A 56,146-nucleotide genomic window follows, 5' to 3' on the forward strand; every position below is an offset into this window, starting at 1 on the left:
TGGTCCACTTTGGAGAGTGGACCACTGGCTCTCAGGAAATCAGCGAAAACGGGCCGAAATCCAGGAAAAGCTCCGCGCCAGTGGCCCACTCCGTCGAGTGGACCACTAGCTCCCCAGCAACCCACCTAAACCAGGCCACAATCCAGAAATCCCCCTCAAGCCAGCCACGCAAAACGGCACCGATTCCGCGCTACATAAGGCCTAGACAAGAAAATGAGCAAAAGATTAAAAAACTTTAATAAAAGCATTGTAAAATGAGCCGGAGTAGTGTATACTTTTCTCATCATCATGATTTAGGAACCATATTTTAGGAGGTACACTATGAATTTTAAAAAGTTAGGAACAGCACTCTTCGCGGGTCTCTTGCTCGCATCCCCATTAGCAACTGTCTCAGCCCAAGACACCGTTAAAGTCGGCGGTAACTTCGAGCTCTCAGGGGCGGCAGCTGCTTACGGGACGCCAATGGCTAGTGGTTTGAAATTAGCTGTTAAGCAATACAATGAAGAACACGGCGGCGTTAACGGCAAGAAAGTCGAAGCGCAAGTCGAAGACAACAAGTCTGATAAGACAGAAGCCGCTGCGGCTGCAACCAAATTGGTCGCTGCCGGCGTGGCAGGGATTGTAGGTCCTGCAACTACCGGGGATGCCTTAGCAGAAATTCCAGTCGCTAACGACGGCAAAACACCAGCTATCTTCCCTGCTGCAACTGGTAACGGGATTACCCTCGACTCTGCAGGCAAAGTCTACGACTACATCTACCGTGTCTGCTTCGAAGACTCCTTCCAAGGGGTGGCCGCTGCTAACTACTTAGCAGATACTCAAGGTTACAAGAAAGTGGTTCTCTTGGTTGACCAAGCGAACGACTACTCACAAGGTTTGGCTGATAGCTTCGTTAAGCAATTTGAAGCTAAAGGCGGGACCATCGTAGCCAAAGAATCTTACCAAACTAACGATACTGACTTCTTAACTGTCTTGACTAACATCTCTACTCAAGACTTCGACGCCCTCTACGTACCGGGTTACTATACTGAAGCTGGTTTGATCATCAAGCAAGCGCGTGAACTCGGGATCGACAAGCCAATCGTTGGTGGTGACGGTTTTGCTAACGACACCTTGGTTGAATTAGCAGGTAAAGACAACCTTAACAACGTCTTCTATACTTCTCACTACTCTGACAAGAGTGAAGACCCAGCAGTTAAGAAATTCGTAGAAGCCTATGAAAAAGAATACGGCAAGAAGCCAGATACTTTCGCAGCTCTCGCTTACGATGCGACTAACGTGCTCTTGCAAGCTATCAAGGATGCAGGCTCAACTGACCCACAAGAAGTGAACAAAGCCTTGGCTAAGATCAAAGACTTCAAAGGGGTAACCGGGACCTTCTCATTTGACGAAAAACACAACCCAGTGAAGACAGCGGTAATGCTCCACTTCGAAAAAGGTGAAGTTACCGAAGCTGTGAACGTGTCAGCTGAGTAATAGACAGCAGACCCCCCTCATGCTAGTGTCGTATTGTTGCTTGGACATCCAGTCATAGCACAATACGACCTTTTTCATGAAGAAGTATGGCGCCTTAGCCTTAGGACTGCTATACTTAATTTATAGCCATCATACATAGAAAGGAGCTTATGCCTATGAACCTCCAGTGGTTCTTACAACAACTTTTTAACGGCTTGTCGACGGGGAGTATCTACGCCTTGATCGCCTTGGGTTATACCATGGTCTATGGGACCATCCGCTTGATTAACTTCGCCCACGGGGACATCCTCATGATGGGGGCCTTCTTCGGTTTCTATCTGGTTAATGTCCAGGGCATGGACTTCTACTTATCCTTAGCTTTAACCATGGTCTTCACCTCCGTCTTAGGGGTGACCATTGAACGGGTGGCTTACAAGCCCCTACGTAAATCGACTCGGGTAGCTGCCCTTATCACCGCGATTGGGGTCTCCTTCCTCTTAGAAAATGCCATGATCTATTTCTTCGGTCCGGAAGTCAAGGCTTACCCAACTAGCTTTACGACCACCACCTTCAAAGTGATGGGAGCAGTCATTAACTCCAAACAAATCTTAATCTTCGTGACCACTATCCTCTTAATGGTAGCTCTACAATTTATTGTTAAGTACACCAAGATGGGGAAAGCCATGCGGGCGGTTGCGGTCGATGAAGAAGCAGCTCAACTCATGGGGATTAACGTTGACGCGGTGATTTCCTTTACCTTTGCGCTAGGCTCTGCCCTGGCAGGGGTAGCCGGCGTCCTCTACGGTCTCTACTCCAACCAAATGGCGGCCACCATGGGCTTGACGCCAGGGCTTAAGGCCTTCGTCGCAGCCGTTGTCGGTGGGATTGGCTCCATTCCAGGTGCCATGGTCGGGGGTTACCTAATCGGTCTCTTGGAGACCTTCGTCTCAGCCTTCGGGGGCTCTGCCTTCAAGGATGCGGCCGTATACGCCCTCTTAATTGTTATCTTGCTCGTCTTGCCGGCAGGTCTCTTCGGTAAGAACGTCAAAGAGAAAGTGTAGGTGAAGCCACATGCAACGATTCCATCAACGCAACTTCGTTTGGTTGACGGCAGCCCTCTTGGGTTATGGCCTCTTGTGGCTCTTAACGTCGACTAACTTAATCGATTCCTACTACCAAATCACCTTAATCAAAATTATGATTGATGTCATCTATGCCATCGGGCTCAACCTAGTCTTAGGGGTAGCCGGCCAGTTCTCGCTTGGGCATGCGGCCTTTATCGCTGTGGGGGCTTACTCAGGTGCCATCTTCGCAACACGTCATGCAGACCTAGGGGGTCTCTGGACTGGGATGCTAGTCGGTGCGGTAGTGGCCGCTGTCTTGGCTGTCTTAGTCGGGATTCCAACCTTGCGCTTACGCGGGGACTACTTGGCCATCGCCACGCTAGGTGTTTCTGAAATCATCCGGGTCGTCATCACCAACTACAAGTCCCTGACCAACGGGCCTCAAGGGATTAACGCCATTCCTAAAGTGGCAACCTGGCCATTGGTTTACTTCTTCATGGTAGTGACCACCATCGTCATCCTCAACTACTTCTACTCCAGTGCGGGCCGGGCAACCTATGCCATCGAGCAAGATGAGATTGCCGCAGAGTCCATGGGGGTGAACGTGACTAAGTACAAGGTGATCGCCTTCGTCTTAGGTGCCATTACTGCCGCTATCGGCGGTGCCCTCTATGCTGGTAACATTGGGGTCGTCACCCCAGGGGACTTCACCTTCAACAAGTCCATTGATGTCCTCATTATCGTCGTATTCGGCGGGATTGGGAGTTTCACCGGTTCCTTCGTGGCAGCCGTGGTCTTAGGGATTCTCAACACCCTCTTACAACCTTATGGGCAACTTCGTATGGTCATCTATGCCATTGCCCTCATCCTAATCATGATCTTCAGACCGGGTGGTCTCCTAGGAACCTGGGAATTACGTCTAGGCTCCCTCTTAACCAAGAATAAAGCGAAGAAAGGAGCAGTCTAATGGCCTTACTAGAAGTCAATCAACTTACTAAAAACTTTGGCGGTTTGGCAGCCGTGTCCAACGTCTCCCTCAAGTTAGAAGAGCAAGAGCTTGTAGGCCTTATCGGTCCTAACGGGGCCGGCAAGACCACCTTCTTCAACCTCTTAACAGGCGTCTACGAGCCAACAGAAGGGACTGTCACCTTATCCACTGCTGATGGGGTCAAGACCTTGAACGGCATGGCACCTTATAAGATTAACCAACTAGGCTTGGCGCGGACCTTCCAAAACATCCGCCTCTTCAAAGACCAAAGCGTCTTGGAAAACGTCATGGTAGCCATGCACGGGCACAATCATGATGCCATCTGGTCCAGCATTTTCCGGACCAAGGCCTACTATGAGACAGAAGCTAAGATGAAGGCTAAAGCCTTAGAACTCTTGGAAATCTTCGACCTAGCCCAATACGCTCAAGACAAGGCTAAGAACTTGGCCTACGGTCAACAACGCCGTCTGGAAATCGTCCGGGCCCTGGCCACCGAACCTAAGATTCTCTTCTTAGACGAGCCAGCAGCCGGCATGAACCCAGCAGAAACCGCTGAGTTAACCGCCCTAATCGAACAGATTCGCCAACAATTTGGCTTAACCATCGTCTTGATCGAACACGATATGGCCCTGGTTATGGAAATCTGCCAACGCATCTATGTCTTGGAATACGGCCGTCTCTTGGCCCAAGGCACACCAGAAGAAATTCGTCAGAACCCAGATGTTATCCGGGCCTACCTAGGAGGTGACGCCTAATGTTACGTGTTGAGAACTTAGCCGTCAACTACGGCATGATTAATGCAGTCCGTGGCGTTAACTTCGAAGTTAACCAAGGGGAGATTGTCTCCCTGATTGGGGCCAACGGGGCCGGTAAATCGACCATCCTGCGGACCATTTCTGGTTTAATTAAGCCCGCTTCCGGGACCCTGACCTACGAAGGCCAGAACATTACCAAAACCAACGCGCAGAAGATTGTCCAGCTAGGGATTTCCCACGTGCCAGAAGGCCGTCACGTCTTCAAAGGCCTGTCTGTCCGCGAAAACTTGGAAATGGGCGCCTTCTTACGCAAGGACCGCGCCAATATCGAAGAAGATATTCAAGCAGTTTATGACCGCTTCCCAGTCTTGGGCGAGCGTCAGAAGCAGGATGCTTCCACCCTATCAGGTGGGGAGCAACAGATGCTAGCCATGGGACGAGCCCTCATGTCCAAGCCTAAGCTACTTTTACTGGATGAGCCATCCATGGGCTTGGCGCCAATCTTCATCCAGGAAATCTTCAACATTATTCAACAGATTCAAGCTCAAGGGACCACCGTCCTCTTGATTGAACAAAATGCCAAGATGGCCCTGTCCATTGCTAGTCGGGGTTACGTCTTGGAAACCGGTAAGATTGTTCTGAGCGGAACCGGCCAAGAGCTCCTCGAGAGCGACGCCGTCCAAAAAGCATACTTAGGAGGTTAAGCAAATGTACGTTAAAAACTATATGTCAACCGACTTGGTGACCATCACGCCAGATACCACTGTCATTAAGGCGCTGGACTTGATGCGCCAACACGACATTCACCGTTTGCCAGTCGTAGTCAAAGGCCAATTGGTAGGGCTCTTAACAGAGTCTGTCATTGCCAAGAACTCGCCTTCTACCGCGACCAGCCTGAGCGTGCATGAACTCAACTACTTGCTCAACAAGACGACAGCGGCAGACATTATGATTCGCCGCGTCATTACCACAAGCCCAGATGCCCTCTTGGAGCAAGCCGCTTCTGAGATGCGCAATATGGACGTCGGTGTCCTGGTTGTCATGGACCACGCCCAATTAGTGGGGATTATCACTGACAAGGACATCTTCGAAGCCTTCATTGACATCAATGGCTACTACACCCCAGGGACTCGTTTCGTGGTAGAAGTAGTCGATGACAAGGCAGGTATTCTAGAGGACATCGGTGAGACAACTGCTAAGCATAACTGGAGCATCACCCAAATGAACGTCTACCACTTGGACGACAAGACCAATGTGGTGGTTCACGTGGATACTCAAGATTCTGAGGAAGTCGCGCGCGTCTTTCAAGAAAAAGGCTACAAAGTGTCTGGTGTCTTCGTGAAGCCGGAATAAAGCTAAGAACTAAGGAACAGGCTGAGTTTCATCTCAGCCTGTTTTTTGTATTCTGATAGCAAGGTGCATAGAATGATAAAAGTAATAATTAAATATGCAAAAATATTAAGTTAAAATATGACTATGATTGCTTTGAAATATAGCACATGTTATAAATTGACTGTTGAATATAAATGGAAACCTAATGATTACAAAAAAGTGCATAGAAAAATAAATGAAGCGCTTGCAAGGTCGGTTAAAGAGGACTATAATAAGGCTATAAGGTGGTATTGTAGCCAGATACCATCAAATTTAAGCCTAGAAATATAGTGGGAGGTATCCTTATGTTTGTTGAAAATGACTATATCTTACGCCAAATCAAGCAGATTATTCGAAATTTGGCTAGTTTAACAAATTTGCAGACCGTTTTTGATTTATTGAGTGATACCATCAATGTACAGGATGAAGCCACTGTTCTTAAGGTTACAAATGCCTACTATGCAGAATTAATACGTATCAAATTGCAAAGTAAAGATAGTGAGTACATGGAGAGGTTGAGTCATAATTCTGGCCTGCCGCTTCATGCCCTAAATAAAATGGTAAGCGGGGAAGAAATGCTAAATAAAGAACAAGTCGAATTATTAAAAGCCTATTTTGGAGACTAAAGATAAGGTTGAGTGGGAAAACTTAGGATTAAATAACCTTGTTGGCTACTAGCATACTTGAGTAGGTGATGATAATGAAGTCATTCAGAAAGATAATCTGGACTATTGTGGCCATACAATTTGTCTTTACTACTATATGTTTTGTCTTTGTCGCACCTGAAACAGTCATTACCCACTTCGGATTTAAGGGGATTGATTCAGTGGGGCCACGCTATATGCTGTTTTTGGAGCCGATTTGCACCGTAATTAGTGGTCTTTTGATAATATGGGTAGCAAAAGTTAGACGGCGTGAGAATGGAATTAAGGAAAATGTGGAAGTGATTATGCCCGCTGAAGGGATGTTGTTAACGGGGCATTTGTTGATTGCTGTCATCATGTCAGTTTTGATATTAGATCAAATAGGACTTACGCATATCTTACAACTTTATTGAATGATGCCTAATCAGAGAAGGGGAGGGGTGAGCGGGTATGAGAACCTTTAGGAAAGTCCTATGGGCCCTTGTGGTGGCTCAGCTCTTGTTTACGCTTGTCTGTTACCTAGTGATTGCGCCTCAGCCAGTCGGCATATTTAGTATGGATGCGCTCAGTTCTAACTACCGGCTCTTCTTAGAGCCTTTCGCCGTCTTCTCTTGTGGCCTAGGCTTGAGCTGGTTGGCAAGATGCTATCGACACAGGAAGGGGATCAAAGCCACCTTCCCAGGACTAGTGCCCTTTGAGACCTATTTGTTGCTGGGCATGTTGGTCTATTGCCTCTTTATGTCCTTCCTGGTTCTAGATCATAGCGGCATCATGCGGATGATGCTGGGCTAGTCAAATCATAATAGAAGTGTTGCTAGCGTGACTAGCAACACTTTTTTATTTTGGCAAGGATGGAGAGTGGCGAGACAGTAGCCTAGCTGGCAATGTATGGCTTACTAACTAACTTTTTCTATAATAATTAGTTGTCATTTCCTGCTGTATAAATTATGAAATAAAGACACCGAAAATATCTGTTGCGCTTACAAAGGTTGATAAAATAATAATTCAGTGTTTACTCAATGTAACAAAATTCCAATCTCTATTGTATTTCTTAGAGGATAAGTAGTATAATATAGGAGTAACAAGATAGGGTGAAGCACACTCTATCAACTGCTAAGTAAGGACTGTGGAGGCTGGTGGGACCCGGCCTCTTTTTGCATATAGAGCCTTTGAAAAAGGAGACAAGTAATGAGTCGATATCTTAAGCGAATTATGATACTGCTTGTATTGGTAGGAATATCAACATTTACCTATACGCGATGGATGGGCCATATGGCTCTGCGTAACTTCGATTACTTAGAAAAATTTTACCCCACTAAGGATTTAAGAGAGTTGTTCAAATACTTCCCGGAAGATTTTGCGATTATCCATATTAGGGAATTTGCTGAAGCAGGAAGCTCCGGGAAATCCATAAGAATCATTATAAAAGGTGAGAGTAAAACTCAAAAGATTAGTGCAATAGCTGAACTCTACAAGGTTCTTCCGGATAAAAATGACCAGAAAATAGAGACCGTAAATCTTACCTATAAGGGTGGCGTGTCCTTTGACATTCCAAAAGACAAGCAGATTTCTAATTATCTCAATGATTTTGAACTCTTAATGGCGAATTATGATTATAGAGCTGAGGATTTTGCCCAGGCAAAGCCCTTAGACATTTATGATAATCCTGTACAAGGCTATTATGAACGGCGCTATAATTTTGAAGCCACAGATTCGCTTTCAAGAGACTATGGTGTGGATTTTTCCAGTTCTAAGTATGTGATTGAATTTGGAAAATCGCTGTCACGTTTAGGCGGATTTTTTGATAATACCATACGCATTCGAATGCAAGATTCCGAATCCAGGAGTAATGAAGCAAGAACGATGATAATTTGTAGCGAAACGATTAGTGCTGCCCGGTCAAATTTAGGCAGCGAGCACTGACAAATAGACTTAAAGTCTAAGAGCAATCGCTTCATTGGGTTCTAAATGAAAGGGAGAAAGATATGCGAGTTATAAGAACCTCGTTCATTATTGTCTTTTGTATAGTAGGTGCGCTATTTTTGGCTTATCAAGGTGTATATTGGATGGTCCAGAATAATAAGAAGGCTCAATACGCAGAGCTTGTTAGCTTCTTTGATTCGCAGGAAGTAAGGACCGAAATAGAGCAGGTCATCAAATCCGAAGATCCGAAGGCTTTCACTGAGGCAGGAGTAATAAAAAAATATGAATTAGATTATGACAGCATGGGTGTACGAACCGGTAGAAGTATTCGTGTTCTTATCAATGGGGATCCTAGTTTAAATATAGGGGTTAAATATATATTTGTAAACAATAAATGGCAAATGAGTATAGTGACTGTTTCCTATGAATTACAAATACTGCTTGAGTCGAAGGAGTGAAGGAGTATTTCGTTTTAGGTCAACATTTCTGTCGGAATAGTTTATTGGAATTAATTCGGGCGGAATAGGACGTAGGTGTGAGCAGGAGAAGGAGAGCAAAAAATGAACAAGAAGAAACTAATTAAAATACTAGTCATCCTCGGTATCCTTTATGCCTTGGCTGAACTAGGGCGTTATGTCACCGGTAATGATGCGGATACCAATGCTCGCGTGAAAGAGCCTGGCGAGATTGTCGCGACTTTTGACAATGGAGACGGGACTTCGGATTACATCCGTCGTAATGGGCGCGTCTTTCAATTAGAAGTGAATTATCCTGGTGGCGGTGCCGACAATAAGGTTATGATGAGTATTCGCAATCAGTTTGATTATGGGGCAGTGCATGGTTTTGATAAAGATGTAACCAGTAATCACTTCTTGAGGAATTTCCAGGCCTATCTTGCTGTCCGCTTCTCATCGGGTGGCTTTGGGTCCGATAGATCGCGTTATCCTTTCGCGGGGGCTGCGACCAACCCCATTTTCACCAAACTCAAGATTAATAATCAAGCCGCAGATGAGGTGCGAGAGTACACAGACTCGAATGGCAAGACTTGGTATCTCTGGTATTACCGAGATTTGAAACTTAATCTTGGCAATAACGAAGTTAGTTTTGAATGATGAGTGGGAGTTTGAGCAGTATAATTACTCAATTGAATACAGAAGAGATTCTATTAACTTCTAGGAGGTTATAAGATGAAAAAGTGCAAGCAATTCATAAAGAAATGGTATCCCTTCTTGATTGTTATCGGGATGATTTTCGGCCCAATTGTCTATCACGTAGTGGCGGTTCAAGTGGAAATACATAATCTAGTCTACGGTCAAGAATTAAAAGACAAACTGGATACTTATTTCACCAAAAGAGATCAGCATGCCTTTACGCCAGAAGGGACTATACAATCTTATGCAATTAACCCGAAAACAGTGGAACGCACTCCCATGGGCGGTGTAAGAATTAGTGTATCGGTTAATGGTGATGAATCAGTGCAAGTGAGGTTTATTGTGACTAGATTTATGCCGAGTAGGGAAATATCGCTAGGTGCAATTGTAGAATCTCAAGAATTTAAAAACCTATTAGAGGGGAACTAGTAAGGACCATCGTGTTCTAGACCATGCCAACACCCTTGTGAAGTCGCAGTGATAAAATAGATTCTATTGCAACTCATTCCGCCAGAATAGGAGGTTTCACTCATGAAGAAAAAACTCAGACTCCTAATTTTTCTCTGCCTACTAGTCTGCCTAACTGGATGCAAAGTAACCATTGGCGGCTCTATTGAGGAAATGCAAAGTCGCTTCAAAGTTTTAGAACGGCTCTATCCCACTGAGAACGTAGAGGATTTGTTTGAGAAGTTCCCTGAGGGTTTCAGTGTGGTTAATCTCTGGATATACGACAACACGGAATTGAGTGTTGAGGTTAAGGGAAATCCTGATACTCATCAAGTGACGGGGGTAATCGTCCGGCGACCAATTCAGGTTGAAGAGAATATGGTTGAGGAATATAAGAAAGCCATCTATTTTGATAGTGGCCAAATGAAGATGGAGGACGGTAGCCAGGTTCCAGAGGAATTTAAGGACTTCCGCTTCTTATTCCAATCCTTCCATTTTGAAGAAAGCTTCTTTGATACAGCAACTTTTAATGTAAAAAAGACATCTTACACGCCGGGGACCAGCAATTATTTTATTTCATATTATGCCAAGAACGCAGAGCTAGCCAAATATCTAAAAGTGCCTGAGGATAGCCAATTGAAAGTGCAGTTTGAAGGGGATCTCCAAGATGATGAAGAACATCGATTTAGAAGAATCGTCGATGTGGAAGCCGTGGACAGCAGGAAATCGTTTTTCGAAAAAATCCATGCGGAATAGATGACGGAGAATGATAGCTTTGTCTAAATATCTGCTGACGAGAACGATTCTTACTTTAATGTGAGGGAGGTTTCACCATGAAGAAAAAACTAAGACTCCTAATTTTTCTCTGCCTGATAGTCTTCCTAACTGGCTGCAAAGTAACCATTGGCGGCTCTATTGAGGAAATGCAAAGTCGCTTCAAGGTTTTAGAGCGGCTCTATCCTACTGAGAACGTAGAGGGTTTGTTTGAAAAGTTCCCTGATGGTTTCAGCGTGGTTAATCTCTGGCTATACAACAATACGGAGTTGCGTGTTGAGGTTAAGGGAAATCCTGATACCCATCAAGTGACAGGAATGATCGTCCAGCGACCAATTCAGGTTGAAGAGAATATGGTTGAGGAATATAAGAAAGCCATCTATTTTGATAGTGGCCAAATGAAGATGGAGGACGGTAGCCAGGTTCCAGAGGAATTTAAGGATTTCCGCTTCTTATTCCAATCCTTCCATTTTAAAGAAAGTTTCTTTGATATGGCAACATTTAATGTAAAAAAGACATCTTACACGCCGGGAACCAGCAATTACTTTATTTCATATTATGCCAAAAACGAAGAGTTAGCCAAATACCTAAAAGTGCCTGAGGATAGCCAATTGAAAATACAGTTTGGTGGCGACATCAAGGATGATGAAGAACATAAATTTAAACGGACTATTAGTATTGAAGCAACTAAACAGATAATACTGGTTTCTGAGATAATAAGGGCTGAGTAGGAGTATGGGCCTATTAGTTCGATTCGATGAAGATAGAGCGATATAAAATGATGTAGAAGTTAAAGGAAGTCAGGAAAGGTGGAGTTCCATAGTGGGAAAAGTACTTAAATGGCTTGCTATTCTAATAGCCTGCATAGGTTGCATATTTTTCTTAGGGGAGAAGTGGGGCCAACACATGGCAGTACGGAGTTTTGTTTATTTAGATCAATTGTACCCTACGAAAAATCTTGAGGATTTATTTGAGGCATTTCCAAAGGGATTCAGTATCTTGCACATAAAGACGTGCTATGAAAACAAAACAACGATGCAAGTAAGTGTGTATATAATAGGAGATCCTCAGACTAGGTTAATTACTGGGGACGTTGAATTGGAAGCAGATGTTAATGGAAAACGACAATCGTTAGAGAAATTCGACATCACCTATCAAGGCGGCACAAGCTTTAATATTCCAACGGATAAAAAGTCATCCCCTTATCTCAAGAATTTCCAGCTCTTACTTGCAGGTTTCAGTTATAGAAATGCTGATCTAACCAGTAAGAAACTTGTTCGAGTCTACGATAATCCATCTTACGGACGGTATTATAAGGAGTATCTTCTTAATGAGCTAGGCCCAATCGAAGGACAAGATGAGTTGGATTTAGAGAAGTATCAATATTCAATTGAATTCGGAAGAGAGTTGGCACCTTTTAATCTCAGATTTAGAAGTGATATTGGCATTGACATGCCAACACCTTGGCCACAATCTAAAACATTAGTGAGTGTTCGAGAGGTCATAAGCGGAGACGAGTTTAAGGCGACAGAAAAATAGGCGAGAAATCAATGACGAGGAATTTAGCTGGAGGTCTTGATTTCTATAAACGAGGATTCGCAAACCTATATTGATGTAGCAATTATTGATATGGGTAAACATCTTGTAGGCTTTGATAGAATTAAATAACTTCTAGGAGGGTTCACCATGAAGAAGATTCCGATACTTATCTGTTTGCTGGTCCTGATTGGACTAGGTGTAGGATGTAATCTAAATAAAAAAGATGATCAGCAAGTGTTGAAGGACAAATTTAGAGTTCTAAAGCAAATCTATCCTACGGACAAAATAGAAGGCCTATTTAGTCGCTTTCCAAAGGGATTTAAAATTGTGAATCGCCGAAGAGAAGGAGAAATAATAGTTAGTATTGAGTTGATTGGTAATCCTCAGACTAAGGAACTGTCCGGACGAATTATACAAGAAGAGATGCGATCTGGAGAACCCGATCCTGAATTATTGAATAAAGAAATCTACTATCAGGATGGGGAATTTCGGTACGTCGATAACGGAGAAGTTCCGGACTTGCTAAAGGACTTCAAGTTTTTGTTTCAAGTATACGATATTGACAATTTTCTTAGCATAGAATCAGAACCTGTGACATTACGCAATTGGCGTACAGCAGGGACAAGCGACTATAGTCTAGTTCATGATGTAAGTGATGACTTGTTAGCGGATTATATCAAGGTGCCTAGAGGAACAGTTCTTGGAATAAGTGTTAAAGGTGACTTTGATGCAGATGCCAAAGGTAAATTCAAGAAATATATTAGAGTCTGGAATGTTGACTTAGGTAAATCAGTATTCGAAATGATTGTGGAAGAGTAGGAGGAGCAGAATGATGAATAAAATTAGAGGTAAATGGAAGCTACTGCTCTTCCTCCTAATATTAGGTGGAGCTTTCCTAGTGACCCGCCAAGGCGCGGATTCGACTCAAGGCAAGGAGGAGCTAATCGCAACCTTTGACAATGGGATTGGTGGAGTGGATACCATGATTAGAAATGGTAAAGCCCTAACGCTAAAAGTAAGTTCCAAGTCTGCGAAGATTGAAAGTATCGAATGGAAAGACAAGTCTGCTTTTGATTATAATGCAACTAAGAAATTAGAAGACGGACAAGCCTCTATTAGTCTTGAGAAGAGCTTCCGGTTAAGACTAGCGGCTGCCTACCAAACTCAGCAATCACTCTATAGCGCCGGAGCTGGGCACTATCCCCTAGCTGGGGAATCGACAAAGTCTAGTATCAAGAACCTAAAAATCAACGGCCAAGCGGTTGATGAGGTTAAGGAATATGTAGATGCTGACGGTCATACTTGGTACCTCTGGTACTTCAAGAACCTCAAACTGAAAGAAGACGAGAATGTAGTAAGTTTTGAGTGAGCCAAAACAGCTAGATCCTCCCAATATTTGGGTGACTATATTTAATGGCAGAATAGATTTTTAGGACATGGAATGTTAGAGGTGAATAGATTGAAACGCAAATACAAGTTTATAATTTTTTTGGTAGTATATCTGGGTGTTTTTTATAAATTGGGTTGGTTGAAACCTGAACCCTACACAACGACAACTCAAACGCAAACAAGCGATACTGCTACTACCACGACACATTCTGAAACCAAAACCAAAACCGGCATTTCAACGGATGGTGAGGAATTACAGACCTTCAGTTATGGGGAGCTTGGTTCTGATGCCTTAGTCAAAAAGGGTAAGGATTTTGTTCTGCGGGTCTATTATGGGCCTAAGGAGAATGCTAAAGGTTATGGAATGACCTCTCACTCAGCCTTCAATTATGTTGATCCTAAGGAAATAGCTCAAAAAGTTGAGAAAGGAGAGAGTTATCGTTTACTAGACCACTGGGTGCAATCAATTTCTAGGTATCAAAAAATGCTAGAAAAAGATCCGAACGCACGTTATCCTGTTGCAGGAGTAATTAGTTATGAGGGCATTAAGAAACTGCGTATCAACGGCCAAGCAGTTGATGAGATCAAGGAATACGTAGACGCTGACGGTCATACCTGGTACCTCTGGTACTTCAAGAACCTCAAACTGAAAGAAGACGGGAATGTGGTAAGCTTCGACTAGTTAGGGCTTGAATAATAAAACTTACACCAAGCACCGCAATTGCATTCTTACATCAACTTGCATATAATATAGAGGTAACACAAGGGGTGCCGCGCCTGCGGCTGAGATGGGGCTTTGCCTCGGACCCTCATAACCTGATGAAGTTAATACTTACGTAGGGATGTGGCAAGTTGAATCTGACTGATGGACTCATCCTGCGCGTCATGCCGGGATGGGTCTTTATTTATCGAGTCCAAACGCAAGTGGGTGTTACGTATTCTCAATAGAAAGGAGACGGTAACCATTAAACAGAGAGTGCATCGCTGGTTTGAATCAAGTGTGGCTTGGCTGACAGGCTTAGGACTCCTGGCCTTATGGGAAGTGACGGCTCGGCTGGGTATGCTACCGCGTTTTATCATTCCGGCTCCGTCGGCGGTTCTGGCGGCTATCTGGCAAGATGCCCCTAACCTCTGGCGCAATAGTCGGGTAACCCTAATCCAGGCCTTTATTGGGCTGGGCATTGGGATTGTCTTGGCCTTTATTCTGGCGGTCATCATGGACCGCTTCAAATGGGTCCACCGGGCCCTCTACCCACTCTTAATCGTATCTCAGACTGTGCCGACGGTGGCTATTGCGCCGATTTTGGTCTTGGCCCTGGGCTATGAGATGACGCCTAAGATTGTCTTAGTCGTCTTAACCACGATTTTTCCTATTATCATGAGTATCTTAAGTGGCTTCGCCCATTGTGACCAGGATGCCTTGCAGTTGCTGAACATGATGGGAGCCAGTCATTGGCAGACCTTGCGCTATGTTAAGATACCGACCAGCCTACATTTCTTCTTTTCCGGGCTGAAGGTCAGTGTCTCATACGCCTTCGTGAGTTCGGTTGTGGCGGAATGGCTAGGGGGATTCGAGGGTTTGGGCGTCTACATGATTCAGACCAAGAAGGCCTTCGCCTACGACAAGATGTTCGCGGTCATTTTCCTCATTTCAGCACTGAGTTTGATTTTCATGGGCCTAGTTGCCTTAATTGAACGACTAGCCTTGCCTTGGCGCTCAAGCAAGGCCCCCCATATTTCCTAAGATTAGAGGAGTGACACACACATGCAAAAATGGATGAAAAAATTCGCGGCCCTGCTTGCCGGCCTATCTTTGGCTGGGACGACATTACCAAGCATAGCCGCTCAAACAGGTGATGACAACAAGGTAGACCTGATTTTAGACTGGGTACCTAACACCAACCATACCGGCCTTTACGTCGCCCAAGCCAAGGGCTACTTCAAGGAAGTGGGCGTGGAAGTCGACATCAAACGTCCACCTGAAGGCTCAACCACGGAATTAGTGGGGTTAGGTAAGGCTGCCTTCGGGATTGCCTTCCAAGATTCTTTGGCTAAGCGATTTGCGGGTGGCTTGCCAGTAACGGCGGTAGCGGCTATTATTGAACACAACACCTCCGGTATTATTGCTAAGGAAGAAGCCGGCATCAAGGATCCTAAGGGTCTGGAAGGTCACAAGTACGGCACTTGGAATGACCCAATTGAGTTGAAGATGATGGAATACATGACTAAGAAGGCCGGCGGGGACTTCTCCAAGGCTAGCCTAGTCCCAAATGATGGCGATAACTCCATTATCGGTTTAGCCAATAACCAATTCGATGCAGCCTGGGTTTACTATGCCTGGGACGGGATTTTGGCAGGCTTCCAGAAGGTGTCCACCACCTTCTTCCAAATTCGGGACATCGCGCCAGAATTGGACTTCTACTCACCGGTCATCATCGCCAATAATGACTACCTCAAGGCACACCCAGATCAAGCCAAGAAGGTCTTGGCTGCCATCAAGAAGGGCTACCAATATGCTATGGAACATCCAGAAGAAGCGGCTGACATTCTGATTGAAGCAGCCCCAGAATTGAAGGACCAACGTGATTTCGTCTTGGCTTCCCAAAAATGGTTGAGCGAGCGTTATGCTAACGATCCAGCCAAATGGGGCCAGTTCGATCCAGCTCGTTGGAATGCCTTCTATCAATGGCTCTACGACAACAAACTGGTCGAAAGCGACCTAACTAAGGGCCAATACTTTAGCAATGACTATTTAGGAGCGGAGTAAGGTGCTAGAAATTCGGGATTTAGCTTACGGCTACGACCAGCAAATGGTCATCCAAGATGTGAATCTTCAGGTGGCAGCGGGCCAAACCGTGGCTATCCTGGGTCGAAGCGGGGTCGGTAAGACCACACTCTTTAATTTAATTGCCGGTATCTTGCCGGTCCAATCGGGCTCTATCAGCTTGGGGGGACAGCCTCTGGCACCCGGTCAGGTCAGCTATATGCTGCAAAAGGACATGCTTTTCGAGCATTTGACCTTGGTGGACAATGTGGCCCTGCCCCTAGTGGTGTCTGGGGTCAAGAAGTTCCAGGCCCGCGCCGAGGCCAAGCAGCTACTGGAAGAATTCAAGCTAGCGCCTTGGGCCCAACACTATCCTAAGTCCCTGTCAGGGGGCATGCGCCAGCGAGCGGCTTTCCTGCGGACGGCCTGCTTCAAGCGCCAATGGGTCCTCTTGGATGAGGCCTTTGGCGCCTTGGATGCGGTGACCCGGCGCCAGCTACATCAGTGGTTCCTTCACTACAAGCAGCAGATGGGTTGGTCCACCTTGCTCATCACCCACGATGTGGATGAAGCCCTGATTTTGGCTGACAAGGTCTACGTCATGGGCGGTAAGCCAGGGACCCTACAAGCGGTTCATGACATTCAACTGGATAAGTCAGACTTTGAAGCCATTGGCTTTAGTCCAGAATTTCTTCATTACAAACGCCAACTACTCGATGATTTAGAAAAAGGAGTGCTGCCAGAAGATGCCCTTATTTAAGCAAGATGCGACTTACTATGCGCAAGAAGTCAAGGCCGGTCGTTTGACGGCCAGCCAATTGGTGGACTGGGCCCTCGAAAATATCCAGGCTCTCAATCCTAGCCTACATGCAGTGGCTCATGTCCAAGCCGACAGTGCGCGGGCCCAAGCTCAGGCTCATGACCAACTCTGGCGTCAGCTGTCAGAGCCAGAACGTCAGGAATTGCCTGCCTTCTTTGGGGTGCCTATTCTGCTCAAGGACTTGGGTCAGCTCCAAGCTGGGGAGCCTTCCTATGCGGGCGCCCAGCTTATGGCCGACTATGTAGCCAAGCAGACTTCTTATTTCGTAGAACGCATCCAGGCTTTGGGCTTTATCGTGGTAGGCCGGTCCAATGTGCCGGAATTTGGCTTTAAGAATATTAGCGATGCCCAGTTTACCGGAGCAGTCAGCTATCCCGGGGATCTAACCCGCAACGCGGGCGGGTCCAGTGGTGGGGCGGCGGCTGCGCTCAAGGCTGGTATGGTGCCAATTGTCACAGCTAGTGATGGCGGGGGATCTATCCGAATTCCCGCCAGCTTCTGTGGTCTGATTGGCCTCAAGCCTTCCCGTGGCCGGGTGCCGGTTGGCCCTGACGGCTACCGGGGCTGGCAGGGGGCATCGGTACATTTTGCTTTGACCAAGTCGGTCCGGGATACCTGGACCTTATTGGAGGGGCTGCAGGTGGAACAGTGGAGTGCGCCTTACATGGTGCCTCAAATGAGTCCTGGGCCCCTGACCTTGCCTCAGCGTCCGCTCAGAATCGCCTATCTGCTGGATTCGCCCCTAACACCTCAAGTTCGCTTAGATGTGGCCAACTTGTTGCGCCAGACGGTAGAACGATTGGCAAGCATGGGTCATGAGCTCGTCCCAGTTGACTTCCCAGTGGATGTCATAGCGGCGGCGCGTGATTATACCACCATGAATGCCGTTGAGACGGTTGCCATGATGCGAGGATTTGAGGCTAGTCTGGGTCGCGCTTTGACGCCAGACGATATGGAGCCAATGACCTGGGGCATCTACCAGGCCGGCTTGCCTTGGGATGCTGCCGATTACAGCCAGTTGCTGGGTCGTTGGGATCAGCTAGCGGCTGATTTAGAGAATTTCTTCCAGGACTATGATTTACTTTTGACGCCTGGGACCAACGGGCCGGCGCCCTTGCATGGGAGCTTTGCGGCTTCGGCGGAGATGGCTCAGCGCCTCTTGAATCAGGAGGGCTTAGCCAAAGAGGCTCGCACCGACCTCATTATGGAGCGTTGGCAGGATAGTTGGGCTTATACGCCTTGGACCTTCCTCCAAAACCTGGCTGGTCAACCGGCCATCATGTTGCCTCTGGGCAAATCGTCAGAAGGCCTACCGCTGGGTGTCCAGCTTTGGGCCGGCAAGGGCCAGGAACGGGTCCTCTGCCAGTTGGCGGCTGCCTTTGAAGCAGCAGGTGTCCTAGAGACAGAAATTATCGAATAGACAGCTCCGAGGCTGGGACGAGTTCCCAGCCTTTTCTTATGGCTTTGTCTTGGGTCCCAGCAAATCCCTGTGCTATAATAGAAGGGAAAGAAGAAGGGAGCGCGTATACATGCAAGCTGAACGATTAGAAGCCCTAGTTCAGGGCATCAAGGCGACGGGGATTGCCCAACAATTAGTGACTGACCCATCAAGTATTGCTTATTTGATTGGCTATGAGACCCAGCCGGGAGAGCGGCTCTTGCTGCTCAAGGTAGCAGCTGACGGTCGTCATCAACTCTATCTCAACCAACTCTTCCCGCTAGCGAGTGGCTTGGAGCACGACATAGAAGTGGTGACCTATCGTGATGGGGAGCCAGTCATCAGCTGGTTGGCCCAAAGTCTGGCACCCGGCAAAACGGGGATTGATAAGGTTTGGCCAAGTCATTTTCTCTTGGATTTGATGGCGGAGCGTCAAGATTTGCAGCCGGTGAATGCTGCTTATTTGGTGGATGACCTGCGGGCCATCAAGTCACCTGAGGAGCAAGAACTCATGCGAGAGGCGTCTGCCCTTAATGATCAAGCCACCCTAGCCCTGATAAACTTGGTGGCGGATGGCTTACCAGAATCTGAAATGGTCAGCGAATTGGCCGGCATCTATCAGCGTTTGGGCTGCCAAGGCTTCTCCTTTGAACCCATTATTGCCTACGGGGCCAATGGGGCGGATCCCCACCACGAAACTAATGACGACCGCCCTCAACCGGGTGATTCAGTGGTGATTGACATCGGCTCTTCTTACAAGGGCTACTGTTCGGATATGACCCGGACCGTCTTCTACGGGGAGCCGGATGAGGAGTCTCGGCGGGTCTATGAGACCGTACGTCAGGCACAAGAATCGGCCATTAAGGCAGTCCGTCCAGGTGTGACCTTTGCTAGCATTGACCGGGCGGCGCGCCAGGTCATTGAGGAGGCTGGCTACGGGGAATACTTCACCCACCGGACCGGCCACTTCATCGGACGAGAAGTCCACGAAGCAGGCGATGTTTCCGAGTTCAACCAAGCTCAGGCCCAAGTCGGCCAAATCTTCTCCATCGAGCCAGGTATCTACCTGCCAGGTAAGGTAGGGGTGCGGATTGAAGACTTAGTCTTGGTGACAGAGACCGGTTGCCAAGTTCTCAACCAAGTCAGCAAGGATCTGATTGTGGTAGAACCACACTTGAAATTCTAATATAGTAGTATTCGCCCTTGAATTCAAAATGTAAACGAGAATATGCGAAGAGCTATCGGCTTACCTTTGAGTTCAGTGATTATACTTAATAGATATAAAGTGAATTTAGTTATGCTATTTTTAAAGATAAATCTGAAGACAGGGAGAGAATAAGATGAGGTGTCGAATTACTGGCTTTAACCTTCCTATTTTTGGGCTAAATTGGGAGTACCCAGACAAGACGGATAAACAAGAGCAGTACCAGTTACGCCCAACCAAAAAAATTAGAGTTTTTATAAGTTCGGTATGTGGAGATAATAAGAAGTTCAATCAAGTTAGAAAAAGACTTAAGAAACTTATTGAAGATACAGGAGTGGCTACAGTATATCTATTTGAGGATGAGGAAGCCTCTACGTTGTCTGCAGGAGCTCATTACAAGTTCAATCTTATTGACTGTAATGTATGTATATTTTTAATAGATAACAAAGTAGGAGTAACGCCTGGTGTACAGGAAGAAATTGATATAGCCAAGAGACATAATATTAAATCGTTTTATTATTTTTGTGATGAAGACTCGGTAGAAAAGACGGAGATAGAAAAAAGCTTGCAAGGGGCGCAGTTTGCCAAAAGCAAAACAGTTCATAACTTCCAAGATTTGGGCGATGCAGGAGCTAAAGCGTTGATTGAAGATCTTATTACTGTATACCTCATCTATTGTAAAGATGAACATCCACTTGATAATCTTAACGAAGAAACTCATATTAGATCAATTGAGCCTTATCGTAGTAATAGGATTTTTATTCCAAGGGCATTAATTAAAAGTTGCGGGACTTGCGTGAAAACTCTTGGCAATATTATTATAGGGGATTCAGTGTCTTTTGATGATGCGTATGGTGATCTTAGGGTCGATGAGTGGGGATCTCTGTTTTTAAAGGTGTTATTTAATGGGGAATCAATAAAGAAATTTAACACTGAGCTCTTCCTGGAAGATATAGGTAAGGATAGAGATATAGAGAGTATAGAACTATTAAAAATTAGATGGAGTGCAATACAAGCATATTTTTTAGGTAATATTGAGGGGTGCATTGGATATATTAAGAAAGCTTTAGAGTTAGCAAAAAATACTAATCAACCTAAATGGTTAGTAAATGATATTTTGATTGATTTAAGAAATCAGGAATCTTTGTTTGCCCAGCGAAACAATAGGATATTAGGCGAATCTAAGGCGCAAAAAGAACTATCTAATAGTGAAGAGAGAGTACACTATCCTTGGCTCGATAGAGTTGACGATATTATTCAGCAAAAATACATAAGAGGGATGTACAAGGGGAAAACGCAGTCTCCCTTTACGGTGACATATGGTAATGAGTTCAATGAATTACTAAAATTAATTACGGAATCTTATATTATCTCTTTATATAATGGCTCCTTGACACAGATTTTACTTCTTTATGGCAGAGTGAGAGATTTGCAACTGTATTTAAGTGCTGTATATGGGCGATATTCTTCAGAACTTTATCTTTTGAAATACGCTATATTTGACTGTGATATTGCATCTTCAGAACGATTATTAAAAGCCTATCCACAACTTTTTAAGTTAATGGGAGATAAAGATGCTGATGAGATTCTAAGCTTTTGTTTTAATCAACCAATTAAACATAAGCAGAATGCAAGCATTTTGCTAGGTATGGGTACGGTAGGATATTTTTTAAATACCCCGAGCTTTGATGAATACGAAAATTTATGCAAAGAAATCATTGATAAGTGGTTTAGCGAAGATAATAAAACTGTCTTCTTAGGAAAATACATTTTTAAATACATGGCTGGAATCGCAGAAAGAGTGCCTCATAACTGGATAGCTAATATTTGTGGTAAGTTCATGGAAAAGAAATATCTGTACTGGTATAGAGATTTGTTTGAGTTTATGGATAGTTATATTGACTTAAATCTGATGGATTATGATGTGGCAATCAAATTTATTCAGCAAATAAATGATATGTTAGAGGATGAAAACGCGCTACCTCTGGTTAGAGATACACCTAGCTTTTTATCGCGACTACGAAAGCAAAATCCTAAATTAACAAGCAGTATAGATAAAAAAATATCCGAGCTACTACCAAATTTTTATTGTGATAATTATCGAATAGAGACTTCAAGTGAACCACAAATAGATTATGTGTCATATATTCACCAGCTCTTAGACATAATACATACCGATATCGAACAACAAGGAAAAGAAGGGATGTTTTACGTTAGAGGAACACGGAGCATTGCAACAATTCAAAATCTGCTAATGAATAATGCTGTTTCATATGACAATAAATTACTGTCTAGATTGATAGATGAGTTATCCGATACATTGATATATTCCAAGCAGGGCATAGATATTAAATTAGATGCGATATCTCTTATGATGTGCATTGTTGCAAAATACCCTGATATTTATAAAGAAAAGAAGGAAATTTATGATAAGGTATTAGAAAGTGAAGCGGATATTATTGACGTTGATAACACATTTATGGATTCAAATATAGGTAAGATTGCTTTGCAAATAGCACTTAGTCTACTGAAATCGGCAATGGGATTTGATAGCTACTCAGATTTTTTTGGGTATATGTCACATATTCAAAATGATAAAGCCACAATTATATCTGTAATGAGAGTTGTAGCCAACTATCTAGAAGTAGATAATAGGCTAAGATTTTCAGATAGGATCGAGCTCGCTTTGTTTCAAAACGTGTTAATTTGGCTAAACGCAGATTATTTAGATGTTAAGTTTCACGCAGCCAGAGTTCTACTAATGTTAGGTAGAGGTGTTGATAACAGAGAAATTTTAAATCAAACATTGATTAGACTGGTAGATTATGAAGGGGTAGCTATTAAACGGCATATTCTTTGGAACATGTATAAAGTGGATGGGATTAATGACAGTACAAAAGAGTATATTTTGTTAAAGTGCCAAAATGACCCATGCTATTTAGTACGCAAAACATGCGAAGAGATGATGGCAAAATATCGTTCAGAAACTCATAATATATAATCTGATTGTAGTAGAACCACACTTGAAATTCTAATCCATAAGTGGCTAGGGCCTAGTGAGCTCTGGCCACTTTTTACTTAGCTAGGCGAGTACTTTGACATCAAATCCTAAAAAAAAGTTAACATTACTGACATCATGCGATTTTTAGTGTATAGTAGACTTGTTGACGGTCTGTCCAAGGGACAACCGTGAGACATGACTTAAAGGAGTAGACGCTATGAGCAAGCTATCGCTCGAGAAAAAACGGAAACTGATTCAAATTCTCACCGTTGTGGGTTTGATTCTGACCGTTACGGGCTCAGTCTTTATTGCCAGTTCGCCTTATTTTAAGGAAGGCGGGGGTTTTGGAGAACTGCTTAAAAGTATGGGGATATTCGGTCCCTTACTCTTCCTCTTATTACAAATTTCCCAGACAATTTATCCCATTATTCCCGGGGGCTTACACAATGTCATTGGCGACGTAATTTATGGTCACTTTGGTGGCTTCCTGCTCAACTGTACGGGCATGGTCATCGGGTCCTGTATCAACTTCTTCCTAGGCAAACGCTTCGGATCGAGTTTCATCAAGGCCTTCTTGTCAGACAAGCAATACGACCACTATATCGCAAAAATGAATGATGGCCCGGGCTTCCGTCGCTTGCTTAAAATCGGCTTCGTGGCGCCCATTTTCCCGGACGATATCTTCTGTATGATTACCGGTATGTCCAACATCACCTTCAAGGAATTCGTCAAGATTGTGCTGCTCTACCGGCCAGCTTCTCTCTTCTTCTTCACCTTCCTGTCCAGTGAGATTATTCAGTGGCTCTTCCGGACCTTCCTCCAGAAGGGGTGATAGGATGTTCCGCTGGCTCTTCATTAAGCTAGTGCGTTTCTACCAGTTGGCCCTATCGCCACTGTTTCCGCCTAGTTGCCGCTACAGTCCGACCTGTTCCACCTACACCATCCAAGCCATTGAAAAACACGGCGCCTTCAAGGGCCTCATCATGGGCTTGGCGCGGATTAGTCGCTGCCATCCCTTTGTAGCAGGGGGCAAGGACCCGGTGCCGGACTACTTTACCTTAAGACGTTCAACCCTGCCAGATGGCAGTCCTAAGCCCCATCCCAAGGGTTGTTGTCACCACCATCACTAAGTTGAAATATTAAGCTAGGACCTCCGGGGCCTAGCTTATTTTTTGTGTCGGAAGGGTTTTATGGGGCCAGCCTCTTTTTTTGTAGTCTTGCTTAGGGTATACTAGTACTTGTAAACTTGATGAAAGCGAGGAAATCCTATGATGAAATCCTTCAAATCATTCCTAATGAATGTCTTAAATGGCTCCGCCCTAGGGGTCATCGCTGCCTTGATTCCCGGGGCTCTCCTAGGAGAACTCTTCAAGGCCCTAACGCCAAGTTTCCCTGACTTGGCCTTCATGACCCAGATTGTCAGTGCCACCAACACCTTTGTTGGCTTTGCGATTGGGGTGGCGGTTGCCATTCGTTTCGCCCTTAACCCCCTAGAGAGCATCACGGTCGGTATGACCACCATGTTGGCAGGTGGTTCCCTTCAATTCCTAGAGTCTGGCCTGCAGCTTAAGGGGACCGGGGACATTATCACCATGTGTGTGACGGCCGGTCTGGCAGTAGCGGTCATCCAATTCTTGCGACCACTGGTGGGGGCTTACGCTATTCTGGTCATTCCAACCTTGACCGTCATTGTGGCGGGTGGCCTAGGCCGTGTGCTCTATCCATACTTCATCCTCATTACCGGTAAGATTGGTGAATTTATCGCCCATCTCTTGACCTTAGAGCAAACCACGCTCTGCATCTGTTTAGCGATTATTTTTGCCTTGATTATTGTGTCGCCTATTTCCTCTGTCGGCATTGGGATTGCCATTTCCTTGGCGGGTGTCGGTTCAGGGGCGGCCAACCTAGGGATTGTGGCTTGTGGCTTTGCCTTAGCCATTGCAGGTCGTCGGGTTAACTCCCTAGGGACCTGTATCGCCCATTTCATCGGCTCGCCTAAGCTATCCATGCCTAACATTATCAGTCATCCTAAGCTCTTATTGCCAATCTGCCTTAATGCCGGCATTATGGGCCTCCTGGCCTCCGTCTTCTACATTCAGGGGACGCCGCTATCAGCTGGCTTTGGCCTCAGTGGTTTAGTAGGCCCGGTCAACCACCTCAATATCGTGGGTTGGACAGCCGGGAATGGCCTAGTAACAGTCTTACTCTTCGTCGTGGCCCCAATTGTTTTGGGCTTTGCTAGCGACTACCTCTTCGTCACCCGCCTAGGCTGGATTGACCCAGAAAACTATCGTATTACTATCTAATTGAAGAAAAGGAGACAAAACTATGAAATTTGCAATTGCTGGCGCCGGCGCTATGGGCTGCCGTTTTGCCTACCAACTTAAACAAAGTGGCCAGGAGGTTATCTTAATCGACCGCTGGCCGGCTCATATTGAAGCCATCCGCCAAAATGGTCTACATGTCGACTGGAATGGTCAGGAAGTGGTGGAGCAATTCCCTATCTATTATCCGGAAGAAGTGACCGAACAAGTGGACGTGGTCATCGTCTTCACCAAGGCTATGCAGTTGGCGGACATGCTATCAGCCATTCAACCGGTCTTCGGACCTGACACGGCGGTGGTCTGCCTACTCAATGGATTAGGCCACGAGTTAGTCATGAAGCAATATGTGGCCGAAGAGAACCTAGTCATGGGCTCTACCATTTGGTCAGCCGCTTTGGATGGACCAGGCCGGGCAGTACTGCATGGCGTGGGAAGCCTGTCCCTGCAAAACTTTGTCGACACACCAAGTGCTCGTGCTAAGACCCAAGCCATTGTGGCAGCCTTAGATGCGGCGGGCTTGCAAGCTAGTTACAGCGAAAATGTCAAGGCAGCCATTTGGCGCAAAGCCTGCGTCAATGCCTGCGGTAACGCACCAACTGCCTTGTTGGAATGCGACCTGGGTGGCTTCTTCGACAATCCTTACACGGAAGAATTAGTGTCTGCTATCGCCCAAGAGTTCACGGCAGTAGCCGCAACCCAAGGGGTGGAATTTGACCCAGCAGAACTGACTCAATTCATTATCTCTGCTTCCCTTAAGATTCGTGAGCACCATGCTTCCATGTACCAAGATTTGATTATCAACCGTCGTTTGACTGAAGTTGATTACATCAACGGGGCCGTAACCCGAATTGGGGAAGCTGCTGGCATCCCAACACCTGTTAACCGCACCATCACCCAACTGGTTCATATGAAGGAATTACTCTTGGGTGCCAAATAAAGACAGAAAGTGTCGTTTGCTTGTGGAGCAAGCGACACTTCATTGTTTCGCTCTTAATTTCTTCTTTTTTTTCCCAACAAGTCTTGTTATACTATAGTTAGTTGAAATCATCGTGTCTATTGAAAGAAAGGGAATTATCACATGGCATTAACGAATATTTTCGGCCTCTTGGGTGGTTTAGGGCTCTTCCTCTTCGGGATGACCCTCATGTCACAAGGGCTAGAAACGGCTGCCGGCAGTCGTCTCAAGCAGATTCTGGAGAAATTGACCGCTAACCGCTTCATCGGGGTAGGGGTCGGTGCCTTAGTCGCTGCCTTGACTCAGTCTTCTTCCGCGACCACAGTTATGGCCATTGGGTTCGTTAACTCAGGTTTAATGGACCTCAAAAGTGCGGTCTGGATTATCATGGGGGCCAATATCGGGACCACCATTACCGGGCAGTTGATTGCCTTGAATTTCTCGGCCTATGCGCCACTTATCCTCTTCGCTGGGGTCCTCTTGGCCATGTTTGCCGCCAAAGGCCGCTCCGCAGCTGCGGGCCAAGTCCTGATTGGGCTTGGGATGCTCTTCATGGGCTTGGAACACATGTCGCAATCCATGGAGCCGCTCCGTTATATGCCAGAATTTACTGGTCTCTTAGCTAAATTCGAGAATCCATTACTGGGGATTGCGGTCGGGGCCATCTTTACCGCCATCATTCAGTCCAGTTCAGCCTCAGTCGGGATTTTGCAGACCTTGGCCCTCAGTGGGGTTGTTACCTTGCCAAGCGCCATTTACGTCCTCTTCGGGCAAAACATCGGGACCTGTATTACAGCCATTCTGGCTTCGATTGGTTCCGAGCGTAATGCTAAGCGGGCGACCTTGATTCATCTCTTATTCAACGTAATTGGGACGGTCATCTTCGTAGCTATTAGCATGACAACGCCATTTGTCCACTGGATGGAAGGCCTAACGCCAGGCAATGTGCCAGTCCAAATCGCCAACGTTCATACTATCTTCAACGTGGTGACCACCTTCTTGCTCTTGCCATTTGGGGCTCAATTAGTGCGTCTGACCTATGTCTTCTTGCCAATCTTACCAGAAGCGCCAACACCAAGTGTGGTGCATCACTTGGACTTCAACATCTTCAATCAAGAATACCATGTTGGTTTGACCACCATGATGGGGGCGCAACTCTACAAGGAAGTCATGAATATGTTAGGTTTAGTACGACAAAACGTAGCCATTGCCTTCAGCCTCTATGATGAGACAGAGGTTGAGGAGAAGGTGGCCGAGATTAAGAGTCGTGAGCAGGACATCGACGAGCTCAACCAGCAGATTGTCCAATATGCGGCCATGTCTCTGACCCACGATGCCAATTTGCAGAGTGGGGAATATGTCAAGATTGCCTCTGACTTAGAGCGTCTGGGCGACCATGCTACCAACATTATGGAGCGTCTGCTTCTAATTCATGACAGCAAGCACGACCTGTCTGAAGAAGCGCGGGAAGAATTAGCAACCATGTCACGCTTGGCTCTAGAAATCTTAGACCAACTCAAGGAAACCGTGGGTGATAACCTGGAGGAAGTCAACAACCAGGAACAATTAATCGACCAAGCCTACGAAACCTTCGAACGCATGCAAATTCAACGGCTTAAGAGTAAGGTCTGTGGGACCAGCAACAGTGTCCACTTCGCTAAGATTCTGACCGACTTCGAGCGTATTGGTGACCACTGTCTTAACATCGCCCAGGAACTGAATACTATCCACCCAAGTTGGAAATTCGTTGAACAACAAGACTAAAATAATCAAGGCTAGGACCTAAGGGTTCTAGCCTTTTTGTTTTGTCATCAAAATGTTAGAAGAAGAAAAGTGTTAAGTCCCCCTCTTTTGGGTATTTATAGAGGGAGGGATCGAGATGGAAGTCCAGGATTATTTAGCAGGTCGCTGTTTGACCCAGACAGAAGCCCAAGAAGTATGGAAGTTGGCGGAAGCTAGGGGGCAGAACCTAGAAACTTGGCTAGCTAGTCTGCCTTCAAAGCCTGCCCTGACGGGACCGCCCTGGGTCTGTGGTCGTTGTGGTAACCAAGATCCGCGTCAGTTTTGGACCTTCCAAGGGCTGGACGGTCAGCCTAGGACTTATTGCTTGGACTGCCTATCTCTAGGTCGTGTCATGTCAGGCCAAAGGCTGTATTGTCAGCCAGCTCTAGCGGGACGGCTCCTGAGCCAGTCTCCGCTGACTTGGCAGGGGGAACTGACACCAAGTCAGGCTGAAATTGCCCAGAAGCTAGTTGAAACCTGGCGGGGCCAGGAGCGGCGACCACAATTAGTCTGGGCAGTCACTGGCGCTGGCAAGACCGAGTTGGTTTTTCCTTTGTTGGAGCAGGTGCTCATGGATGGAGGCCGGGTCTGTCTGGCCTCGCCCCGAATTGATGTCTGCTTGGAGCTAGCGCCTCGTGTTAAGGCAGCCTTTGCTGGCTTAGACTGTCAGGTCCTCTATGGGGGGAGCCAAGATCGATATGAGCTCAAGCCCCTAACGCTAGCCACAACCCACCAACTGTTACGTTCCTATCAGGCCTTTGACTGCTTGATTGTGGATGAGGTGGATGCCTTTCCCTATGTGGATTCTCGTGCCCTACATGAGGCAGTAAGGCGAGCCCTTAAACCGGGTGGCTTATTAGTTTATCTGACCGCCACACCGGATGACCGGCTCTTGTCTGACTGGGAGGCGGGGCGCTTGGTCTGCCAACAACTGCCGGCTCGCTATCATGGACATCCTTTGCCCCTGCCAGAGTTGCAGTGGGTAGGGGCCTGGCCTAAGGGCTTAGCTGCCGGTCGCTTGATTCGGCCGCTTAAGCAGATTTTGCGGCGCTTCGGCCATTTAGAAGGTCCTAAATTACTTTTTGTGCCCCACATTCCGCAAGCCCAGGCCTGTGCTCGCCTTTTGAAGCCTTTGCTGCCGAATCTGGCGCTAAGCTCAGTTCATGCCAGTGACCCCAAGCGCCAGGACAAGGTAACGGCGCTACGACAAGGCAGGCTGGATTTATTGGTGACCACGACCATTTTAGAGCGGGGTGTGACTTTGCCCCATTGCCAGGTCTGTATTCTGGGGGCGGATGATGAACTCTATACGCGAGCCAGTCTTATGCAAATGAGCGGTCGGGTAGGGCGAAGCGCCGACCAGCCGACGGGGGCTCTTTGGTGGTTGCATCAGGGGCAAAGTCTTGCCATGCGCCAGGCCATCCAGCAACTTGGGGCCCTCAATCAGACAGCTCAGGCGCGTGGGCTTTTGCGGGCCAACTAGGAGGTGGAAAGTTTGAAGTGTATCATGTGTCACGAAGCCTGCCATCAGGGCCCGACCATCTGGGACTACCTAGCTTGGGGACCCTTGCCGGAGTCAGTTCTCTGTCGCGCCTGCCAAGATCTCTGGAAGACTCGAATTGAAGGCCAGGTCATTTGTTGGGGGTGCGGCCGGGCCTTGTGCCAGGAGGCCCAGGATCCCTATCATGCCGTGGCTATCTGGCAGGATCAACATGCCTATTGTCAAGAATGTCAGGCCTGGCTCAGCTTTTATCCCATTGACTTAATCCATCACCAAGCCCTCTGTCCCTATCAAGGAGCCCTGCGCCAGTGGCTCCACAGCTACAAATACTTAGGGGATATTCGTCAGGCCCAGGCACCCGCTCAGCGTTTGAGGGCCTTTGCAAATCAACATCCAAAAGCCCATTGGTTGGTCTTGCCCTCGTCGCCAGCCAGTTTGGCCCAACGCCAATTTCATGCCACGCGCCAGCTCTTAGAAGTGGCGGGTTTGAAGGTTTTTTGTCCTTTTGACTATGTGGGGGATGGAGTCAAGCAAGCTAGCAAGAGCCGACAACAACGCCTAGCGCTGGGCCAAGTTTTTGCCCTCAAGGAAGAGGTGTTAGCTCATTTGCCTAGGGGCGAATGGTGGCTCTTTGATGATGTTTACACGACTGGAAGCACCCTCTTGCGGGCTAAATCCTTGTTGTATCCTGTAGCAAAAAATCGGCAAATCCCCCTCTATTCCTTTTCTTTATTCCGCGAGGGGAGAGTCGAAAAATAATTGAGTGTTTCCGCTTTCAATCTTAGGATAGGTATGCTATAATAAGCATAAGCAGAAGATAAACTGCTTGACAATAGGATTAACATCCCGGGATTAACCCTATTAATCACCAACAGAAATGAGGGATTCGGTTATGTTTAACTATAATGTACGCGGAGAAAATATTGAAGTGACCAAAGCCATCCGTGACTATGCAGAGAAGAAAGTCAGCAAGTTAGAGCGTTTCTTCGACAATGCGCCAGATGCGACGGCTTACGTTAACCTCAAGGTATATCCCGACAAGACAGCTAAAGCCGAAGTGACCATTCCGCTCTCCTTCCTAGTGTTGCGTGCGGAAGAAACCAACCCAGATTTATATGCAAGTATTGACCTGGTGGTTGATAAACTCGAACGCCAAGTGCGTAAACATAAAACAAAAATTCACCGTAAATATCGCGAAGTGCATGGCGATGCAGGGGCTTATGATGCGCTCCTCAACCAGGCAAGTGAACCTGCTAGCGAAGAACCTGAGCTAGATATCGTGCGGTCAAAACGCATTAGCCTCAAGCCAATGAGCAGCGAAGAAGCGGTATTACAAATGAACATGCTGGGCCATGACTTCTTCGTCTACACAGACGCAGAAACAGAAGAATTCAGCATTGTCTATCGTCGTAAAGATGGCCGCTATGGTCTGATTGAGACGGCAGAACTCTAAGCTAAAGTTGAATTTGTGAGGGCGAGACAGGAGTCTCGCCCTTCTTTTTATGGTGGAGACTAGCTTTGTGTTCATGGAGGCGAGCTGGGACATTATCATGATGCTAGATTCCAACCAGGCGGACAAGAGTTCGGCCTGGCTTTTTTTCATTTTTTAGTATAAAAACATTCAAATTCTGCACGAATTCTGCTATAATAGAATAGATGCATTAGGCATAACTTATGATGTAGATAAACAAAGGAGATTATTAATGGCTAATTTTCTAAGAAACCTCGTTGAAAACGATAAAGCAGAATTGCGCCGGACAGGTCGTATTGCCGACCAAGTCATGGCGTTAGAAGACAAATACAAGGCCATGAGCGATGAAGAATTACGCGCCCAAACGGCTGAATTTAAGAAACGCCTGGAAGCAGGTACTAAATTAGACGACCTCTTAGTAGAAGCTTTCGCTGTTGTGCGTGAAGCGGACCGTCGTGTCTTGGGTCTCTTCCCATACCGCGTCCAAATCCAAGGTGGGATTGTCATCCATGGCGGTAACATTGCTGAAATGCGTACCGGGGAAGGGAAAACCTTGACCGAAACCATGCCGGTATACCTCAATGCCCTAACTGGCAAAGGGGTTCACGTCGTGACCGTTAACGAATACTTAGCAACCCGTGACTCCAAGGAAATGGGGGCTGTCTACGAGTTCCTAGGCTTGACTGTCGGGCTTAACCTCAACAGCATGTCATCTGCTGAGAAGCGAGAAGCTTACAACTGTGACATCACTTACTCTACTAACAACGAATTAGGCTTTGACTACCTCCGTGATAACATGGTGGTTTACAAGGAGCAAATGGTACAACGTCCATTGCACTTTGCGGTAGTCGATGAAGTGGACTCCATCTTAGTCGATGAAGCTCGTACCCCATTGATTATCTCTGGTCAAGCTGAGAAATCAACCGCTCTCTACACCCGGGCAGACTACTTCGCAAAGGGCTTGAAGGCTGAAGAAGACTACACCATTGACTTGACTTCTAAGACCATCGCCTTGACTGACCAAGGGGTTGACAAGGCTGAACGTGTCTTCCGTCTGGAAAACCTCTACGATGTCAACAACTCTGTCTTGGTTCACCATATTGACCAAGCTTTGCGTGCTAACTACATTATGTTGCACGATATCGACTACGTAGTTGACGAAGGCAAGGTTAAGATCGTCGATCCATTTACGGGTCGTATCATGGACGGTCGTCGTTACTCTGACGGTCTCCACCAAGCTATCGAAGCTAAGGAAAACGTTGAAATCGAAGACGAGTCTAAGACTATGGCGACCATTACCTTCCAAAACTACTTCCGTATGTATGAGAAGTTGTCAGGGATGACCGGGACAGCCAAGACCGAGGAAGAAGAATTCCGCGAAATCTATGGCATGAACGTGGTCGTAATCCCAACCAACCGTCCAGTACAACGGGTGGATGCGCCAGACCAACTCTATCCAAGTCTTAAATCTAAATTCAAGGCAGTAGTGGCTGACATTAAGGAACGCCACAGCAAGGGCCAACCAATCTTGGTTGGTACGGTTGCCGTTGAAACCTCAGAATACCTGTCTAATCTCTTGACCAAGGAAGGCATTCCTCACGAAGTCCTCAACGCTAAGAACCACTTCAAGGAAGCCGAAATCGTTATGCAAGCGGGCCAACGTGGCGCCGTTACCATCGCGACCAACATGGCCGGTCGTGGTACTGACATTAAGTTGGGTCACGGCGTTAAGGAATTAGGTGGTCTCTGCGTGATCGGGACTGAACGTCACGAATCTCGTCGTATTGATAACCAGCTCCGTGGTCGTTCAGGTCGTCAAGGGGACCCAGGTGCTTCCCAATTCTACCTATCTCTAGAAGATGACCTCATGCGTCGTTTCGGTTCTGACCGAATCAAAGCTATGTGGGAACGTCTCAATGTGACGGATGAAGAGATGGAAGATATGGCGATTACCAGTCGTTTCCTCTCCCGCCAAGTAGAATCTGCGCAAAAACGCGTCGAAGGGAACAACTACGATACACGTAAGAACGTCTTGGAATATGACGAAGTCATGCGTGAGCAACGTGAAGTTATCTATAGCCAACGTCAACAAGTTATCAACGAAACTGACAACTTAACTGACGCAGTCAAAGGCATGATCAAACGTACCATTATCCGCGAAGTGGAAGCCGTGACTGAAGGCGACAAGAAAGACTGGAACTACCGTGGTCTCTTGGATTACGCCCACGCTAACCTGGTCAACCCAGAACAATTGACCCTTCAAGACCTAGAAGGCAAATCTGCTAAGGAATTAGTAGAAACCCTCTACGGCACAGCTATGAAGGTCTTCCAAAGCAAGTTGGACATGCTCTATGGTCCAGAACAAGTCTTGGAATTTGAGAAAGTGATCATCCTACGTGTGGTAGACAGCAAGTGGACAGATCACATCGACATGATGGATCACCTTCGCCAAGGGGTCGGCTTGCGGGCTTACGCTCAAACCAACCCATTGACTGAATACCAAACAGAAGGTTACGAACGTTTCCAAGAAATGATTGCTGAAATCGAGTTTGACGTGACACGCTTCATTATGAAGTCACAAATCCGTCAAAACTTGGAGCGCGAACAAGTTAACGCATAATCAAAAATCCCATTATATCATATATGATATAATGGGATTTTTTTGCTTGTTTGGCCTAACTTCAAAAAAGTGTCATATATAGTTGACATCCTCTCCCAAAAGGACTATACTATGTGTAACATATATGTGACACATAAGAAAGAAGGCGTGCTATGAACCGCGTGCGAGAATTACGTCAGAGCCGGAAACTCTCACAATTAGCCCTAGCCAAAGAGGTTGGGGTCGCCCGACAAACCATTAATCTAATCGAAAATGACAAGTACAATCCATCCTTGGATCTCTGCCTCAAACTAGCCTATGCGCTCGAGACAGATTTGAATACCTTATTCTGGGAGGCCGAATTGCATGAATCAACCACACAAGTATAAGAAATTTAGTTGGGAGAACTGGATCCGCCGCTTTTACGGGGTACAGAACTTAGACGAATATCGCATGGCCGAAATCAATAAGATTGGCAACAAGGCCTATCTGATCTTGCTGCCCTATCTTGGCTTGGCCAACGTCGTAGCTTATTTTCTCTGGTATTTCCAACCCGAGTGGGCCTTTTGGGGCATGCTTGGATCTAATCTCTTGGTTCTACTAGGACTCAACACCTATGTGGCGACCAAGGTTCATCGCCTTAAGCTAGATGCCTTAGAAGTCGAACCTAACAAGGTCCAGCAAGCCCTCAAAGACTTAGTCTGGTCGGCCCTTAAGGCGGGAATCTTCTTCGCTGTTTGGATGCACTTTTCGCTAGCAGCCATCGGGGCCCTCTTGGGGGAAGATGGCATGGCCCATCTGACCCAGTGGCGCTACATTATCATTAATTCCTTAGGAGGCCTCTTCTTCGGGATTGTGACCTACACGGTAGGACGTCGGCGCTTGCGAGATGGCCAAGTTGGCCTAGAAGAAGACCTAGAGTCGAGTCAAGAGGAGGATGACCATGAAAACTAACTATCTAAGATGGCTAGCCATTCTGGCAGGTATGGGCTTGATTGCCATCGCCCTGTCTCGTGGCATGGGCTACTGGCAGGAATCCCTCATTCAGATGGATTCGACCCTGCGAATTAGCATTGGCCTCATTCTAGGCCTTAGTTTCTTCGTATTTGTTTATTGGCAACAGAGAAAAAATAAGAAGTAATCAGCAGATTAGGAGGTAATTCCCATGATTGAATTCCAAGACGTCTCTAAAACTTACGGGGCCACTCAAGCCCTCAAAAATCTCAACCTTAGCATCCAAGAAGGCCAAATTGTCGGCCTAATCGGCCATAATGGGGCCGGCAAATCCACCACCATTAAATCCCTGGTCTCCGTCATTAACCCGACTGCAGGCAAAATCCTAGTCGATGGCTTGGACTTGGCTAGTCACCGGCTAAGAATCAAGCAAAAGATTGGCTATGTGGCTGATTCGCCAGACCTCTTCCTACGCCTAACGGCCCAGGAATTCTGGGACTTGGTGGCTGCCTCTTATGGCCTAAACAGGCAGGATTATGAAAATCGACTAGTAGATTTGCTTGGTCTCTTTGATTTTGCCAGCCACCGCTATGAAGTCATTGAGACCTTCTCACACGGTATGCGGCAGAAGGTTTTCGTCATTGGCGCTCTCTTGTCTGACCCTGACATTTGGGTTCTCGATGAACCCATGACCGGTTTGGATCCTCAGGCTGCTTTTGACCTCAAGCAACTCATGCGGGCCCATGCCGATAAGGGCAAAACGGTTCTCTTTTCTACCCACGTGCTAGAAGTAGCCGAGCAGCTCTGTGACCGCCTGGCCATCCTTAAGAAGGGGGAATTAATCTTCTATGGGACCGTGGCAGAGCTCAAGGCGGAACATCCCGACCAAAGCCTGGAAGCCATCTATTTGAATTTGGCAGGGCGTAAGGAAGAAGGCGAGTCTCATGCGTCTTAAAATGATATGGCAATTGATGAGAGTCAACATCCTCTATGCCGGTCAGGCTGGCGCACTCACCCGTTATCGCCAAAGACAGGCAGCTAACCCTAATAAGAAGCTAGACGTACCCATGATTCTCATCCGCCAGTACCTACTAGTGGGAGCAATGTATGTCTTTCTCTTTTGCTTTATGAATGGCTTCTTCCAACTGGCTGGGGCACCCATTCGATTTACGGTCATTGTTTCCGTCTTCGTGCTCATGATGCTGGGACAGGGCTTTATGACTTTCTACAACGTCTTCTATGAAAGTGGCGACTTGCAAGCATATCGGCCCTATGCCTATACCGAGGGCGAAATTATGCTGGCCAAGCTCTTGTCAGCCTTGATGGTCATTCTCTTTACCATCTTGCCAGTCCTCTGCTACTTTATCCTCTTAGCTATTCAGAGCCCCGGCTTGTTGATTTTGACCTTGCCGCTAGCCCTGCTAGGCTTTAGTCTGATTCTGGCCACCATCATTTCCTTGTTGATTGTGCTGGCTCATTATTTGACCAAAACAACTGTTTTCCGTCAACATAAGCAACTAGCCTCCAATCTGCTTATGGCTTTGGTGATGATTATCACCTTCTGGGCGGTCTTCCAAATCAATGGCAGCCGGGATGATTTAAGTCATCTATCTGGCTTGGCACAGATTTTTATGCCTTTCTATGATCTGGTGATGAATCCAGGACAAATCAGTGCCTGGCTGGGGCTCTTACCTTGGCTAGCCGTCTTAGTGGCGCTCCAAATCCTCTTGCGGCTTCAAGTAGTGCCACAATTTTACGAAGCAGCCCTGACAACTTCTAGCCAATCTGGCATAGGTCAGCGTAAGAGCCGTATCTATAGTTTGGATGGTCAGGGACGTCTATCTTGGGTTAAAACCTATGTTTGGCGACTGGTAAGTGAGGGCTCGGTGCTCATGCAGGCCATCCTGATGAGTAGTATCTTCCCTTATATCTTCCTGATTGCCATCCTAGGGGGCTTGTCAGAAAAACCAGACCTGTTGGCGGAATTGGTGAAAGCTCGCTACTTGGCGCCTCTCATGCTTCTGGTCATCTTTATTGCTGGCTTTAACGCTGGCTACGGTGGCCTAGCTATGATGGGCCATTCCTTAGAAAGGGACAATCTGGCCTATATCAAGACCCTGCCAATGGATTTAATGGGCTATCTCAAGAAAAAATTCTGGTTATTAGTTGGTCTGCAAAGCCCACTGGCGCTGGTCTTATTGATTGGTCTCTGCCTCTTCTTAGGCATGGAGTGGTGGGTCATCGGCTGCTTAATCTTAACCTGGCTGGTGGTCAGCCTAGCTTGGTCTAGCTGGTCCTACAGCAAGGATTATCTGGAGCCTGTTACCCAATGGTCTAATGTCTCCGAACTCTATAGTCGAGGCAGCACCTGGGTACGGAGCATGCTGATGCTGTTAGGTTATATTGTGACCATTGGTCTGGTCGTGGGAGAGTATGTGCTCTTGATGAAGTTGCCTGAGAGAACAGGCTATATTCACGCCCTCTTCCTGACCGCTATCTTGCTAGCAGTCGCAGCTATGATTGGGATAGTGGCCTGGCATCGCCTAGCCGTCCAAGTCAGTGGAGCCGAGGCAGTTGGCCTGCTAAGACATAAATGGTATTACTGGCCACCAGCCATTGTCCTGGGCTTCCTAGCTATTATGTTCAGCTTGTTACCACAGGTTGTCGTCTTCAATTTAATGGCTCAAGTCGTGGGAGATCAACAGACTTACTTGATGTTGGCTGCCTTAGCAGGAGGGATTATCTTCACTGCTATCAGTCTCAAGTTCTATTACAAGCTTTCCGGTGAACATCTCAAGTTCGGCTGGAAAGACTTAGGTATTGCGCTTGTTTCTACTATTGCTATGCGGATAGTGATCATCCTGGTCTACAGTATGATGCAAGCTTATCAACAAAAAACGGCCAATGATGTATCCTTAGGCAACGTATTAGGATTAGCCACTGAACCCAGCCTATGGATTGCCTATTTCGTTATCTCGGTAATTGGACCGATTAGCGAAGAACTTGCCTTCCGTGGCTACTTCAAGAAACTCTTCTGTAGTAAGGGGAATTTTGGTTGGTTGGCTGGCCTGGTGTCGTCTGTGATATTCGGTTATTTACATGGCTCTAGCACCTTCTTCGAATGGGCTATCTATGGTGGCATGGGCTTTATTTTCTACCTCAGCTTCCGTCGTCGGAATCAGCTGATCGATTCCATCGCCCTCCATATTGGGAATAACCTATTTGTAAGTGTCATACAGCTACTTGTTTATTACGGTATCTTGCAACTGCAATAAAAGACAACCTCGCTCCTGAAACATAGGAGCGAGGTTTTTATGCGCATAATAGACTTCCAAGCTCTAAACTATGCTATAATAGGAGCTAGATAGGGAGTGACTTTAAATTTATGAAATACCTTTTATTACTTCGTGGAATCAATGTGGGTGGCAAGAACAAAGTGGTCATGAGTGAACTTAGAGCTCAGCTTGAGGCTTTGGGTTATGAAGCAGTCACTACCTACATTAATAGTGGGAATGCCTTTTTCGAAACGGAGGAGCCTCTGGAGCGCATCAAGGCTAAGATTGGCGATATGTTGGCGACTTATCCTTTTACCATTTATCATGTGGTCTTAAGTCGCGATGCCTACTTGGCGGATGCCGCACAAGTGCCGGACTGGTGGCAGGAGCCCTTGGCACGTCGTGATGTGCTCTTCTACACCGATCAGGTGGATTATGAGCATATGAAGGCCCGCATTAAGGCCATGCCCCTACACGATGAAGTGGTTCATTTTGGCGACCGGGCGGTCTTCTGGGGCAAATACACGGAAAGTGAATACCTCAAGACCTCCTACCACAAGTACCTGCTCAAGGAGGACTTCTATCCGCAGATTACCATCCGTAATGGCAAGACCTTCGATAAATTGCGGGACTTGCTAGGTTAAGCCCAAAAAAGAGCCGGACCCCTTAGGTCGGCTCTTTTGCTTAGCTTAGCCAGTAGGCTAGCCAGAGAATTAGAGACAAGCTACCACGAATGAGGAGATGACGTGCTTGGATGCGGCCGAATAGATAATGGCCGTTGAGTGGGGCGCAGACCATGAGGCTGAGCAAGGCTAGGCCTAGCCCAAAACAGGCAGGCCCGTGCGACAGCCAACCCAAGCAGGCTGCTAGGCTGGTTATCATAAGGGTCAAGGCGCAAAAGACATTAAGTCCGGTCAGCCAAGCCAGACCGGGGCGCCGGCTATGAAGGCTGGCACCCAGCATGGCTAGGGCGTAGAGGACGAAGAGACTGAGTAAGATAATTTTCATGATAGGACCTCCTTGTAGGTTACTATCTCTAGTAAAACCTGAGGGGCTAAGCCCCTGTCAAGAGGAGGAGACCAAAATGTTGCAGACGGGACAGATTGAAGCCAAATACCAGGTCAGTCGCGACACTCTGAGATTCTATATTGAAGAGGGTCTCGTGGTGCCTGATAAGGTGGCCGGCAAGTATCAGTGGTTGCCTGAACATGAGGCGGCTTTGACCAATATTTTGGAACTGCGAGCCCTGGGCTTATCGGTCAAGGCCATTAAACGCATTAAGGAATTGCATGAGACGGCTTGTGGAACCGAGATCCAATGGCGGGAGAATTTAGCGGTTGTGGAGGAAGAGCTAGCAGATTTAGACCGCCAACAAGCTGACTTGGACCGCCGCCGGGCTTCCTTGGGCGCTTTGGCCGAGCAATTGCGTCAGCGATTAGAAGTTTAAAACTAGGCACAATTCAAGGCAAAGGCCCCCTGGTGGGGCCTTTTACCATTGTCCCACTAGGTTTTGCGTGGTACAATAAGGTGATTGACTAAACGAAGGAGCGTTGATTATGGAATTATATGAAATTCGTCAATTCATTGACAAAGCCAATAACCAATTAGCTAGCTTCAGGGGGTCTCTTTGACTTAGAGGCTTTAGAAGCAGATATTGCCGACTACGAACATCAGATGTCGGCGCCTGATTTCTGGGATGATAACGAAAAGGCTCAGAAAATTATCAGCCAACTTAACTTAGCTAAGGAGACTTACTCGACCATTCATGCCTTGGAAGAAGGTGTGGCGGACATTGAAGTGGCCCTTGAACTCTATGATGAGACAGAAGATGCCGATATCTTGGCTGAAGCGGAAGGTCAGGTTGCCCAAGTCCAAGCGGACTTAGATGCCTATGAGATGAAGTTGCTCCTGTCGGGACCTCATGATGCCAATAATGCCATTCTAGAAATTCACCCAGGGGCTGGCGGGACCGAATCCCAGGACTGGGGCAGTGTGCTACTGCGTATGTATCAGCGTTGGGCGGATAAGCAGGGCTTCAAGGTAACGGTCTTGGATTATCAAGACGGGGAAGAAGCGGGTATTAAGAGTGTGACCCTGGAAATTGAAGGCCACAATGCCTATGGCTATCTCAAGTCAGAGAAGGGTGTGCACCGCTTGGTGCGGATTTCGCCTTTTGACTCCAACAGCCGCCGCCATACTTCCTTTGCTTCGGTTGAAGTGACGCCTATGTTGGATGATACCATCGAAATCGACATCAACCCCGATGATTTACGGATTGATACCTATCGGGCTTCAGGGGCTGGGGGTCAGCATATTAACAAGACCTCCTCTGCTATTCGAATTACCCATATTCCGACCGGCATAGTAACCCAGAGCCAGTCCCAACGTTCCCAGTTCCAGAACCGGGATTTAGCCATGGCCATGCTCAAAGCCAAGCTCTACCAATTAGAGGAAGAGAACAAGGCCAAGGAATTAGCCGCCCTCAAAGGGGAACAAAAAGACATTGCCTGGGGCTCGCAGATTCGCTCCTATGTCTTCCACCCTTACGCCATGGTCAAGGATCACCGGACTGGCTACGAAGTGGGCAACACGGGGGCTGTCATGGACGGCGACCTCAACGGCTTTATCGATGCCTATCTCAAATGGCAAATGGGCGATTCTGCCTCCTGATACACAATTGACATCTCCTTGTGACCCAGTGGACGAGGGAATGTGGTAGACTTAGAATGACCGAATTTTAGAAAAAGAAAGAGAAAGAAGGTGACCAGATGATTCAATTACAACTTGTCAGCAAACAATATGACAAGGGGACTATTGCCTTACGTGACATCAACCTCTTTATTGACAAAGGGGAGTTTGTCTACTTGATTGGGCCAAGTGGCTCCGGTAAGTCGACCCTGATGAAGTTGCTTTATCGTGAAGAAATGCAGACCCGCGGGACTATCCGGGTAGGGGACTTTAACCTCAACAAGCTTAAGGAACGGCAAGTGCCACACTTGCGCCGGACGGTAGGGGTAGTCTTCCAGGACTTCAAGTTGCTGCCTAAATTGAACGTCTACGAAAATATCGCCTATACCCTAGAGGTAACGGGCGAGAGTGGCCGGACTATTAAAGCCCGGGTTAAGGAAGTTTTAGAATTAGTGGGCCTAGCCCATAAGGCCAAATCCTATCCAAATCAATTATCAGGTGGGGAACAACAACGGGTGGCCATTGCTCGGGCTATTGCCAACCGTCCAGCTATCTTGATTGCGGACGAGCCAACTGGTAACTTGGACCCTGAGACAGCCATGGGCATTCATCGTGTCCTAGAATCCATTCATCGCCGGGGAACCACCATTTTGATGGGGACCCATAACGATACCCTGGTGGACCACTTCCAACATCGAGTAGTGGTGCTGGAAGGTGGCCGGATTGTCCGCGATGACCGGAAGGGGGATTACCATGAGAGCCATTAGAAGTTTCTTCCGTCATATTCGCGACGGTTTCCGTAACCTCTTCCGTAACGGACTCATGACCTTGGTGTCCATCTTCACCATGACCTTAACCTTGATTATGATTGGGAGCTTCGTGCTGATTTGGACTAACATTAATGAAGCGACGCGAAATATCGAACAGACCTTCCAAGTACGGGTGCTGATTGACCGCATTGCGACGGAAGAAGAAGAAGCCGCACTCAAGACGCAAATCCAAGGCCTGGAGCATGTCACCGATGTGGTCTATCGCAGCAAGGATGAGGAACTAGAGCACTATAAGAAGACAATCACTTCTGACTTCGATGTCATTGAAGGGGACAAGAACCCCCTCAATAACGTTTATGTAGTCTCAGTGGATAAGGGCGAGAACCTAGATAAGGTGGCCCAGGATATTCGTAAGCTAGCCAAGGTAGAAGCTGCCAATTATGGTTCCACAGACGTTGAGACCATTCTAGGCAACATCAATGCCGTGCGGATCGTCCTAGCCGTACTGGCCTCTATCTTCGTTGTCTTTGCGGTACTTCTGGTGTCAAACACTATTCGTCTGACTATTTTGGCCCGCCGCACAGAAATCGAGATTATGCGCCTAGTAGGGGCAACCAAGCGCTACATTCGCGCGCCTTTCAAATATGAAGGGGCCTATATTGGCTTGATTTCGGGTCTTCTGGCCTTTGGTGCCTTGTATGGCATCTATGAAGGAGCCCATAGCTACTTGCCTGGCTTCTTAGGACTAGCTAATCTCCAGCTGGTAGCCACCATGCCAATTCTGGCCTATGTAGGAGCAGGACTCCTGGTGATTGGGATTGTCTTAGGTCGCCTAGGGGCAGGCCGCTCAATCCGTCGTTTCTTAGATATATAAGAGTCTAAAGGACTGGAAGATATTTCCAGTCCTTTTTAATATGAAAAAAAGCCACTAGCTTGGCTAGTGGCTGGGTCTTAGTTGAGGTTAGTCTTCTAATTGGTTGCTTAAAATGTTGACCTTGTAGAAGCGAGGCCAGTAGGCGGTTACGCCTATCATAATAGCGCCGCATAAGAGGAAGAGTAGGCTAGCTGGCAAGTAGTCGAAACCTAAGGAGAAGATGACCATGCCTAGGGGCGAGAGGAGCTGGCTAGCCGTTGAGACGATATTGAAAATCCGGCCTTGATAGTGAGTGGGTACAATCTGGGTGACCCAGGTCATCATGGGAATGTTAACGGCCGTTGAGATACCACCAAAGAATAAACTAATAAGGAGGAAGAAGGCGAAGAAGGCATCTGTTGACAGAGGTAACCAGAGGACAGCCCCCATAAGCGCCACCAGGCCGCCAATGGTGAGGATGGATTTCCAGGCTAGGAGTAGTGGATAGCGGATAGCCTTACGAGCGGAAAGGTAAATCCCCACTAAGATGAAGCCTAGGCTGAGCGCAGCTTCCGTTAGGCCGTAGTAGTAATCTGAGAAGTGGAGGACTTTGACTTGGACATAAGGCATGCCCACAATGATCCCTGTAATCAGAAGGTTAATGAACATGAAGAGAGCCAAGGTATGTTGGAATTTCTTGTGGGCCTTGATAAAGTCCAGCCCTTCCTTGAAGAGGGTGAAGAGAGAGGCTTCAGCATCCGCTTGATGATGCGCAACGAGGTGGAAGTTAAGGGTCAGGGTGATGATAATGACGAGAGCTTCTAAGACAATCTCTAGCCCTACCAGGTATTCTAATGGCAGAGTGGCATAGAGGGCAACCCCAGCAATAGGCGCGATAAATTGAGACAGGGCACCAATGGTTTGTTCGATGGATCTGAGTTTATGGACGTGCTCCTCAACAACTAGGTTGGTAGCGGCCGACACCGAAGCGGTAGACAGGAATTGGTCGGAAATCTTGAGGGCAATCAAGAGCAGGAAGACCATGAGCAGATTGCTAGTCAGATGGGTGGTGGCGATAAAGCCGGCAAAGAGCCCCAGGGCTAGGATACTGAGACCTTGAGCCCAAATAATGATGTGTTGTTTGTTGTATTTATCGACTAGGCTACCGGTAAAGGGCAGCAGTAGCAGGGAAACCACTGGCCCTACTGCCTGGGACAGGCCGAAGTAAATGGCTGAGTCACTGTGCTTGAGGATAATCAAGCCGATGACGAAGGTCAGGATGGCAGAACCGAGCGTACCGGCTAGGTTGGATACAATCAGTTTACTGAGTTGTTTATTGGATGCTTGGGTGAGTCTAGCTTCCATGGGAATCACTCCTTTCTTAATCGATTTTAGTCTAACATAGGAGTTGGAGGCTGCCATCGGCCTTAGGACCGAAATTTGAGCTTGAGGCTAGTATTACAATCACAACCAGGAATCGCTTACATCAACTATTTAGTGGAAAAGTATTTTACCTGGGTCCATTCCATGGTAAAATGGACTGTATGCTTATGAGAGAGGAGGCGCCCAGATGCGAGATGGACAGGAACAAGACTGGCAAATGACCCCTATCGGGGGAGCTAGTGGTGATGCCTATATGGGCGTTAAGAATAACGAACGCGTCTTCTTCAAGCGCAACTCCTCGCCTTTCTTAGCGGCCTTGTCAGCGCAAGGGATTACGCCTAAGCTCATGTGGACCCAGCGGACCTATTCAGGGGACCTCCTGGTGGCTCAAGAATGGAAGGATGGTCGTCTGCTGAGCCGAGAAGACATGGGGCAGGAAAAAGTTATTCAATTGATTCGTTCCATTCATCAATCCGACTACCTGCTCATGATGCTCAAGCGCAGTGAAGACCAACTCTTCTATCCCTTGGACTTTATTGCCCTCTATCTCAAAGACCTGCCAGCAGCCCTCTGTCAGCACCATTTCTTCAACGAAGTGATTCATTCACTGGAAGACGCCTTAGATGATGACTTCTATAATGTTAACTACTGTGTCTGCCATGGGGATTTACATCACCTTAATTTCTTGGAGGCGGAAGATGGCCAGCTCTACCTAGTAGACTGGGAGAACGTCCGCATTGCTGATCCGCTTAGCGACCTTAGCCGTCTACTCTGTGAGTATTACCGGCCTAGCGACTGGACCCAATGGCTTAAGACTTATGGCCTGCGCTTTGATGCCACCACCTACAAAAGAGTCCAGTGGTATAGCCAGATTAACTGTCTACTCATTATCAAACACTATTATCAGGAGAATCGCTTCGACCGTATGAACGAATTGGTGCTACTCTTGAAATCTATCTACCAAGGGGCGCAAGCTGATAAGCGGCGTCTCGCCCATCAACCAAAGGAGTTTTTCTAAGTTATGAGATTACGTCATAAACCTTGGGCCCAGGATAAACTGGATGCCCATCCTCAGTATGTGCCTCAGCAAGCGGAGACACTCCGTGGCCAGTGGCAGACGCGTTTCGCCAAGGAACAGCCTATTCATATCGAAGTCGGTTCTGGTAAGGGACGCTTTATCGTGGAAATGGCTAAGCGCCATCCTGAAATTAACTACATCAGTATTGAAATTCAAACCAGTGTCATCGTGACGGTCTTGGAACATCAAATCCGGGAAGACTTACCTAACTTGCAGATTCTTCACGCCGATGGCCGCAACCTCAACCAGTACTTCGCGCCGGGCGAAGTGTCCCTGGTCTACCTCAACTTCAGTGATCCTTGGCCTAAGAAAAAACATGCCAAGCGTCGTCTGACCTCGCCTGATTTTCTGGCTCAATACCAAGAGATTTTGGTGCCAGAAGGGGAGATTCACTTCAAGACCGACAACCAAGGTCTTTTCGAATATTCCTTAGCCAGCATGTCTCAGTATGGCCTCTACTTCAAACAGGTCTGGTTAGACTTGCACCAGTCAGACTTCCCTGATAATGTCATGACTGAATATGAGGAGAAATTCTCTTCGCGTGGGCACCGTATTTATCGCATGGAAGCAAAGTTTAGAAAATAAGTCCTTGGGGCAGGAAGGTGACTTCCTGTCCTTTTTTGATTGGGCCTGGCTAGTTTGGATTAAGCGTGTCTCTATACAAGGCCTGATAAATTTGGTATAATAGCGTTATCAAAAGCAACCGGAGGCGGTATTATGGTAAAAGATAATCCATTAGAAATCGAAAACATCGAAGACGAAGAATTGGCCGCACAAGACCATGCGGATGGTCATTGTGGTGTAGGGTGCTGCAGCACCTCCTTCCACGTAGTTGATTCTGAAGAAGCCTTCCAAGAACTTCTTCGGGGTTTGCAAGACGAAGGTTCATTCTAATCTTGCAAGACCCTGAGGCCCTTGGGGCCTCTTTTTTCGTAGAGAGGGAGGAGAAAGTGTATGGATGAACTGGTCTTGTTAAAGGAACTCATTGCCATTGGCCTGGCGGGTGTCTTCTATTCTAAGGATGTCTTCGACACCGAACGCTATGAGCGGATTCAAGTCATCGCCAAGCAACTTATTGCCCAGAGGTCTAATTTGACTCGGGAGCAGCTGGACCTGGGCTTTGATGGCGAATATGGCTATCAGACGCCTAAGGTTGATACCCGAGCGGTGGTCTGGCGAGACGGAAAGATTCTGTTAGTTCAGGAAGCCGATGGACGCTGGGCCCTGCCAGGTGGCTGGATGGACGTGACGGAGACTTTGACTTCTAACGCCCTCAAGGAGCTTTGGGAGGAGGCCGGTGTCGTCGGGCAGGCTAAGCGTCTGATTATGATCCAAGACCGTAATCTGCATAATCCAGGTCATAGTCCTTTAACTATTCTCAAGTGCTTCATCGAGTGTGACTACCAGAATCAAAACTTCCAAGCCAATGTCGAGACCCAGGCAGCGGAATTTTTCGCTCCGGATGACTTGCCGGAACTCTTTGAAGCCAAAAGCTCCTACCAACAAATCGCGCTCTGCCATGAGGCCTATCAGGCGGGTGAGCGTTGGCAGGTATTAATCGATTGATTTTTGAGCATTCGAACATTTAATTTGTTCGATTTTTACCCGATTCGTGTTACAATAAAGGCAAGCAACAAAGCAAAGGAGATATGCGCATGTTTAATGAAAAAGACTTACTCGCCGTCAATACCCTACGGACCCTGAGTGTGGATCAAATTGAGGCTGCTAACTCAGGTCACCCTGGTTTACCAATGGGGGCGGCACCGATGGCTTATGCCTTGTGGGCAGGCCACTTGAATGTTAACGCTAAGGATTCTGACTGGCTCAACCGCGACCGTTTTATCCTCAGTGCGGGCCATGGTTCAGCCTTGCTATACAGCCTGTTGCATACCGCTGGCTTTGATGTAAGCATTGATGACTTGAAGAACTTCCGCCAATTAGGCAGCAAGACCCCTGGTCACCCAGAAGTGGGTCACACGCACGGGGTAGAAGCGACTTCTGGTCCTTTAGGTCAAGGGATTGCGACAGCTGTCGGCATGGCCATGGCTGAAGCTCACTTAGGTGCAACCTACAACACGCCTGACTTCCCAGTAATCGACCACTACACCTATGCCCTATGCGGTGACGGGGACTTAATGGAAGGGGTAGCCTATGAAGCCTGCTCCTTAGCTGGTAAGCTCCAATTAGGTAAATTAGTAGTGCTCTACGATTCTAACGATATTTCCTTGGACGGGGACTTATCTCAAGCCTTCGTAGAAAATGTCAAAGACCGTTTTGAAGCACAAGGCTGGCACTATCTCCGCGTGGAAGATGGTAACGACTTGAATGCTATTTCTGCTGCCATTGAAGCAGCTAAGGCTCACACTAGCCAACCAACTATCATCGAAATCAAGACCGTGATCGGCTTTGGTTCTAAGAACGAGGGGACTGCCAAGGTTCACGGGGCGCCTTTAGGGGCAGAAGATTGGGCAGCAACCAAGGCTAAATATGGCTGGAACTACCCTGCCTTCACTGTGCCAGAAGAAGCAGCTCAACTTTTCGCTGAGAAAGTTCAAGCGCGTGGCGCCAAAGCCAATGAGGCTTGGAACCAGTTATTTGAAGCTTACAAGGCTGCTCACCCTGAAAAGGCTGCTGCCTTAGTCGCTGCCTTCCAAGGTAAATTGCCTGAAGGCTATGATGCAGGCTTGAAACTAGTTGGTCCAGAAACAGCGGCTGACGCAAGCCGTAACTCAAGCTTCAAGGCCATTCAAGCCTTAGGTCAAGGCGTGCCTTTCCTATGGGGTGGCTCTGCTGACTTATCTGGTTCTAACAAGACTATGAACAGCCAAGAACAAGACTTCATGCCTGATAACTACGCAGGCCGCAACATCTGGTTCGGGGTACGTGAATTCGGCATGGCAGCTGCCATGAACGGGGTAGCTCTCCATGGTGGGTCTAAGATTTACGGTGGGACCTTCTTCGTCTTCACTGACTACCTCAAGGCTGCTGTACGTTTGGCTGCTTTATCTCAATTGCCAGTGATCTATGTCATGACACATGACTCAATCGCAGTTGGGGAAGACGGCCCAACCCACGAACCAATCGAACAATTGGCTGCCTTCCGTGCCTTGCCTAACCTCAACGTCTTCCGTCCAGCAGACGTGAACGAGACTTATGTGGCTTGGAAGGTTGCGTTAGAAGAACAAACTCGTCCAAGTATGTTAGTCTTAACACGTCAAAACTTGCCAGTCTTGGCTAACAGCCAGTCCTTGGCAGAAGAAGGCGTACGTAAAGGGGCTTATGTGGTTTCTCCAGCTCAAGGTCAAGTGCCTGCTGGTTTACTCCTAGCTTCTGGTTCTGAAGTAGCCTTAGCGGTCGCCGCTCAAGCTAAATTACGTGAAGAGCACGGCGTGGATGTATCCGTTGTATCCTTCCCAGCCTTCAACCGCTTCGACGAGCAAGATGCGGCTTACAAGGAATCTGTTTTGCCAAATGCCGTTCGCAACCGTCTGTCTGTTGAAATGGCCTCAACCTTCGGTTGGCAAAAATATGTCGGCTTAGACGGCGTCACTGTGGGCATCGATGGCTTCGGGGCATCAGGTCCAGCTGACCAAGTCATGGCTCAATTTGGCTTCACCGTAGACAACGTGGTGGCACGTTACTTAGAAGCTTTCGGTAAATAAGTTAAAGAATTTAAAAGGGTTGGAAGCTAACTTCCAGCCCTTTTTTCTATGGCCGAGTTAGGTAGGCGAGAGGGGCCAAAGTGTGCATTTAAGCGCACATTTTTGGTGATTGGAGTTGTTTCAAAGGGGCGTCATCGGGTATAATAGAAGGGAGTAGCTTAAGAAGGGGGATACGACTATGCGCGAATATGAACGAATGATTTCTGGGCAAGCTTATAATCCATCAGACATGGGGTTGCGCCAATTGGGCCAAAAGGGGCGTTTGGCGATGGAGCGCTATAACGCCTTGTCGCGGACGGAAAAGGAAGCTCGTTATCAGATTCTCAAGGAGACCTTCGCGGCAATTGGCCAGCGTTGTCATATTGAGTCTCCCTTCTATGTGGACTATGGTTGTAATATCTCGGTGGGTGAGTACTTCTATGCCAACTTTGATTGTATTATGCTGGACGTGGCGCCGATTACCATTGGCCGCAATGTTATGTTTGGGCCTCGGGTCAGCCTCTATACGGCGACCCATCCCCTGGATGCTGGGGTCCGCAACCGCGTTATTGAATTTGGTAAACCTATCACCATCGGCGATGAATGCTGGCTAGGTGGCAATGTAGTGGGCAATCCTGGTGTCACCATTGGCCCTCGCACGGTTGTGGCTTCAGGTTCTGTTGTCACCAAGGACCTGCCGGCTGATGTGCTGGCGGCAGGTAACCCGGCTCGCATCATTCGGACCTTAGGTCAGGAGGAACGCCTGCATTGGGAGGCGGTTGAGGCTGACTACTTTGCTAGCAAGGCAGCAGAGGAGGGAGATTGTGATTAAAAAACTCCGAGGTCGTTTTACTACTGGGCGGGCCCTGGTGACGACCCTCCTGATTCTGATTCAGCTAGTCTGGTTTGCCACGGTCTTTCTCAACATCATCGATTACTCCTTGGTACTGGACGCCCTCTTGCGGGTTTTCACGGTCATCATGACCCTATATCTGATTCGTAAGAACGAAAACCCAGCCTATCGCATGAGCTGGATTATCTTGATGGGCCTCTTGCCTATCTTCGGTGGGCTCTTCTATGCCCTCTTCGGAAATAAGCGGCCTAGCCGACACATGGCAGCCCAGGTAGCCAACCAAGTGGCCAAGGATTATGCCCAAGCTGTGTCAGGGGCTTATCCTCACCTGTTAGAGCAGGATTCCCGTATGGCTAGCCTCAGCTATTATATTGAACAAACCTCTAATTTACCGGTCTATGGGGATACCCGAGTAGATTACTATGCTGCAGGTGAGTTGGCCTTGGAGCCTCTTTTGGAGGCTTTGCGGTCGGCGGAACGCTATATATTGCTTGAATTTTTCATTATGAATCCAGGCCTCTTCATGGATCAGGTCTTCGAAGTCTTAGCGCAAAAGGCTGACCAAGGAGTGGAGGTTCGCGTGATCTATGATGATTTTGGTTGCTTGACCACCTTGCCGAGTGACTTTGTCGCTCAAATGGAGGCTATCGGTATTAAGTGCCTGCAGTTTAATCCCTTTACGCCGGTGATTTCGCTAGCCGTTAACAACCGCGACCACCGTAAGATTGTGGTCGTCGACGGCAAGGTAGGCTTTACAGGTGGCATGAACCTAGCCGATGAATATATTAATGAAATCGAACGTTTTGGCTATTGGAAGGATAACCTGATCCGCCTAGAAGGGCCAGGTGTCTGGAGTCTGGCCACCCTCTTCCTGGATATGTGGAATGCCTTCTATCCTAAGAAGGACATTAACTATGAGACCTTCAAAGAGGACACCCTGGCGGAACGGGCGTTAACACTAGCCAATCCTGCTCAGGGCTTTGTCCAAGTATATGGCGACACACCTTTGGACAATGAACCCCTAGGTGAAAATGTCTATCGCGATATGCTCAATATTGCCCAGGATTATGTCTATATCTATACGCCATATCTGGTTATTTCCTATGAATTGCAGACGGCTATGACTTTGGCGGCTAGACGTGGGGTGGATGTCCGCCTCATGACACCAGGTATTCCGGATAAGAAGATGGTCTTCCGTATGACCCGTTCTTACTATCGTCCCTTGATTGAAGCAGGGGTTAAGATTTATGAATTCAGCCCTGGCTTCCTCCATGCCAAGACCTTCGTGGCAGATGACCGCTTGGCCAGTGTGGGGACCATTAACCTGGACTACCGCTCCCTCTATCTGCACTTTGAGTTGAGCGCTATGTTATACGATCATCCAGTGATTCCAACTATCAAGGCGGACTTCCTAGCCACCCAAGCCCAAGCTCGCCAAATCACCCTGGCAGATACCCGCAATACCTTGACTGGTATGTTATGGGATGCTGTCTTACGGATTGTTGCACCATTTGTATAAATTAAGTCAAAAATTATTGTTGAAGAGGACGGATTTGACATGTCAGACCAAGAACAAGTAAGCAAGCAAGATCCAATTAAACCTTCAGAAGAGACCAGTCCCAGCCCTGCCAGTGATCCAGCGGCCTTGAGAAAACGGGCAACCCGGACGGGCTTGACCATCTTAGCGGGAACTATCGCAGTGCTAGTGCTGGCCTGGGTGGCTTTCCCTCTTATTCGCGGGGGTTCAAGCCAGAGCATCCAAGCAGCCGAAAACGCTATTCAGGACCTCTACCTCAACCAGCAACGGGACTTCTTGGCTCAAGATATCTCGACCAGCAAGTTAGAGGCGGCCAAGTCTAAGGTCCAAGCCTTGGGAGGTTGGTCTGGTTACCGACTTATGCAAGACTATCAAGCGGCAGAAGCCCGTTACCAAGCCATTCAAGCCCTGAGCCAGCTCTATGCTAGCGACCAGGCCCTCATTCAAGGTAGCCAAGTCAACCACCAGGCAAAATTAGCCGAGGGTGTGACGGCTGAGACAGTTAAGTCTGTAGCTAGCAATGAAGCGGTAAGCAAGGTAGGTAAGCAAGATGCCCTAGGCCAAGCCATCCAAGAACTGATTGCGGAGGCTGATCAAGTCTTTAGCTTGAAAGATAAGGTGACGGCAGCGGTTAGCGACTTGTCCTTGGGGACGACCGTCGATCAAGCGACGGTGGACACTAACGTGGCTACTCTTCAGGCCATCGAGCAAGATATCCAAAAGATTGAAGCTCATACCGATGCCCAGGACTTGAGTGACCAGCTCAAGGATAAGGCTAAGGATTTCGCCAAGGCAGTAGCCAAAAATGCTACCGACGATAATTTATCCAAGGAAAGCATCGAGGCCCTCTGGTCTTGTGCTAGCCTAGCAGACGGCTTGTCGGGCTCTGCTATTGACCACCGTAAACTGATTAGTCTGACCTTTGACGATGGGCCGAGCCCAGAAGTGACAGAGAAGTTACTGGAAGTCTTAGACAAGCACCAGGTGAAGGCCACCTTCTTCATGATGGGGGGCTTCGTCGAGAAGTATCCTGAAATTGCTCGTAAGGTGCGAGATGCCGGCCACCAAATCGGCAATCACACCTATACCCACCCAGACATGGCCAAGGAGTCGGATGAAGGGGTTAAGAAGCAAATTCAATACGCCCAAGAAGCCATTCAAGAAGCGACGGGTGTCACCCCAACCCTCTATCGCCTACCATTCGGGAGTGGGGGTAAACGGGTTGTAGACCTCCTGCAACCTATGACCTCGATTGTCTGGAATGTGGATTCCGAAGACTGGAAGAGCCACGACAAGGACATGATTATCGAGCAGGTCTTGAGTCACCTACAACCCAAGTCGGTGATTCTCATGCACGATACCCACATCTCCACGGTGGAAGCCATTGATGTCCTCATCCCTATCTTCAAGGAGAAGGGCTATCACTTCGTCATGCCACAGCAGAACGACTTAGGCTATTACTATTACTAAGCCAAAGGACCGGAAGGTAATTTCCGGTCCTTTTCTTGTGCTGACTTAAGCACAATTTGCTTCGTCCCGCTAGGCAAGCGAGCGCAAGTTTGTGTATAATGGAGGAGAGTTAGCATGTCTAGACCTCGCATATTTGAATTAATACTATAGGAGTTACCACTATGCAACGTGATGTACGTGAGACCGTCATGAAATATGTCTTCTTGATTTCGGCTTTGATCTCGGTCTTATCTATTATCCTGATCTTTTACTTTATCTTCTCCGGCGGTCTGCCCTTTATTCTGCGGCAGGGAGTCTGGGAATTCCTGACTGGGACTAACTGGCGGCCAACGGCCAGTCAGCCTGAATTTGGCATTCTGCCCATGATTGTGGGTTCCCTGATTGTCACAGGAGGTGCTATCCTGATTGGGGTGCCTATTGGGGTCCTGACGGCCGTCTACATGGTCTTCTACTGTCCAAAACGCTATTATCGCTATGCCAAGTCGGCCATTAACCTGATGGCGGCCATTCCTTCCATTGTCTATGGTTTCTTCGCCCTCCAAATCTTCGTGCCTTTCTTCCGTCTGATGGGCCGGTCGGGTATGAATATGGTGACAGCCTCGCTCCTGCTAGGCATTATGATTCTGCCGACTATTATTGGCTTGTCGGAATCAGCCATTCGCAATGTGCCTAAGTCCTACTATCAAGGGGCCATCGGCCTAGGGACCACCCACGAGCGGGCCATCCTGACGGTCGTGGTGCCAGCTGCTAAAAACGGTATTTTGTCAGCCATTATCCTCGGGATTGGCCGAGCCATCGGGGAAACCATGGCCGTTATCCTAGTGGCGGGTAACCAACCACGGATTCCTACAGAACTCAACCAAGGGGTTCGGACCCTGACGACTAATATCGTCATGGAAATGGCCTACGCAACCGGCCAGCACCGGGAAGCCTTAATCGCCACAGCTGTGGTCCTCTTCGTCTTCATTCTGATTATTAACCTCTTCTTCACCCGGGTTAAAAACAAAGGAGGTAAACGCTAATGTCTAAGCTTACTTGGGTTAAGTGGCTGATCTATGCTTCGGCTGCCTTCACCTTGGGCATGTTAGCCTTCATTGTAGGTTTTATTGTCTGGAACGGGCTGGGTGCCTTGACGCCTAGTCTCTTCGCCTGGGACTACACGACGGACAACCTGTCCTTGACGCCGGCTTTGATTTCGACCTTGATTACGGTCGGCCTGTCGCTGGCTATTGCCACCCCCATTGGTGTCTTTACCGGCTTTTACCTAGTAGAGTACGCTGACCGCAAATCACGCGTAGTCAAAGTCATTCGTCTGGCTACGGACACCTTGGCTGCCGTGCCGTCCATTGTTTATGGCTTGTTCGGCATGCTCTTCTTCGTTATCTACCTACGCTTCCAGTTTTCGCTCTTGGCCGGGATTCTAACCATTGTCATTATGGTCCTACCCATTATTATTTCGGCAACGGAAGAAGGTCTGCTCCAGGTCGATAATTCCCTGCGTATGGGGAGTTTGGCCTTAGGTGCCGGCAAATTACGGACCATTTTCACCGTCGTCCTGCCTGTGGCCATGCCAGCCATTCTGCAAGGGGTCATTCTGGCCGTCGGGCGGATTGTCGGGGAAACGGCCGCCTTGCTCTTTACCTTAGGGTCGGCGACCGGTCTGCCATCCAGCCTCATGTCCAGTTCTCGGACCCTGTCCCTACACATGTACGTGCTCTCGTCAGAAGGGCTTCACCTTAAGGAAGCCTACGCGACCGGGACCGTCATTATTCTCTTAGTACTAGCAATTAACGGCTTATCGAGCTATATTGGGCGTCGCTTAAGCCGAGGAGGAAATTAAGATGACTCAGCCATACAAGTTTAATGTTACCAATCTCAATCTCTATTATGGAGATTTTCATGCCCTAAAAAACGTCAATATGCAACTAGAAGACAAGGTCGTGACCAGCTTTATCGGCCCATCAGGTTGCGGTAAGTCTACCTTTCTTAAGACCCTTAACCGCATGCAGGACTTGGTGCCTAGCGCCCGCGTAGAAGGGCTGATTGAGCTGGACGGTAAGAATATCTATAGTAAGAACTATGATGTCACCCAACTGCGTAAGCAAGTAGGCATGGTCTTCCAGCAACCCAACCCTTTCCCTAAGTCTATTTATGATAATATCGCCTATGGACCACGTACGCACGGCATTAAGGACAGCCAAGTCCTGGATGAAATTGTGGAGAACAGCCTTAAGGGGGCGGCGATTTGGGATATGGTTAAGGACAAGCTGCATTCTAATGCCACTGAATTATCAGGGGGGCAACAACAACGGATTTGTATTGCCAGAGCCATCGCCAACGACCCCGAGGTCCTACTCATGGACGAGCCGACTTCTGCTCTGGACCCTATTTCAACCAACAAGATTGAAGACTTGATCCAGGAACTCAAGGACCGCTACGCTATCGTGATTGTCACCCACAACATGCAACAGGCAGCCCGTATTTCGGACAAGACGGCCTTCTTCCTATCAGGGGAAGTAGTGGAATTTGGCGACACGGCCCAAATCTTTACCGATCCACACGATCAACGGACCAATGACTACATCTCAGGCCGCTTCGGCTAATCTAGAGGAGGTATGACCTATGCGTAATAACTATGTTCAAGAATTAGAAGCCTTACACAACAAGCTCTTAGACCTAGGCAAGGCGGCTGAAACCTCAGTCAACAAGGCCACCCAAGCCTATATCGAAAGCGACACCGAGTTGGCTCACGAAGTCTTCAGTGATGACCTGAGAATCAACGCGACGACGGCCGAAATCGAAAAAGATACTCACAAGATTATTGCTTTGCAGCAACCCGTAGCCCAGGACTTGCGTATGCTTTTCGCCGTTCTTCATGTCAGCATCGACCTAGAGCGCATTGCTGACCACGCGGTTTCGATCGGGACTATCGCCCTGCGCAATCAAGACCACGACGAAGAAAGCCAGACGGTTAAGGGTTACCTAGCCCGCATGGCGCAAGTGGCCGAGAAGATGATTGCGGACGCCTTGGACAGCTACATCAGTCGTGACGCTAAGAAGGCCCGTAAGGTGGCTCTCATGGACGAGGAAATTGATGAATTGCTGGAGGCGGTCTACCGCGATACGGCTGAGCGCATGGAGCGCAAACGGGAGTTGATTCCGGCCGGGATTGACTACTTGGGCGTGGCCGGCAGCTTGGAGCGTATTGGCGACTACGTGACCAACATTTGTGAGCGGGTAGTCTTCCTCAACACGGGCGAAATCGTCGAGCTCAACTAGGAGGCTAGTAGATCATGTTTATGCAGAAGAAATGGGGGAGCCGACGCCTTAAGTGGGCGCTGGCGACTCTAGTGACTGGGCTTCTAGCTGGTGCCCTTGGGCCATTTGGCGTAGAGGCAGCTGCTGCTAGCTCGGTCAGCGGCCAGCCCATTATTGTGGTCAGCCGGGAAGCGGGGTCTGGAACGCGCCAGGCCTTTGTGGAATTGGCTAAAGTCCAAGATGCCCAAGGCGACGACAATATCACCGTGGAAGCCGATGTCCTTAATACGACGGGCGGCGTCCTCCAGGTGGTGGCAGGCAATCCGGCGGCTATCGGCTATATTTCCTTTGGTTCCCTCAACGACAGCATCCAGGCCCTGAGCTTGGATGGGGTGGCGGTCAGCGCTGAGGCAGTGCGTGACGGTTCCTATCCTCTGGCCCGGCCCTTTAACCTAGCTTGGAAAGAAGATGGGTTGAGCGACCTGGGTCAAGACTTCATGTCCTTCGTCTTCTCGCGTGAGGGGCAGGCCATGGTAGAAAGCGCCGGCTATATCAGCCCCGGCAGCAAGGCGACTTGGCAGGAGCAGGCGGCCGGCACCTATGACTACAGTTCGGGTGGCCACAAGGGCCAGCTGAGTTTAGTTGGGTCGACTTCCTTGACGCCGGTCATTGAAAAGCTAGCCGAGCGTTACGAGAAGCTCAATCCTGGCGTTAAGATAAATGTGACTTCTAACGGATCGACGGCCGGCTTCACTGCGGCCCTAGATGGCACCGCCGATATCGGCATGCTGTCACGGGAGCTGACGACTAGCGAGGCTAGTCAGGTCGGGCACGCCACCTTTGCCTTAGATGGCATCGTGGTGGTGGTCAACCCGGCTCAGAGTCAGCTGAAAAACCTGACACTGACCGAATTACAAGCCATTTTCAGCGGCCAGAAAACTCATTGGTAAGATAAAAAAGCGGCTAGGATACAATCCTAGCCGCCTTTTGGTGAGTCAGTGGTCCACTTTGAAGAGTGGACCACTGG

The 56,146-nt window shown here is 47.8% G+C and carries 59 protein-coding genes and 1 riboswitch; of the genes, 57 read left to right on the forward strand and 2 right to left on the reverse strand.

Annotation, left to right across the window (positions count from 1 at the left end):
* The first annotated feature begins 321 nt into the window (after positions 1 to 321).
* The 40 genes from HMPREF3093_RS07200 to HMPREF3093_RS07395 all read left to right on the forward strand — a co-directional run bounded on the left by HMPREF3093_RS07200 (position 322) and on the right by HMPREF3093_RS07395 (position 38,232).
* On the forward strand, positions 322 to 1,476 hold the full coding sequence (locus HMPREF3093_RS07200; RefSeq protein WP_070756318.1) for an ABC transporter substrate-binding protein: 1,155 nt from the start codon (positions 322 to 324) through the stop codon (positions 1,474 to 1,476).
* Positions 1,477 to 1,631: 155 nt separating this feature from the next.
* On the forward strand, positions 1,632 to 2,516 hold the full coding sequence (locus HMPREF3093_RS07205) for a branched-chain amino acid ABC transporter permease (protein ID WP_070756319.1): 885 nt from the start codon (positions 1,632 to 1,634) through the stop codon (positions 2,514 to 2,516).
* A gap of 10 nt (positions 2,517 to 2,526) precedes the next feature.
* Entirely contained in the window at positions 2,527 to 3,486 is a 960-nt protein-coding gene (locus HMPREF3093_RS07210) for a branched-chain amino acid ABC transporter permease (RefSeq protein ID WP_070756320.1), read from the forward strand.
* Positions 3,486 to 4,262, forward strand: a complete 777-nt coding sequence (locus HMPREF3093_RS07215) for an ABC transporter ATP-binding protein (RefSeq protein ID WP_023391421.1) — start codon at positions 3,486 to 3,488, stop codon at positions 4,260 to 4,262. The genes HMPREF3093_RS07210 and HMPREF3093_RS07215 overlap by 1 nt, the downstream gene beginning before the upstream one ends.
* Positions 4,262 to 4,966 carry an ABC transporter ATP-binding protein gene (locus HMPREF3093_RS07220; protein WP_070756321.1) on the forward strand — a complete coding sequence of 235 codons (705 nt, stop codon included), beginning with the start codon at positions 4,262 to 4,264 and terminating at the stop codon, positions 4,964 to 4,966. Before HMPREF3093_RS07215 ends, HMPREF3093_RS07220 begins: the two co-directional genes overlap by 1 nt.
* A 4-nt stretch (positions 4,967 to 4,970) precedes the next feature.
* Positions 4,971 to 5,615, forward strand: a complete 645-nt coding sequence (locus HMPREF3093_RS07225) for a CBS domain-containing protein (RefSeq protein WP_070756322.1) — start codon at positions 4,971 to 4,973, stop codon at positions 5,613 to 5,615.
* A 323-nt stretch (positions 5,616 to 5,938) separates the two neighbouring features.
* On the forward strand, positions 5,939 to 6,259 hold the full coding sequence (locus HMPREF3093_RS07230) for a hypothetical protein (RefSeq protein WP_070756323.1): 321 nt from the start codon (positions 5,939 to 5,941) through the stop codon (positions 6,257 to 6,259).
* A gap of 74 nt (positions 6,260 to 6,333) precedes the next feature.
* A complete protein-coding gene (locus HMPREF3093_RS07235; protein ID WP_070756324.1) occupies positions 6,334 to 6,690 on the forward strand; it encodes a hypothetical protein in 357 nt (118 codons plus the stop codon).
* Positions 6,691 to 6,727: 37 nt separating this feature from the next.
* Complete coding sequence (locus HMPREF3093_RS07240) at positions 6,728 to 7,069, forward strand: hypothetical protein (protein ID WP_070756325.1); 342 nt, start codon at positions 6,728 to 6,730, stop codon at positions 7,067 to 7,069.
* A gap of 396 nt (positions 7,070 to 7,465) precedes the next feature.
* Positions 7,466 to 8,200 (forward strand): hypothetical protein, encoded by a 735-nt coding sequence (locus HMPREF3093_RS07245; protein ID WP_070756326.1) that lies wholly within the window; start codon positions 7,466 to 7,468, stop codon positions 8,198 to 8,200.
* Positions 8,201 to 8,262: 62 nt separating this feature from the next.
* On the forward strand, positions 8,263 to 8,658 hold the full coding sequence (locus HMPREF3093_RS07250) for a DUF1310 family protein (protein WP_070756327.1): 396 nt from the start codon (positions 8,263 to 8,265) through the stop codon (positions 8,656 to 8,658).
* A gap of 102 nt (positions 8,659 to 8,760) precedes the next feature.
* Positions 8,761 to 9,312 (forward strand): hypothetical protein, encoded by a 552-nt coding sequence (locus HMPREF3093_RS07255; protein WP_070756328.1) that lies wholly within the window; start codon positions 8,761 to 8,763, stop codon positions 9,310 to 9,312.
* A 75-nt stretch (positions 9,313 to 9,387) separates the two neighbouring features.
* Positions 9,388 to 9,780: a DUF1310 family protein gene (locus HMPREF3093_RS07260; RefSeq protein ID WP_070756329.1), complete on the forward strand. Its 393-nt coding sequence runs from the start codon at positions 9,388 to 9,390 to the stop codon at positions 9,778 to 9,780.
* A gap of 102 nt (positions 9,781 to 9,882) precedes the next feature.
* The gene (locus HMPREF3093_RS07265) at positions 9,883 to 10,554 is read left to right on the forward strand and encodes a tandem-type lipoprotein (protein ID WP_070756330.1); all 672 of its coding nucleotides are present in this window, start codon (positions 9,883 to 9,885) and stop codon (positions 10,552 to 10,554) included.
* 77 nt (positions 10,555 to 10,631) lie between these two features.
* Positions 10,632 to 11,303 carry a hypothetical protein gene (locus tag HMPREF3093_RS07270; RefSeq protein WP_070756331.1) on the forward strand — a complete coding sequence of 224 codons (672 nt, stop codon included), beginning with the start codon at positions 10,632 to 10,634 and terminating at the stop codon, positions 11,301 to 11,303.
* Between the two features lie 91 nt (positions 11,304 to 11,394).
* A complete protein-coding gene (locus tag HMPREF3093_RS07275) occupies positions 11,395 to 12,111 on the forward strand; it encodes a hypothetical protein (RefSeq protein ID WP_070756332.1) in 717 nt (238 codons plus the stop codon).
* A 147-nt stretch (positions 12,112 to 12,258) separates the two neighbouring features.
* Positions 12,259 to 12,930: a hypothetical protein gene (locus HMPREF3093_RS07280; RefSeq protein WP_070756333.1), complete on the forward strand. Its 672-nt coding sequence runs from the start codon at positions 12,259 to 12,261 to the stop codon at positions 12,928 to 12,930.
* Between the two features lie 13 nt (positions 12,931 to 12,943).
* On the forward strand, positions 12,944 to 13,480 hold the full coding sequence (locus HMPREF3093_RS07285) for a hypothetical protein (protein WP_143227682.1): 537 nt from the start codon (positions 12,944 to 12,946) through the stop codon (positions 13,478 to 13,480).
* A gap of 72 nt (positions 13,481 to 13,552) precedes the next feature.
* Complete coding sequence (locus tag HMPREF3093_RS07290; RefSeq protein ID WP_180363285.1) at positions 13,553 to 14,182, forward strand: hypothetical protein; 630 nt, start codon at positions 13,553 to 13,555, stop codon at positions 14,180 to 14,182.
* Between the two features lie 72 nt (positions 14,183 to 14,254).
* A riboswitch (TPP riboswitch) is annotated at positions 14,255 to 14,360 on the forward strand.
* 116 nt (positions 14,361 to 14,476) lie between these two features.
* A complete protein-coding gene (locus HMPREF3093_RS07295; protein ID WP_070756336.1) occupies positions 14,477 to 15,244 on the forward strand; it encodes an ABC transporter permease in 768 nt (255 codons plus the stop codon).
* A gap of 21 nt (positions 15,245 to 15,265) precedes the next feature.
* On the forward strand, positions 15,266 to 16,267 hold the full coding sequence (locus HMPREF3093_RS07300; RefSeq protein ID WP_070756337.1) for an ABC transporter substrate-binding protein: 1,002 nt from the start codon (positions 15,266 to 15,268) through the stop codon (positions 16,265 to 16,267).
* A gap of 43 nt (positions 16,268 to 16,310) precedes the next feature.
* Positions 16,311 to 17,024, forward strand: a complete 714-nt coding sequence (locus tag HMPREF3093_RS07305; protein WP_070756388.1) for an ABC transporter ATP-binding protein — start codon at positions 16,311 to 16,313, stop codon at positions 17,022 to 17,024.
* On the forward strand, positions 17,011 to 18,504 hold the full coding sequence (locus HMPREF3093_RS07310) for an amidase (RefSeq protein WP_070756338.1): 1,494 nt from the start codon (positions 17,011 to 17,013) through the stop codon (positions 18,502 to 18,504). The genes HMPREF3093_RS07305 and HMPREF3093_RS07310 overlap by 14 nt, the downstream gene beginning before the upstream one ends.
* 109 nt (positions 18,505 to 18,613) lie before the next feature.
* Positions 18,614 to 19,708, forward strand: coding sequence for a M24 family metallopeptidase (locus HMPREF3093_RS07315; RefSeq protein WP_070756339.1), 1,095 nt, complete (start codon positions 18,614 to 18,616; stop codon positions 19,706 to 19,708).
* A 154-nt stretch (positions 19,709 to 19,862) separates the two neighbouring features.
* Positions 19,863 to 22,727, forward strand: a complete 2,865-nt coding sequence (locus tag HMPREF3093_RS07320) for a hypothetical protein (RefSeq protein ID WP_070756340.1) — start codon at positions 19,863 to 19,865, stop codon at positions 22,725 to 22,727.
* A 217-nt stretch (positions 22,728 to 22,944) separates the two neighbouring features.
* The gene (locus HMPREF3093_RS07325; protein ID WP_023391382.1) at positions 22,945 to 23,559 is read left to right on the forward strand and encodes a TVP38/TMEM64 family protein; all 615 of its coding nucleotides are present in this window, start codon (positions 22,945 to 22,947) and stop codon (positions 23,557 to 23,559) included.
* Between the two features lie 4 nt (positions 23,560 to 23,563).
* Entirely contained in the window at positions 23,564 to 23,857 is a 294-nt protein-coding gene (gene yidD, locus HMPREF3093_RS07330; RefSeq protein ID WP_070756341.1) for a membrane protein insertion efficiency factor YidD, read from the forward strand.
* A gap of 165 nt (positions 23,858 to 24,022) precedes the next feature.
* A complete protein-coding gene (locus HMPREF3093_RS07335) occupies positions 24,023 to 25,033 on the forward strand; it encodes a PTS sugar transporter subunit IIC (protein ID WP_257244562.1) in 1,011 nt (336 codons plus the stop codon).
* 22 nt (positions 25,034 to 25,055) lie between these two features.
* A complete protein-coding gene (locus HMPREF3093_RS07340) occupies positions 25,056 to 25,988 on the forward strand; it encodes a 2-dehydropantoate 2-reductase (RefSeq protein ID WP_070756343.1) in 933 nt (310 codons plus the stop codon).
* A gap of 141 nt (positions 25,989 to 26,129) precedes the next feature.
* On the forward strand, positions 26,130 to 27,770 hold the full coding sequence (locus HMPREF3093_RS07345) for a Na/Pi cotransporter family protein (RefSeq protein WP_070756344.1): 1,641 nt from the start codon (positions 26,130 to 26,132) through the stop codon (positions 27,768 to 27,770).
* 115 nt (positions 27,771 to 27,885) lie between these two features.
* Positions 27,886 to 29,271 carry an ATP-dependent helicase ComFA gene (locus tag HMPREF3093_RS07350; RefSeq protein ID WP_083316308.1) on the forward strand — a complete coding sequence of 462 codons (1,386 nt, stop codon included), beginning with the start codon at positions 27,886 to 27,888 and terminating at the stop codon, positions 29,269 to 29,271.
* A 12-nt stretch (positions 29,272 to 29,283) separates the two neighbouring features.
* Entirely contained in the window at positions 29,284 to 30,048 is a 765-nt protein-coding gene (locus HMPREF3093_RS07355) for a ComF family protein (protein WP_143227684.1), read from the forward strand.
* A 133-nt stretch (positions 30,049 to 30,181) separates the two neighbouring features.
* Entirely contained in the window at positions 30,182 to 30,742 is a 561-nt protein-coding gene (gene hpf, locus HMPREF3093_RS07360) for a ribosome hibernation-promoting factor, HPF/YfiA family (protein WP_035364003.1), read from the forward strand.
* Positions 30,743 to 30,992: 250 nt separating this feature from the next.
* Positions 30,993 to 33,380 carry a preprotein translocase subunit SecA gene (gene secA / locus HMPREF3093_RS07365; protein ID WP_070756346.1) on the forward strand — a complete coding sequence of 796 codons (2,388 nt, stop codon included), beginning with the start codon at positions 30,993 to 30,995 and terminating at the stop codon, positions 33,378 to 33,380.
* Positions 33,381 to 33,532: 152 nt separating this feature from the next.
* Entirely contained in the window at positions 33,533 to 33,748 is a 216-nt protein-coding gene (locus HMPREF3093_RS07370; RefSeq protein WP_070756347.1) for a helix-turn-helix transcriptional regulator, read from the forward strand.
* On the forward strand, positions 33,726 to 34,313 hold the full coding sequence (locus HMPREF3093_RS07375; protein WP_070756348.1) for a DUF3278 domain-containing protein: 588 nt from the start codon (positions 33,726 to 33,728) through the stop codon (positions 34,311 to 34,313). Before HMPREF3093_RS07370 ends, HMPREF3093_RS07375 begins: the two co-directional genes overlap by 23 nt.
* Complete coding sequence (locus HMPREF3093_RS07380) at positions 34,303 to 34,500, forward strand: hypothetical protein (protein ID WP_023391369.1); 198 nt, start codon at positions 34,303 to 34,305, stop codon at positions 34,498 to 34,500. The genes HMPREF3093_RS07375 and HMPREF3093_RS07380 overlap by 11 nt, the downstream gene beginning before the upstream one ends.
* Before the next feature lie 24 nt (positions 34,501 to 34,524).
* Entirely contained in the window at positions 34,525 to 35,268 is a 744-nt protein-coding gene (locus tag HMPREF3093_RS07385) for an ABC transporter ATP-binding protein (RefSeq protein ID WP_070756349.1), read from the forward strand.
* Entirely contained in the window at positions 35,258 to 37,588 is a 2,331-nt protein-coding gene (locus HMPREF3093_RS07390) for a type II CAAX endopeptidase family protein (protein WP_070756350.1), read from the forward strand. Before HMPREF3093_RS07385 ends, HMPREF3093_RS07390 begins: the two co-directional genes overlap by 11 nt.
* A gap of 110 nt (positions 37,589 to 37,698) precedes the next feature.
* Complete coding sequence (locus HMPREF3093_RS07395; RefSeq protein WP_070756351.1) at positions 37,699 to 38,232, forward strand: DUF1697 domain-containing protein; 534 nt, start codon at positions 37,699 to 37,701, stop codon at positions 38,230 to 38,232.
* 40 nt (positions 38,233 to 38,272) lie between these two features.
* Here the strand turns inward: HMPREF3093_RS07395 and HMPREF3093_RS07400 are convergent, their stop codons facing one another.
* Complete coding sequence (locus tag HMPREF3093_RS07400; protein WP_070756352.1) at positions 38,273 to 38,596, reverse strand: hypothetical protein; 324 nt, start codon at positions 38,594 to 38,596, stop codon at positions 38,273 to 38,275.
* A gap of 76 nt (positions 38,597 to 38,672) precedes the next feature.
* Here HMPREF3093_RS07400 and HMPREF3093_RS07405 point away from each other — a divergent pair, with 76 nt between their 5' ends.
* The 4 genes from HMPREF3093_RS07405 to ftsX all read left to right on the forward strand — a co-directional run bounded on the left by HMPREF3093_RS07405 (position 38,673) and on the right by ftsX (position 41,920).
* Positions 38,673 to 39,035, forward strand: coding sequence for a MerR family transcriptional regulator (locus tag HMPREF3093_RS07405; protein WP_180363286.1), 363 nt, complete (start codon positions 38,673 to 38,675; stop codon positions 39,033 to 39,035).
* 109 nt (positions 39,036 to 39,144) lie between these two features.
* Positions 39,145 to 40,258 (forward strand): peptide chain release factor 2 gene (prfB, locus tag HMPREF3093_RS07410; RefSeq protein ID WP_180363287.1). Its coding sequence is split into 2 segments (ribosomal slippage): positions 39,145 to 39,216 and positions 39,218 to 40,258, totalling 1,113 coding nucleotides; the frame shifts between segments, so codons are not numbered across the junction.
* Positions 40,259 to 40,356: 98 nt separating this feature from the next.
* Complete coding sequence (gene ftsE / locus HMPREF3093_RS07415; protein ID WP_070756354.1) at positions 40,357 to 41,043, forward strand: cell division ATP-binding protein FtsE; 687 nt, start codon at positions 40,357 to 40,359, stop codon at positions 41,041 to 41,043.
* On the forward strand, positions 41,030 to 41,920 hold the full coding sequence (ftsX, locus tag HMPREF3093_RS07420) for a permease-like cell division protein FtsX (protein ID WP_070756355.1): 891 nt from the start codon (positions 41,030 to 41,032) through the stop codon (positions 41,918 to 41,920). Before ftsE ends, ftsX begins: the two co-directional genes overlap by 14 nt.
* 87 nt (positions 41,921 to 42,007) lie before the next feature.
* On the opposite strand, the gene HMPREF3093_RS07425 is transcribed toward ftsX, so the two are convergent.
* The gene (locus HMPREF3093_RS07425) at positions 42,008 to 43,264 is read right to left on the reverse strand and encodes an MFS transporter (RefSeq protein WP_070756356.1); all 1,257 of its coding nucleotides are present in this window, start codon (positions 43,262 to 43,264) and stop codon (positions 42,008 to 42,010) included.
* A gap of 205 nt (positions 43,265 to 43,469) precedes the next feature.
* On the opposite strand from HMPREF3093_RS07425, the gene HMPREF3093_RS07430 reads away from it, so the two are divergent.
* From HMPREF3093_RS07430 to HMPREF3093_RS07485, 13 genes are all read left to right on the forward strand, one after another.
* Entirely contained in the window at positions 43,470 to 44,300 is an 831-nt protein-coding gene (locus HMPREF3093_RS07430; protein ID WP_070756357.1) for a phosphotransferase family protein, read from the forward strand.
* A gap of 3 nt (positions 44,301 to 44,303) precedes the next feature.
* Positions 44,304 to 44,945 carry a tRNA (guanosine(46)-N7)-methyltransferase TrmB gene (gene trmB, locus HMPREF3093_RS07435; RefSeq protein WP_023391358.1) on the forward strand — a complete coding sequence of 214 codons (642 nt, stop codon included), beginning with the start codon at positions 44,304 to 44,306 and terminating at the stop codon, positions 44,943 to 44,945.
* Positions 44,946 to 45,077: 132 nt separating this feature from the next.
* A complete protein-coding gene (locus HMPREF3093_RS09825) occupies positions 45,078 to 45,254 on the forward strand; it encodes a hypothetical protein (RefSeq protein WP_023391357.1) in 177 nt (58 codons plus the stop codon).
* Positions 45,255 to 45,314: 60 nt separating this feature from the next.
* A complete protein-coding gene (locus HMPREF3093_RS07440; protein ID WP_070756358.1) occupies positions 45,315 to 45,926 on the forward strand; it encodes an NUDIX hydrolase in 612 nt (203 codons plus the stop codon).
* 89 nt (positions 45,927 to 46,015) lie between these two features.
* A complete protein-coding gene (gene tkt / locus HMPREF3093_RS07445; protein WP_070756359.1) occupies positions 46,016 to 48,022 on the forward strand; it encodes a transketolase in 2,007 nt (668 codons plus the stop codon).
* Positions 48,023 to 48,200: 178 nt separating this feature from the next.
* Positions 48,201 to 48,833 (forward strand): sugar O-acetyltransferase, encoded by a 633-nt coding sequence (locus HMPREF3093_RS07450; RefSeq protein WP_070756360.1) that lies wholly within the window; start codon positions 48,201 to 48,203, stop codon positions 48,831 to 48,833.
* A complete protein-coding gene (gene cls / locus HMPREF3093_RS07455) occupies positions 48,826 to 50,373 on the forward strand; it encodes a cardiolipin synthase (protein ID WP_143227685.1) in 1,548 nt (515 codons plus the stop codon). Before HMPREF3093_RS07450 ends, cls begins: the two co-directional genes overlap by 8 nt.
* A 39-nt stretch (positions 50,374 to 50,412) precedes the next feature.
* Positions 50,413 to 51,861, forward strand: a complete 1,449-nt coding sequence (locus tag HMPREF3093_RS07460) for a polysaccharide deacetylase family protein (RefSeq protein ID WP_070756361.1) — start codon at positions 50,413 to 50,415, stop codon at positions 51,859 to 51,861.
* Positions 51,862 to 52,022: 161 nt separating this feature from the next.
* The gene (gene pstC, locus HMPREF3093_RS07465) at positions 52,023 to 52,883 is read left to right on the forward strand and encodes a phosphate ABC transporter permease subunit PstC (RefSeq protein ID WP_070756362.1); all 861 of its coding nucleotides are present in this window, start codon (positions 52,023 to 52,025) and stop codon (positions 52,881 to 52,883) included.
* Entirely contained in the window at positions 52,883 to 53,701 is an 819-nt protein-coding gene (gene pstA, locus HMPREF3093_RS07470; protein ID WP_070756363.1) for a phosphate ABC transporter permease PstA, read from the forward strand. The genes pstC and pstA overlap by 1 nt, the downstream gene beginning before the upstream one ends.
* Position 53,702: 1 nt before the next feature.
* Positions 53,703 to 54,464 carry a phosphate ABC transporter ATP-binding protein PstB gene (gene pstB / locus HMPREF3093_RS07475; RefSeq protein ID WP_070756364.1) on the forward strand — a complete coding sequence of 254 codons (762 nt, stop codon included), beginning with the start codon at positions 53,703 to 53,705 and terminating at the stop codon, positions 54,462 to 54,464.
* 19 nt (positions 54,465 to 54,483) lie between these two features.
* A complete protein-coding gene (gene phoU / locus HMPREF3093_RS07480) occupies positions 54,484 to 55,140 on the forward strand; it encodes a phosphate signaling complex protein PhoU (RefSeq protein WP_070756365.1) in 657 nt (218 codons plus the stop codon).
* Positions 55,141 to 55,154: 14 nt separating this feature from the next.
* Positions 55,155 to 56,069, forward strand: coding sequence for a substrate-binding domain-containing protein (locus HMPREF3093_RS07485; protein WP_070756366.1), 915 nt, complete (start codon positions 55,155 to 55,157; stop codon positions 56,067 to 56,069).
* The last annotated feature ends 77 nt before the right edge of the window (positions 56,070 to 56,146 follow it).

The sequence above is a fragment of the Abiotrophia sp. HMSC24B09 genome, from assembly GCF_001815865.1.
GTDB lineage: Bacteria > Bacillota > Bacilli > Lactobacillales > Aerococcaceae > Abiotrophia.

Coding starts and splice junctions, on each gene's coding strand:
- HMPREF3093_RS07400 (WP_070756352.1), bottom strand. CDS start 38,596: ATGAAAATTATCTTACTCAGTCTCTTCGTCCTCTACGCCCTAGCCATG.
- tkt (WP_070756359.1), top strand. CDS start 46,016: ATGTTTAATGAAAAAGACTTACTCGCCGTCAATACCCTACGGACCCTG.
- secA (WP_070756346.1), top strand. CDS start 30,993: ATGGCTAATTTTCTAAGAAACCTCGTTGAAAACGATAAAGCAGAATTG.
- HMPREF3093_RS07310 (WP_070756338.1), top strand. CDS start 17,011: ATGCCCTTATTTAAGCAAGATGCGACTTACTATGCGCAAGAAGTCAAG.
- HMPREF3093_RS07305 (WP_070756388.1), top strand. CDS start 16,311: ATGGTCATCCAAGATGTGAATCTTCAGGTGGCAGCGGGCCAAACCGTG.
- yidD (WP_070756341.1), top strand. CDS start 23,564: ATGTTCCGCTGGCTCTTCATTAAGCTAGTGCGTTTCTACCAGTTGGCC.
- HMPREF3093_RS07390 (WP_070756350.1), top strand. CDS start 35,258: ATGCGTCTTAAAATGATATGGCAATTGATGAGAGTCAACATCCTCTAT.
- HMPREF3093_RS07270 (WP_070756331.1), top strand. CDS start 10,632: ATGAAGAAAAAACTAAGACTCCTAATTTTTCTCTGCCTGATAGTCTTC.
- HMPREF3093_RS07215 (WP_023391421.1), top strand. CDS start 3,486: ATGGCCTTACTAGAAGTCAATCAACTTACTAAAAACTTTGGCGGTTTG.
- HMPREF3093_RS07285 (WP_143227682.1), top strand. CDS start 12,944: ATGAATAAAATTAGAGGTAAATGGAAGCTACTGCTCTTCCTCCTAATA.
- HMPREF3093_RS07205 (WP_070756319.1), top strand. CDS start 1,632: ATGAACCTCCAGTGGTTCTTACAACAACTTTTTAACGGCTTGTCGACG.
- HMPREF3093_RS07485 (WP_070756366.1), top strand. CDS start 55,155: ATGTTTATGCAGAAGAAATGGGGGAGCCGACGCCTTAAGTGGGCGCTG.
- HMPREF3093_RS07395 (WP_070756351.1), top strand. CDS start 37,699: ATGAAATACCTTTTATTACTTCGTGGAATCAATGTGGGTGGCAAGAAC.
- HMPREF3093_RS07340 (WP_070756343.1), top strand. CDS start 25,056: ATGAAATTTGCAATTGCTGGCGCCGGCGCTATGGGCTGCCGTTTTGCC.
- ftsE (WP_070756354.1), top strand. CDS start 40,357: ATGATTCAATTACAACTTGTCAGCAAACAATATGACAAGGGGACTATT.
- HMPREF3093_RS07260 (WP_070756329.1), top strand. CDS start 9,388: ATGAAAAAGTGCAAGCAATTCATAAAGAAATGGTATCCCTTCTTGATT.
- HMPREF3093_RS07315 (WP_070756339.1), top strand. CDS start 18,614: ATGCAAGCTGAACGATTAGAAGCCCTAGTTCAGGGCATCAAGGCGACG.
- HMPREF3093_RS09825 (WP_023391357.1), top strand. CDS start 45,078: ATGGTAAAAGATAATCCATTAGAAATCGAAAACATCGAAGACGAAGAA.
- HMPREF3093_RS07200 (WP_070756318.1), top strand. CDS start 322: ATGAATTTTAAAAAGTTAGGAACAGCACTCTTCGCGGGTCTCTTGCTC.
- HMPREF3093_RS07460 (WP_070756361.1), top strand. CDS start 50,413: ATGTCAGACCAAGAACAAGTAAGCAAGCAAGATCCAATTAAACCTTCA.
- HMPREF3093_RS07245 (WP_070756326.1), top strand. CDS start 7,466: ATGAGTCGATATCTTAAGCGAATTATGATACTGCTTGTATTGGTAGGA.
- HMPREF3093_RS07280 (WP_070756333.1), top strand. CDS start 12,259: ATGAAGAAGATTCCGATACTTATCTGTTTGCTGGTCCTGATTGGACTA.
- HMPREF3093_RS07265 (WP_070756330.1), top strand. CDS start 9,883: ATGAAGAAAAAACTCAGACTCCTAATTTTTCTCTGCCTACTAGTCTGC.
- pstB (WP_070756364.1), top strand. CDS start 53,703: ATGACTCAGCCATACAAGTTTAATGTTACCAATCTCAATCTCTATTAT.
- HMPREF3093_RS07255 (WP_070756328.1), top strand. CDS start 8,761: ATGAACAAGAAGAAACTAATTAAAATACTAGTCATCCTCGGTATCCTT.
- HMPREF3093_RS07370 (WP_070756347.1), top strand. CDS start 33,533: ATGAACCGCGTGCGAGAATTACGTCAGAGCCGGAAACTCTCACAATTA.
- HMPREF3093_RS07325 (WP_023391382.1), top strand. CDS start 22,945: ATGAGCAAGCTATCGCTCGAGAAAAAACGGAAACTGATTCAAATTCTC.
- phoU (WP_070756365.1), top strand. CDS start 54,484: ATGCGTAATAACTATGTTCAAGAATTAGAAGCCTTACACAACAAGCTC.
- HMPREF3093_RS07345 (WP_070756344.1), top strand. CDS start 26,130: ATGGCATTAACGAATATTTTCGGCCTCTTGGGTGGTTTAGGGCTCTTC.
- HMPREF3093_RS07450 (WP_070756360.1), top strand. CDS start 48,201: ATGCGCGAATATGAACGAATGATTTCTGGGCAAGCTTATAATCCATCA.
- pstA (WP_070756363.1), top strand. CDS start 52,883: ATGTCTAAGCTTACTTGGGTTAAGTGGCTGATCTATGCTTCGGCTGCC.
- HMPREF3093_RS07300 (WP_070756337.1), top strand. CDS start 15,266: ATGCAAAAATGGATGAAAAAATTCGCGGCCCTGCTTGCCGGCCTATCT.
- HMPREF3093_RS07240 (WP_070756325.1), top strand. CDS start 6,728: ATGAGAACCTTTAGGAAAGTCCTATGGGCCCTTGTGGTGGCTCAGCTC.
- HMPREF3093_RS07405 (WP_180363286.1), top strand. CDS start 38,673: ATGTTGCAGACGGGACAGATTGAAGCCAAATACCAGGTCAGTCGCGAC.
- HMPREF3093_RS07250 (WP_070756327.1), top strand. CDS start 8,263: ATGCGAGTTATAAGAACCTCGTTCATTATTGTCTTTTGTATAGTAGGT.
- HMPREF3093_RS07225 (WP_070756322.1), top strand. CDS start 4,971: ATGTACGTTAAAAACTATATGTCAACCGACTTGGTGACCATCACGCCA.
- HMPREF3093_RS07425 (WP_070756356.1), bottom strand. CDS start 43,264: ATGGAAGCTAGACTCACCCAAGCATCCAATAAACAACTCAGTAAACTG.
- HMPREF3093_RS07320 (WP_070756340.1), top strand. CDS start 19,863: ATGAGGTGTCGAATTACTGGCTTTAACCTTCCTATTTTTGGGCTAAAT.
- HMPREF3093_RS07335 (WP_257244562.1), top strand. CDS start 24,023: ATGAATGTCTTAAATGGCTCCGCCCTAGGGGTCATCGCTGCCTTGATT.
- HMPREF3093_RS07375 (WP_070756348.1), top strand. CDS start 33,726: ATGAATCAACCACACAAGTATAAGAAATTTAGTTGGGAGAACTGGATC.
- HMPREF3093_RS07210 (WP_070756320.1), top strand. CDS start 2,527: ATGCAACGATTCCATCAACGCAACTTCGTTTGGTTGACGGCAGCCCTC.
- ftsX (WP_070756355.1), top strand. CDS start 41,030: ATGAGAGCCATTAGAAGTTTCTTCCGTCATATTCGCGACGGTTTCCGT.
- HMPREF3093_RS07380 (WP_023391369.1), top strand. CDS start 34,303: ATGAAAACTAACTATCTAAGATGGCTAGCCATTCTGGCAGGTATGGGC.
- HMPREF3093_RS07440 (WP_070756358.1), top strand. CDS start 45,315: ATGGATGAACTGGTCTTGTTAAAGGAACTCATTGCCATTGGCCTGGCG.
- HMPREF3093_RS07230 (WP_070756323.1), top strand. CDS start 5,939: ATGTTTGTTGAAAATGACTATATCTTACGCCAAATCAAGCAGATTATT.
- HMPREF3093_RS07220 (WP_070756321.1), top strand. CDS start 4,262: ATGTTACGTGTTGAGAACTTAGCCGTCAACTACGGCATGATTAATGCA.
- HMPREF3093_RS07290 (WP_180363285.1), top strand. CDS start 13,553: ATGTTAGAGGTGAATAGATTGAAACGCAAATACAAGTTTATAATTTTT.
- pstC (WP_070756362.1), top strand. CDS start 52,023: ATGCAACGTGATGTACGTGAGACCGTCATGAAATATGTCTTCTTGATT.
- HMPREF3093_RS07430 (WP_070756357.1), top strand. CDS start 43,470: ATGCGAGATGGACAGGAACAAGACTGGCAAATGACCCCTATCGGGGGA.
- HMPREF3093_RS07235 (WP_070756324.1), top strand. CDS start 6,334: ATGAAGTCATTCAGAAAGATAATCTGGACTATTGTGGCCATACAATTT.
- hpf (WP_035364003.1), top strand. CDS start 30,182: ATGTTTAACTATAATGTACGCGGAGAAAATATTGAAGTGACCAAAGCC.
- trmB (WP_023391358.1), top strand. CDS start 44,304: ATGAGATTACGTCATAAACCTTGGGCCCAGGATAAACTGGATGCCCAT.
- HMPREF3093_RS07350 (WP_083316308.1), top strand. CDS start 27,886: ATGGAAGTCCAGGATTATTTAGCAGGTCGCTGTTTGACCCAGACAGAA.
- HMPREF3093_RS07385 (WP_070756349.1), top strand. CDS start 34,525: ATGATTGAATTCCAAGACGTCTCTAAAACTTACGGGGCCACTCAAGCC.